Here is a 54,800-nt window from a genome sequence, read left to right as displayed (position 1 = left end):
CGTACGGCTCGTGCGGGAGCCACGCGAGGCGGTGGACCGTCGCGGGCGCGCCGTCGGGCCACGGCTCGCGCGCGACGGCCCGGAGCAGGCCGCCCGTCGGCTCCTGCGTCACGACGAGGTCGCCGTCGTACGGCGTCCGGGCCCGCACCCGGTGGCCCGGGGCACCGCCCGGCGCCGCCTCGAGCGCGGACGTCGCGACCACGGCGCGCACCACCTCGAGCAGCTCGGCCGCCGGCACGGCGCGCGCCGGCCAGACGGTCAGGTCGACGGACGCCGCCGGGTCGGGGCGCAGCACCTGGCGGCCGTCGGCGAGCAGCAGGCCCCCCGAACGGCGCGCGACGGCGACGCCCCACCGGACCACGTGCAGCTCCTCGCCGACGGGCAGGGCCGCGGCGAACGCCCGCGCGATCCCGTCCCGGTCGTCGTAGGCCGCGGGGCGCGCGCCCCGCTGGTCGAGGGCGCCGTCCTCGCGGCCCAGCGCCCAGGCCTCGGCGGGGTGCGGGCAGCCCAGCGCGGCCGCCGCGGCGGGATCGAGCGGGAACGGCCCGGTCGCGCGGTGCTCGTCGCCCAGCCGCAGCACCCCCGCCACCGGGCCCGACGCGGCGCGCACGCCGTGGAACCGGGCGCCGCCGCCGGCCCGGGGAGCGGCCGCGACGGTCGGGGCCCGCAGCCAGTCGGCGTCGTCGAACCAGGCCCCGGCGAACTCCGGCAGGGCACCCTCCGCCGCGTCGCCGGGCCGGGGCACGACGAGCACGTGGTCGGACGTGTGCTCCGCGGGGACGAGCGCCGGGACGGAGGCCATGGCGCGGACCGTAGCGGCTCCGCGGTCACCAGGGCGTCACGGGCGTGTTGCGATCGTGTGACCTGCGCGTTCGCCCTCGCGCGGGCGCCGTGCAAGCGGTCAGGCGCGTACGTCGTGCAGGTGGTGCACCACGTCGTGCAGGAAGTACTGCCCCAGCGTGCGCACCGTGAACACCGACCCGTTGGACCGCCGGCCGGTGCGGTCCTCCTGGCCGGCCGGGACGGCGTCGAACGACGCCGCGACCATGTGCCCCGCCACGTCCAGCTCGTCGGCCACGGCGGCCGGGACCTGGCTCGCGTAGTCCGCCTCGACCGCGGTGGCGTCCTGGTCCCAGTTCTCGAACGCCGGGTCGTCCTGCGCCAGCATCAGGCCGAGCCGCTCGTCGAAGACGCGGAACACGTCGCGCACGTGGGCGGCGTACTCGAGCGTCGACCAGACCTCGGCGCGCGGCCGGACGGCGGCGTCGGGCCGGGTGAGCGCGGCGCGCCAGCGGGGCAGCGACTCGCGGACGGCCGGGCCCACGTCCGCCGGGTCGACGTCGCCGGCCGCGAAGCCGCACTCGGGGCACGGGCGGGCGAGCACCCAGGTCCAGTCCTTCGTGTCGGGCACGATGCCGTCCGGCTGCGCGGCGGGGGTCCCGGTGGGGTCGGTCACACCGGCACCCTAGCGTCCCGAGGTGCTGACAACGGATGCCTATGATGTCAGCATGCCCAAGATCATCGGGAAGAGCCTGCACGAGCACCGCCAGATGACCCGGCACAAGCTGTTCACCGCGCTCTCCACGCTGATGTCGGAGCGCGGCTTCGACTCCGTCACGCTGGCCGACATCGCGACGGCGGCCGGCGTCGGGCGCACCGCCGTCTACAACCACTTCCCCGACAAGGAAGCGCTGCTGCTGGGCTTCATCACCCACGAGACCGAGCAGTACGCGCAGACCCTGGAGCGGGCGCTCGCCGAGGTGGACGACCCCGTGGAACAGCTCCGGACGTACATCCGCCAGCAGGCCCAGCTCACCCGCGTCTTCCACCTCGCGCCCGGGCCGGACCTGCGCACCGTGCTCTCCCGCACCACGCAGGCACGGCTGCGGGAGCACGCGGAGATCGTGGAGTCCATCCTCAAGCGCATCCTGCGCGCCGGGATCGCGGAGGGCGAGTTCCCCGAGCAGGACATCGAGCCGACGGTGCAGCTCGTCAACGCCTGCCTGTCGGGGCGCCTCGTCCCCGACGACCCCGAGGCGCGCGAGCGCGCCGTCCGCGCCACCGAGGCATTCGTGCTGCGGGCCGTCGGCACCCGGGTCGCCGTCGCCTGAACCGACCCGACCCGACGCCGTCGCCCGGCCTACCAGGCGTCGGCGGGCAGGTGGTGGTGCTCGGGCGGGGGCGGCTGGTACGCCTCGGGGACGGGCGCGAGGTGCGCCCGCGCGAAGTGCAGCGCGGCCTCGAGGTCGGAGTGCCGCTCGTGGGCGGTGCGCGCCTTGCGCGTGGAGATCTCGACGACGACGTCCCCGGCGAACTCCCGCCGCGACAGCTCCTCGAGCACCTTGTCGCAGGCCATGTCGCCGCGCCCCGGCACCATGTGCTCGTCGCGGCCCGACGCCGTGCCGTCCGCCAGGTGCACGTGCCGCAGCTTGTCGCCGAAGCCGTGCACGAGTGCGAGCCCGTCCTGGTGGGCGATCGCCGCGTGCGACAGGTCGAGGGTGACGGCGTCGTAGTCGTGCTCGGCCGGGTCCCAGCCGGGCAGGTAGGCCTTGAGCTCGCGCTCGCCGCGGGAGCGCGGGCGCCACGGGTACATGTTCTCCACGGCCACGGTGACGCCGCCGGCCTGGTTCGTGCTGGCCTCGTTGAGCTCGTGCACCAGGTCCTGGAACTGCTTCGCGTACTTGTACTGCCAGCGGAACGGCGGGTGCACGACGACCGTCGCGGCGCCCAGCTCGCCCGCCATGTCGACGGCGCGGCGCAGCTTGTCCGCCGGCGCCCTGCCCCACACGCGCTGGCTGACGAGCAGCGTGGGCGCGTGCACCGACCGGACGGGCATGCCGTGCTCGTCGGCGAGGTGCTGCAGGGCGGCCGGGTCCTGGGTCGCCGGGTCGGACCAGACCATGACCTCGACGCCGTCGTAACCGAGCTCCGCTGCGGTCTCGAAGGCGAACGCCGCGCGGCGGGGGTACACCGACGCGGTCGACAGTGTCACGGGTGTCCTCGTGTCGACCATGCCTCGCACGATAGCCGCCATGACTGAACGGCGACTGACAACGGGCTGTCCTCTGGACGGGGAGTCCACGAGACCCGCACATCCTCCGACGGCGGATAAGGTCGCGGGCATGGTGCGCGCGGTGGTGTTCGACGTCGGCGAGACCCTGATCGACGAGACCCGGATCTGGACCCGCTGGGCCGACCGGCTCGGCGTGCCGGCCCTGACGTTCCTCGGCGTCCTGGGGGGCTGCGCCGCCCTCGACCTCTCCCACCGGCACGCGTTCGAGATGGTGCGCCCGGACGTCGACGTGCCCGCCGAGACGGCGCGCTGGGCCCAGGACGACCCCGACGGGATGCGGGAGAACTTCGACGCCGACGACCTGTACCCCGACGTCCGCGAGGCGCTGGCCGCGCTCCGCGCCGCCGGGCTCGCCGTCGTCGTCGCCGGGAACCAGCCGCCGCAGGCCCGCGCTGCGCTCGAGGCGATGGACCTGCCGGTCGACGCGATCCGCACCTCCGACGAGTGGGGCGTGCAGAAGCCGGAGCCCGGGTTCTTCGCGCGGGTCGCGGAGCTCGCCGGGCTCCCGCCGTCGGACATCGCCTACGTCGGCGACCGCCTCGACAACGACGTGCTGCCCGCCGCCGACGCCGGGATGCGGCCGATCCTGATCCGCCGCGGGCCGTGGGGGTACCTGCACGCCGAGCGTCCCGAGGCCGCGCGCGCCACCGTCGTCGACTCGCTCCTGGAGCTGCCCGCCCTCCTCGCGGCCTGAGCCCTCGCTACGCTCGGCGCATGCTCACGAAGACGCCGGTCAGCGACGACCAGGTCGCCGCGATCGTCGCCCCGCTCGGCACCGTCCGCCGCGTCGAGCCGCTGTCCGGCGGCCTCTTCGCCAGCGTGCTGCGCGCCGACCTGACGGACGGCCGCCGGGTCGTGGTCAAGGTGACCGGGGCCGACACGTCGCGGCTGCTGCGCTACGAGCACGGCCTGCTCGGCACGGAGGTCGCGGTCGACCGGATCGGGCACGACGCGGGCCTGCCCCTGCCGCGGGTCCTGCTCACCGACGCCTCCCGGCGGCACGTCGACGGCGACGCCATGGTCGTGACGTTCCTCGACGGCGACCTGTGGAGCGACCTCGAGCTCGAGCCGTACGCCACCGCCCGGGCCCGGCGCTCGCTCGGCGCCTTCATGGCGACGCTGCACACGATCGTCCCCGGCGACCGGTTCGGGTACCCCGCCCCCGAGTCCGGGCTGGCGGCGGACACCTGGCCCGAGGCGGTCGCGGCGATGACCGCCGCCGCGCTCGACGACGCGGCGCGCTGGGGCGTGGACCTGCCCGCGACCCGGCTCACGGGCATCGTGGCGGCACACCGCGACGTGCTCGCCGCCGTGACGACCCCGAGGCTCGTGCACGCCGACCTGTGGGAGGGGAACCTCCTGCTGGACCCGTCGGAGGGCACGGTCGCCGGCGTGCTCGACGCCGAGCGCGCGCTGTGGGGCGACCCGCTGTTCGAGCTCGTCGGGGCCGACCAGTTCGGCGCGGGCGCCGTCGACCCGGACCTGCTGGCGGGGTACCGCCAGGCGGGCGGCGAGCTGGGGCTCGGCGACGGCACCCCCGGCGCGGGCGACCCTGACGCCTGGGCCCGGCTGCAGCTGTACCGCGCCTACTTCGCCTGCCTGCTGACCGTCGAGGTCGTGCCCCGCGGGTACGCCGGCGAGCGGGGCGACTGGCAGGCGAGGCACGCGCGCGCCAACCTGGAGCGGATCCTCGACGGGCTCGACCCGCGCGCCTGACGCCGCCTCAGCCCGTCCAGCCCAGGCTGCCCACGGCGTTGAGGGCGAGCAGCACGCCGAGGATGCCGAGCACCCAGCCCGTCATCTCCGCGGCGTTCCTGGACAGCCACCGCTCCAGCCGGGCCAGCAGCGGTTCGACGAACCGCGCCGCGGCCAGCCGAGCGCCCAGCAGGAGCAGCGCCGGGACCACCATGACCACGCAGTAGGCGGCGAGGACGCCGACGCTCGCGCCGGCCGCCAGGTCCGACGCCGTGATCAGGCCGATCGCGGCCAGGTACGGCAGCATCGTGCCGACCTCGAGCGCCACCGCGCCGAGCGCGAGGCCCAGGAGGGGCAGCAGCGACGGTCGCGCCGTCGCCGGGGACGTGGTGAGCAAGCCCGGCACCGGACCTGGACCCGCCGTCGTGCTGCCGGGGCCCTCCGACTCGATCCCCGACTCGATCCCCGACTCGATCCCCGACTCGATCCCCGACTCGATCCCCATCTCGATCCCCATGGCCCGCTCTCGCCAGCGGACGAGCCGGCCCGGCCGCGCGCCCTCCTTCTCGGCGCGCGCCGGCGCCCGCTTGCCGTCGAACCGGAAGCTCAGCGCGAACAGCCCGAGGCCGAGCAGGAGCTGCACGATCAGCACGGGTCGCGAGTCCAGCGCATCGCCGTAGCGGTCCAGGAACGCGCCGGCGCCGAGCAGCACCACGACCCCCACCGCGAGGTAGCACCCCGCGACGGTGCCCAGGTAGGCGAGCAGGCGCGACGGGCGCGGGCGGCCGGGCGCCATCAGCAGCCACACGGGGATGAGCAGGGTGCCGAAGCTCGTCGAGTCGACGAGGGCCAGCACCACGAGCACGCCGGCCGCCGCGCCGAGGCCGGCGCCCTCCAGCCCGCCGAGGTCCAGGATGTCCATGGCACCGATCCTCGCGACGCGCCCCGGGCGCCGTCGTCCGCCGAACGAGTGATCCTGACGCGGCGCCCACTGGCGATACCCCCGCGGATACACCGTTCGACCGATCCCCCGGGCGGCACCCTGTGCTGGGATGGCACCGTGACGACCGACCGCGCCGCGCCCACCCTCGTGGGCAGGGTCGTGCGGCTGTGGGGCGGCGACGACCGGCGCGGCGACGTCACCACCGCGGTGACGCTGTTCGTGCTGGGCTGGCTCTTCCTGCAGGTGGGGCTCGTCGACATGTTCCGCGGCGGCCCGGCCGGCACCGTGACGCCCGAGCCGTGGTGGCGGATCGCGCTCCTCGCCGTCGGGTGCGCCCTCACGCTCGCCAAGCGCTCGCACCCGATGCTGGCGCTCGCCGGCGGCGTCGTCGTGACCCTCGTCGACGTGACGTGGGGCGGCAGCCTGGCGATCCTGCTCGTGCTGTGGGACCTGCTCTACGCGGCGGCGATGTGGTCGGGCCCGTCCGCGCGCCGCTGGCTGTGGGGGTCGGCGATCGTCCTGACCGTCGCCGGCGCGGTCGCCGCGGGCGAGACGTCGCGCGACCTGCGCGCCTTCGTCTACGGGGGCCTGAACCTCGGGGCCATCCTGCTGGTGCCGATGTGGTGGGCCGACAACGTGCGGCAGAAGTCCGAGCTGGCCGCGCTGGAGCGGTCGCGCGCCGACGAGGCCGCGCGGACGGCCGAGCTGGAGCGCGTGCGCGCCGCCGACCTCGCGCGCATCGCCCAGCTCGACCGGCACGAGGCGGTGCAGGCGGAGCGCGCGGCGATGGCGCGCGACCTGCACGACGTCATCGCCTCGCACCTGTCCACGATCGCGATCCACTCGGGGGCGGTGCTCGCCGCCCCGCCGGACGCCGACCGGGACCGCGCGGCGCTGGAGCAGGTCCGCGCCAGCTCCCTCGCGTCGCTCACCGAGATGCGGTCGATGATCGACCTGCTGCGCGCCGACGCCCGGCGCGACCCCCTCGCCGCGCCCGGCCGCCTCGACCGCCTCGACGACCTGCTCGCCACCGCCCGGGCCGCCGGCACGGAGGTGACGCTCGACGACCCGGACGGCGTCGCCGGGGCGCGCCTGCCCGCCGCCGTCGGGCACGCCGTCTACCGCATCGCGCAAGAGGCCGTCACCAACGCGCGCAAGCACGCGCCCGGGGCCGCCGTGACCGTGCGTCTCGCCCTGGGGACCGACGACGACGGCGGCGGCGGCGGCGCGGTGGCGCTCGAGGTGCGCAACGCTCCGGCCGCCGCCGGGCCGGGGGCCGCGGGCGACGCGTCGCCCCTCAGCGCGGGCACCGGGATGCTCACGATGCGCGAGCGTGCGGAGGCGCTCGGTGGCACGTTCCAGGCCGCGCCGACGGACGACGGCGGCTGGGCCGTGCGCGCCCGCGTGCCGGCCGGAGGGGAGGCAGCATGACGACGGGCGCCGGACCGGCCCGCGTGCTCATCGCCGACGACCACGCCGCGATCCGGGCGGGCCTGCGCCTGCTGCTCGATGCCGCGGACGACGTGGAGGTGGTCGGCGAGGCCGCCGACGGGTCCGCCGCCGTGACGAACGCGCGGGCCCTGCGCCCCGACGTCGTGCTGATGGACCTGCGCATGCCCGGCACCGACGGGATCGCCGCCACCCGCACCATCGCCGCGGAGGGCGTGGCCGACGTGCTGGTGCTCACGACGTTCGACCTGGACGAGTACGTGGACGGCGCGCTGCGCGCGGGCGCGGCGGGGTTCCTGCTCAAGACGGCCGAGCCCGCGGCGCTGCTCGACGCCGTCCGGCGCGTGGCGGCCGGGGACGGCGTGCTCGCGCCCGAGGTGACGCGTCGCGTGCTCGCCCAGCTGTCGCGCGGCGGCACGTCGGTCCCGGACGCGGCGCCCGGCGACCCGCGCCTCGCGGACCTCACGCCCCGCGAGGTGGACGTGCTCGCGGCGCTCGGCCGCGGGCTGTCCAACCAGGGCATCGCGGACGAGCTCGTCATCACCGAGGCCACCGCGAAGACGCACGTGTCGCGGGTGCTCGCCAAGCTCGGCGTCGTGTCGCGGATGCAGGCGGCGATCGTCGCGCGCGACGCCGGCCTGGCCTGACCCCGGCTCAGACCGCCGGCGCGAGCGCCGGGCTGCGCACCACCCGCGCGGCGTGCGCCGCGCCGGCTGCGAGCGCCTCCGCGACGTCCGCCCCGCGCAGGTGCGCGTCGAGAAAGCCCGCGAAGAAGCCGTCGCCCGCGCCGTTCGTGTCGACGACGTCGTCCACGCGCTCGGCGGGGACGTCGACGAAGCCGTCCGCGGTGAGCGCTGTCGCCCCGCGCGCGCCGTGCGTGCACACGACGAGCAGGGCCCCGGCGTCGCGCCGCGCCGCCATGAACGCGCGGTGGTCGGGCAGCCGGTCCGAGCTGAGGAACACGTGCGTACCCGCCTCCGCCCAGGGCCGGTGGAAGTCGGCGACGCCGTCGTGGTCGTGCAGGTCCACCCACACGTCGTGCCCGCGCGCGGCCGCCGCGGCGAGCACCGGCCGGGAGTGCGCGGCGAGGTCGACGACGACGGCCGCGGCGTCGTCGAGCGCGGCGAGCGTCGCGTCCCAGCCGGGGCCGGAGGCCGGCACCTCGCCGGGCGCGCGCAGGTAGACGGACAGCCGCCCGCCGCCGGCGTCCATGAGGTTGAGGTGGCTCTCCGTGCGCCCGTCCGGCGACGGCTCGGCCAGGACCCGCACGCCCGCGGCGTCGAGCGCGCCGCGCACGCGAGCGCCCTCGTCGTCGGCGCCGAGCACGGTGCGCAGCGTGACGCCCCGCCCCAGGCTCGTGAGGTTGAGGGCCTTGCCCGCGGACGTGCCGCCCACCGCGTCGTACGCGCCGCGCGCGAACACGGTGTGCGGCGTCGGCTCCGGCAGCGCGTCGACGTGGACGATCCGGTTCCAGGACACGGGGCCGGCCACCAGCACCGCGCCCGTGCCGTCGTGCCCCCTCACCCGCCGGCCTGGCCGACGTGGGCGCCCGCGCCGACGGCGTACGCCTCGCGCAGCCACCCGGCGAAGTCGTCGTCGAGCTGCTCGACGTCGGTGACGCGGAAGTGGTGCACGACCAGGCGCCGGGTGTAGGGCTTGGCGTTGGTGATGCGCGGGTCCTCGACCACACGCTGCAGGTCGAGGTAGCCCCGCAGCAGACCGGGCCGCGGCACGACGCCCGCGAACCCGCGCCGGGTGCCCTTGAGCGTGATCGCCGACCTCGAGACGGAGAGCGTGAACGGGCCGATCGCCTCGGCCCGCGCCATGAACGCGTCGTAGAGCTCGAGAGTCTGGTCCGGCTGGTCCGAGAGGTGCCGGTCGACGGTCCACACCTCTGGGCCGTCGCCGTGCGAGACGCGGGTCATGCCCGGGACGGTACCGCCCGGCACGACTGCCTGCGCGGCGCGATCACGGCGCCTCGGCGAAGAGTCGGCCCAGGTACTGGTCGATGGCCGCCAGCGCGGCCCGGGGCTCGATCACCTCGAGCTCGAGCAGGGGCGTGAACCCGGTCAGCGCGAGGATGAGGTCGGTCTCGATGTCCGGGTCGCGGTCCGGCGCGATCTGCCCCTGGGCGATCGCCTCTCGGACGAGGCGCTCGACCATGGCACGCCCGTCGCGGAGCCCGAGGGCCGCCTGCTGGCGCAGCGCCGGGTCGTGCAGCGCCTCCAGGACGTACGCGGCGCTCATGCGGCTCGAGGCGCGGGCGTCGGGACGCAGGGGCAGCATCTCGGCAAGCACCAGGCGCAGCACGTCCCTGGGGTGCGGGGGCTGGTCGAGTGCGGCCAGTCCCCGCGTGACCCGGTCGCCGGTCTGCTCGGCGGCGTACTGCATCGCGAAGGTCAGCAACCCCGTGCGCGACGAGAAGTAGTGCTGCAGGTGCCCCAGGGAGACCCCGGCCTCGCGGGCGACCTCACGCATGGTGGCCTTCGTCCAGCCGTGCTCGTCGACGACCCGCCACAACGCACGCGCGATCGCCTCGCGACGTTCCTGGTGGTCCACCAGTTTCGGCACCCTGCCCCTCCTCACCAGGAAAACCCGTGACACAATACAAGCGTATGGTAACCCATCGGGAAGGAGTGACGATGGCTGACCCGCACCCACCCACCGCGTTCTTCAACCCGTACGCGGTCGCCATCGACGAGGAGGTGGCGATCGCGCTGCTGGCGGACATGCAGATCCGGAAGGCGATCGAACGAGGCGAGTTCGACGACCTGCCCGGCAGCGGCAAGCCGCTCGACCTGCCCGACCGCCACGACCCCGACTGGTGGCTGAAGAACCTGATGATTCGCGAGCGGCTCGTGCTGCTGCCGCCCTCGATCCAGCTGCGCAAGGAGGACGCCGAGCTGGACGAGCGCCTCGACGAGATGTGGAGCGAGGCGGACGTGCGACAGGAGATCGAGGAGTTCAACCGGCGGGTGCGTCGTGGCCGCTACCAGCCGCCGGCGGGGCCGCCCCTGGTCACCATGCCGCGGGAGGTCGAAGAGACGGTCGCCGCGTGGGCGGATCGCCGAGCGGCGCGAGCCGCCCAGGCACACGCGAGAGCGCGGGAGCAGGCGCGAGCAGAGGCGTCCGCTGCCGATCGCCGTCGCCCTCGGCTCTTCCGTCGGCGAAGCCGATAGGGCGTCGAACGGCATCGAACCGCCGTTCTCAGAGTTCGCGCCTCGGGCGTCGCATCCCGTTGAGAGCCGTGTCCAGGAGAGCGTCGAGGTAGGCCTCGTCCAGGGGGCCGCCGCGTTGGAGCCAACGGTTGAGCACGGGGCCCCAGATGATGTCGACGGCCACGTCGAGATCGAGGTCGTCGGCCAGCTCGCCGGCCTCCTGCGCACTGCGCAAGCGTTGCCGCTTGGCCTTGCGGAGCGGGGCGTCGAGACGTTCGTGGTACGACGCGGCCAGCCCTGCATCGTGCGCGACCTCCGTGGCCAGGGCGCGCATCGGCTCCGCGAGCCGGGGGCTGTCCAGCTCGGCCGCCGTCGCCCGCAGCACCAGGATCAGGTCGGCCCGGAGGTCACCGGTGTCGGGAAGCTCGGGCGGCCCGCCTGCGTCCGCCTCGCTGAGGAGGAGGAACGCGTCGAAGAGGACCGCCGCCTTGGAGGGCCACCACCGGTAGATGGTCTGCTTGCCCACGCCGGCACGGGTGGCGATGCCTTCGATGCTCAGCCGTGCGTAGGGCACCTCCTGAAGGAGGTCGAGCGTGGCGGTCAGGACGGCGCGACGCGAGCTCTCGTTGCGCCGGGCGGGATCAGGGTTCGACATGCAGCAAAGATACCCCAGGCGAGACGAGACGTTGCGTATTGCGCGATGGCTGAAGCTGCTCCACCGTGGGGTACACAACGAGACGGACCGTCTCGTCTTATCCTAGGAGCAGCCTTGCGCCAGCCCTCCCCGTCCCCCCGTACGTGGTTCATCACGGGTGCCAGCCGCGGTCTGGGCCGCGCGCTGGCCGTCGCCGCCCTCGAGCACGGCGATCGCGTGGTCGTCGCGGCACGGACAGCGACCGCCGACACGTTCGACGCAGAGCACCGTGACCGTGTTCTTGCACTGCGCCTGGACGTCACCGACAAGAGCGCGGTCGATGCCGCAATGGCTGCCGCGGTCGCCCACCTCGGTCGACTCGATGTCGTGGTGAACAACGCAGGCACCATGTCCATGGGCATGGTCGAGGAGTTCACCGAGGAGCAGGCGAGAGCCCAGCTCGAGGTCAACTTCTTCGGTGCGTTGTGGGTCAGCCAGGCCGCGATGCCGCACCTGCGGCGGCAGGGGTCGGGCCACATCCTGCAGATCTCGAGCATCGCCGCTCTCGGCGGGTTCCCCAGCACCGGGATGTACAGCGCGAGCAAGTTCGCGTTGGAGGGCATGAGTGAGGCACTCGCGACGGAGGCCGCGCCGTTCGGCGTGAAGGTCACCATCGTGCAGCCCGGCGGTTACTGGACCGACCTCTACACGAACATGGTCTCGACCAGCCCGGCCGAACCGTACGCACCGCTGCGGGCCGAGCTCGAGCGGCAGTGGGCCGACGGGTCGGTGGACAGCGACCCTCGCCTCGCCGCCAAGGCGATGCTCACCCTCGTCGACAGCGACACACCGCCCCTGCGGCTGGCTCTCGGGAACATGGCCTACGACCTCGCGCACGACGTCTCACGCCAGCGCATCGACACCTGGGCCGCATGGGAGCAGGTCAGCCGCGCCGCCGAGCACGCCGTGCCGCAGTCCGAAGGCGCCAGGTGACCCGCATCCCTTCGGCACCCCACCGGCCGCCCGCTTCCCTTGCCACCTCTGAAGGAGCCATGTTGTCCCCTGCGCCCGACCTCACCTCGGCCTGGACCGGCATGGTCCCCGTCGACGACACCGCCCTCGCCGTCAGCGACAGCGGCGGCGACGGCATCCCCGTGCTCTACTGCAACGGCCAGTTCGCCACCCAGCGGTACTGGCGGCGGGTCATCACCGAGCTCGGCCCCCGCTACCGGCACATCACCTTCGACGAACGAGCGCGCGGACAGTCACGGACGTCGCGTGACTACAGCTTCGAGGCTGCCGTCCACGACGTGACCGTCGTCCTCGAGGCCCGCGGAGTCGAGCGCGCGCTGCTGGTGGGCTGGTCCTACGGCGCCGTCGTCGCGGCACACTGGGCCGAACGCCACCCCGAACGCACGATCGGGGCAGTCCTGGTCGACGGAGCGTTCCCGCACGACTGGCTCGACGACGCCATGGAGGAGCGGATCCGCATGCTGTTCAAGCGGCTCGCCTTCCTGCGTCCCGCGCTACGACCGCTGGGCCTGCTCCCGAAGATGACGGCCGCCCAACAGGCCCAGAGCAACATCGAGCTCGGCAAGATCTCACGAGAACGCGAGCTCGGCCCCGTCCTGGATCGCATCACCGCGCCCACCCGATACGTGGTCGCCTCAGGAACGTCGTTCGGCAGCCGAGGCCAGGAGCAGGAGGTGATCCGCGCCAGCCTCGACCAGGTGACCGCTCGCAACCCCCACATCGCCCTCGCGGCAAAGGTGGCGAGCAACCACGGCGCCATCCTGACCAAGGACGCAGCAGCCGTCGCCGCGGCCGCGGCGACGGTCCACGCCCTCGCAGGACCTGCCTGAGCCTCGGTGGGCGCGCGTGGACCGACTGCGCCACCGCGCTGACACCCGTCAGCCGTCCCTGGGTTCTCGCATCCGGGACCGGAGCACGTCGAGCTCGCACCCCGGCGCGTCCGGGTCGAAGCCGTGCTCGATCAGCCAGCGCGACGCCACCAGGCTGCGCAGGGACCACCAGGCGCGGATCACGTCCCGGTCCGCGCCGGCGCCGTAGCCGGCCAGCACGTCGTCCAGGCGTTCCTCGTGCCCGAGCGTCAGGATGGCAAGGTCGTACATGGCGTCGCCGGGGGCGGCCTCGGACCAGTCGATGACGCCGGTGACCTCGTCGCCGTCGACGAACACGTGGGTGATCTGCAGGTCACCGTGGATGAACACCGGCGTCCACGGCCGGAGCGCGGTCTCGGCGATCGCGCGGTTCCTCCGGATCACCTCGGCGGGCACGACCGCGTGGGCGAGCAACCACGCGCACTCGCGGTCGAGCTCCGCCGCCACGTCGTCGAGCCTGGTTCCCGGCCACGGCGGCAGCGGCGCGTCGTGCAGCCTCCGGATGGCGGCGCCCGCCGCCGCCCACGCCGCCGGCGACGCGGCCGACGGTTCGCCGAGGACGCCGAGCGCCCTGCCGGGAACCGCGGCGATCGCGAGCACGGGCGGCTCGCGCCAGAGGACCGCCGGGGTCGGTATCGGCGCCATGTCCATGGCCAGCGCCTCGCGTTCGGCGTGCGCAGGGTCGCCGTCCACCTTCAGGAACACGTCGCCGACGCGCAGCGTCGCGCGCTGACTGTGGGCGACGACGACCTCCACCTCGTCCATATCGGCCATCCTGGCGAGAACTGTCGTGACGCCGCCAGGAGATAGTCACGGGTGAACGAGTGGAGGCCCAGGGTTCGGGGGTCTACGCAGCGGTGAGCCAGACCGGACGTGGAAGTGGAGATGCTTGGAATCTTGGTAGTTGCCCAGGTTGGTCAGCACGCTCGCAGCACCGTGCGCCTTCAGAGCCCCATCCGCCGTGTGTTGCACGGCCTGGAGGAGCCTGCTGGTCAGCAGCGGATCATCGAGCGTCAGCAGCGAGTCGACGTGTCGCTTCGGGATCACCACCAGGTGCACGGGCCAGAACGGACGCGTGTGGTGGAAGACCAGGACATCGTCGTCCTCGAGCACGACGTCGATGGACCTGCTGCCAAGCGATTCTGCTGCGCCTCGACACCGGTCGATTCCGAACCCGGGGACGGGCTCCGTGTGCTTCAGCAGGACCGCCTAGTTCGGTGACGCCATCACGACCGTCGCCGAGGGCTGCAGACTCAACGTGCGCATCCGCCAGCCGTAGACCGCGACGGCAAGGGTTGTGGCGAGGTAGAGCACGATCGCCTGCAGCACATAGGCCGGGTAGTGAATGACCCACAGGGGCTGGCTGGGATCGGTGAGGTGCTCGGGGTTGTCGCTGACGTACGGCACCGCGGAGCCGAGCCAATAGCCGACGGCCTGGCCCCCGGCGTAGACCGCGATCCCGGCAAGTGCGCGATCGTTGCGCTGCCCTTCCGGTGCCGCCAGACGCGCGCCGTCGCACCGAGCGCCGTTCGCGGCTCCCAGGACCCGCGAACCGGAGCGAACCACGCAGTCATGAGGGGTGCGAACACGAACGCCGCCGTGAGCAGGACCAGGAGCAGACCAGTCCCGATCATGAGCAGCTGCTCGCTGCCGGCGCGGCTGCGCATGAGCTGCGGCACGAGCAGCAGCGCGAGGAGGGGGAGGCACCCGATCAGGCAAGCGAGCCAGCTGCGCGCGAAGGTTCTGAAGTCCACAGCCTCACGCTATTGACCGCAGACATCCTGCCGGTATCGGGGATGCCCCCGATACCGCCCCGACTCCACCGTGTCGGCGGCAGCGTCATCCGGTCGCTTCCGAGCCCCCGCCGCCTGCAACTCAGGATCGGTCGTCTGAGCGAGAGGCGCTGAGGGCGGAGATCAGCCCCGCAGCGGCAGGGTGAGTGCCGCATCGCCGTCCGGGGTGACGCGCACCGGCACGCCCCAGTCCTGCTGGGCGAGGTGGCAGGCGGGGAAGACGTCGGGGTCGGGCTCGCCGTCCGGCCCGAGGGGCACCTCGTCGCACGACGCGGCCTTCGCGGTCACGTGCAGCACGCCCTCGGCGACATCCGGGTCGATCACGAGGACGCGGGCGAGGTCGACGCCGTCCCCCGCGCCGTCGAGCAGCAGCTCCGGCGGCGTGGCGCTCACCCGCAGCTCCGTGGACGGGCCCCACCGGTCGTCGAGCTTCTGGCCCGGCGCGGGCACGAACGGCACGTCCAGCCGCAGCTCGCCGGGCGCGACTTCCGTCGCCGGGCGCGCCACACGGTGCGCGCCGCCGTCGAGCACCCGGCCCGCGACGTCCGCCGGCAGCGCGACCCGCGTGAGCCGGTGCGCCGCGGACTCCACGACCAGCAGGCGGACGCTACCGTCGGAGGCGTCGACGAGCACGTCGCTCGGCTCCGCGAGCCCGGTGGCGAGCGTCGTGACGGCGTCCGACGCCGGGTCGTACCGCCGCAGCGCGCCGTTGTACGTGTCGGCGACGACGACGCTGCCGTCGGGCAGCGCGGCCACGCCCAGCGGGTGCTGCAGCAGCGACTCGGCGGCCGGGCCGTCGCGGTGGCCGAAGTCGAACAGCCCCTGCCCGACGACCGTCGTCACGGCGACCGACCCGTCGGCCGGCTCGACGCGGCGCAGCGCGGACGTCTCGGCGTCCGCCAGCCAGAGCGCGTCGTGGGCACCGGGGCCGGTCGCCGGAGCGAGGCCGGACGGCTGCGCGAACCACGCCTGCCCGCCGGGCCCGTCCTCCAGGCCCTCGTTCATCGTGCCGGCGAGCAGCGCGACCGTGCCCTGCAGCGGGTCGAAGGCCCACAGGGTGTGGTGGCCGGCCATCGCGACGACGAACACGCCGAGCCGCGGCGACCACGCGACGTCCCAGGGCGAGCTGAGCCGGACCGACGTCGCGGGGTGGGCGGCGCTCGCGTCGAACGACCCGGTCGGCCCGACGACGTTCTCCTGCCCGCCCACCATGAACTGCTCGCCCGTGCCGGCGACCGTGGTCACGGCGCCGTCGTCGAGCCGCACGCCCCGCAGCGCGTGGTTCACGGTGTCCGCGACGAGGACGTCGTACCCGAGGTGCGGGCGCAGCTCGCCGGGCACGAGGCACAGGCCGTTCGGCTCGCTGAACCGCGCGCCGGCGGGGTCCGTGTCTCCCCGGGAGTCGGCGAGGCCGCGCTCGCCGGAGCCGATGCGGCGCACCAGCGTCTCGCCGTCGGGCGCCAGCTCCGCCAGGGAGTGGTGGCCGGCGTCCGCGACGAGCAGGTTCCCGCTCGCCAGGGCGACGACCTTCGCGGGGAAGCGCAGCGTGCTCGGCTGGGGGACGGGCGGCACGTACGGGCCGTCGCCGCGGTGCAGCGTGCCCTTGGCCTCGTGCTCCGCGACCAGCTCCTCGACGATCGCCTCGATCGCCGACGCGTGACCCTCCCCCGCCATCTGCGCCACGACGTACCCCTCGGGGTCGACGACGACGAGCGTCGGCCAGGCCCGCGCGGTGTACGCGCCCCAGGTGACCAGCTCCGGGTCGTCGAGCACCGGGTGGCGCACCTCGTACCGCTCGACGGCGGCCGCAAGCGCGTCGGGGTCCGCCTCGTGCGCGAACTTGGGCGAGTGCACGCCCACGATCACCAGCTCGTCGCGGTGCCGCTCCTCCAGCTCGCGCAGCTCGTCCAGCACGTGCAGGCAGTTGACGCAGCAGAAGGTCCAGAAGTCGAGCACCACGACCTTGCCCCGCAGGTCCGCGAGGGTGACGTCCCGGCCGCCGGTGTTGAGCCAGCCGCGGCCGACCAGCTCGGAGGCGCGGACACGGGGCAGTCGGGACGAAGAGGTCACCCCGCCATTCTGCGTCACCGCGGCGACAGCCCGAGCACCCGGCCCTACCGTGGGCTCGTCGACGCACTCGGCACCACGGTCGCCCGACAGAAGCGGTCAGAGCGCGGTGACCGCCCCGACCACCTGCACCTGCACCGGTACGCCCTCGACGGCGGGCGGCACGTCCTTGCGCGCGCTGAGGGAGACGACGTTCACCTGGAGCACCCAGTCCGTCTCGTCGCCGCGTTGGGCGAGCCCGACGCCGCGCACCCCTTCGACGCTCTGGAGCGCCTCACGCAGGGCGGGCTTGGCGGCGCGTGCCTCGTCGATCGTGACCATGGAACACCTCCGGGTCCTTCCATTGTGCGCCTGTCGACGACACGGGCACAGTCCGGGCACCCTGACCTGCGTCCCCGCGGGCACCCGGCTATCGCACCGTGGGGCCCTCGACCTCCACGGGGCCGTGCGGCGACCGGCTCTGGATGCGCAGGTCGAGGGTGCTCCTCGACGTCGGGGACACCGAGAGCTGCGCCTCGCCCTCGCCGGCGTCGATGGCGCGGACGTGCAGATGACCGTCCTTGAGACGGATCGCGAACTGGTTCGACCCTGCGACGAACCGCACGTCGCGGTCGTCGTCGATCACCGTGGGGCCCAGAGGAAGACTCTTCGACATGGGTACAGCATGCCCGCCACCCGAACCACTCCGTCGCCCCTGGTCGACGGTACAGGACTCCGTGTACCGTCGGACCCGTGACGACCCTGCCGCTCCGCCCGCTGCCGCCCGTGCGCCGCGCGCTCCTCGAGCGCCGGGTGCGCTGGATCGTCGCCGCGACGATCGCCTACAACGTCGTCGAAGCCGTGATCGCGATCGCCGCCGGGCGCGCCGCGTCGTCGGCCGCGCTCGTCGGCTTCGGCCTCGACTCGGTGGTCGAGGTGCTGTCCGCGGCCGCCGTCGCGTGGCAGTTCGCCGCGCCGGACCCGCACCGCCGCGAGCGCGTCGCGCTGCGCCTCATCGCCGTGTCGTTCCTCGGGCTGGCCCTGTTCGTCACGGCCGACGCCGTCCGCACGCTGCTCGGCGCGGCCGAGCCCGACCACTCCCCCGTCGGCATCGCGCTCGCAGCCGTGAGCCTGGCCGTCATGCCGTTCCTCTCCTGGGTCGAGCGCCGCACCGGCCGCGAGCTCGGCTCCGCGTCCGCCGTCGCGGACTCGAAGCAGACCCTGCTGTGCACCTATCTGTCCGCGGTGCTGCTGGTGGGGCTCGTCCTCAACGCGACGCTCGGCTGGTCGTGGGCCGACCCGCTCGCGGCGCTCGTCATCGCGGGCTTCGCGGTGAAGGAGGGCGTCGAGGCGTGGCGCGGTGACGCCTGCTGCACGCCCGTCGGCGTGCTGCTCGGGGGCGACGACGGGTGCGCGGACGACGGCTGCTCGGACGAGTGCTGCGCGCCCCGCGACGGCCGCGCCACGGACCCGCGCTGACCGTCCGGCGACACCCGGGCCGACGACCACCTTGCTGCGACACGTCCGCTCCCGGGTCAGGATGGGGGGATGAGCAACGCGATCCCGTCCCTGCCCCTGAACAACGGCACGTCGATCCCGCAGCTCGGCTACGGCGTCTTCAAGGTCCCGCCGGAGGAGACCCGCGAGCTGGTGCTGACCGCCCTCGAGGCGGGCTACCGGCACATCGACACCGCGCAGATGTACCGCAACGAGCGCGGCGTCGGCGAGGCCATCGCGGCCTCGGGTCTGTCGCGCGACGACCTCTTCGTCACCACCAAGCTGAACAACGCCTTCCACGAGCACGACGCCGCCCTCGAGGCCTTCGACCGGTCGCTCGAGGAGCTCGGCCTCGACCATGTGGACCTGTTCCTCATCCACTGGCCGCTGCCCGCCGTCGGCCAGTTCGTCGAGGCGTGGGGGGCGCTCGAGGAGCTGTACCGCTCGGGCCGCGCCCGCGCCATCGGCACCTCGAACTTCCAGCCGCACCACCTGCGCCGCCTCCTCGACGAGGGCACCGTGGTGCCCGCCGTCAACCAGGTGGAGATCCACCCCTGGTTCGGCAACGAGGACGTCCGCGCCTTCGACGCGGAGCACGAGATCGTCACCGAGGCCTGGTCCCCGCTGGGCCGCGGTCGCGTGCTCGACGACCCGACCCTCGCCCGCATCGCCGCCGACCACGGCCGCACCCCCGCCCAGGTGGTGCTGCGCTGGCACGTGCAGCGCGGCGACGTCGTCTTCCCCAAGTCCGCCACGCCGTCGCGCATCCGCGAGAACCTCGAGGTCTTCGACTTCGAGCTCTCGGGCGAGGACATGGCCGCCATCACCGGCCTCGACCGCGACGAGCGCATCGGCTCCCACCCCGACGAGATGAACGACACCGGCCGCTGACCGCGAGATAGAGAAGGGCTTCCGCGAGATAGAGAGGTTCGGACGGGGCCGCACAGTTGCGGTCCCGTCCGAACCTCTCTATCTCGCGGATGTGGGGGTCAGACGGACCGGCGCGTGGACCGGATGCCCACGACGAGCCCGACGGCGCACGTGACGGCCGCGGCGACCACCCCCCAGAGCACGGCGGTGTCGGCGAAGGTGCCGCCGAACAGCACACGCTCGGCGTCCACCATGTAGGTGAGCGGGTTGAACTTCGCCGCCGTCTGCATCCACGACGGGCCCGACTCGAGCGGCAGCATCATCCCGGACAGGATGAGCAGCGGGAACAGCAGCGACTGCTGCACGCCCCAGAACAGCCACTCGCGGTTCTTCGACGCGAGCGCCAGCGCGTGCGACAGGGCGCCGATCCCGACGCCGAAGACGCCCAGCAGCACGAGGCCCGCGAGCGCCGGCAGCACGTGGAACGTGAAGCCGAACGGGATGCACACCACGGCGATGATGAGCCCCTGCACCAGCAGCGGCGCGAACTCCTTGAGCGCCCGGCCCACGAGGATCGCGGAGCGGTCCAGCGGGGTGGCGAGCACCCGCTCGTAGGAGCCGGTCATGATCTCGTACAGCAGGTTGGAGCCGGTCATCGACGTGCCGAACAGCGAGATCATCACGATCACGCCGGGCACGAACCACTGCAGGGTGTCCGCCGTGCTCGCGCCCGAGCCGCCGAAGCCCCCGAACGTGCCGGTGAGCAGCGGGCCGAACAGCCCGAGGAAGATCAGCGGCTGCAGCAGCGAGAAGATCAGCGTGAACGGGTCGCGCAGCGTCAGCAGGATCTCGCGGGTGAAGACGGCCGCGGTGTCGGTGACGAACTTGCCCGGGCCGGTGCGCGTGACGATGCGCGGCGCCTCGCGCCCGGCGTCGACGGGGACGGTGGTGCGGGTCTGCTCGGTCATGCTGCCGCCTCCTCGCGCAGGCTCCGGCCGGTGAGGTTGAGGAACACGTCGTCGAGGCTGGCCTGGCGGGCGCTCGCCGACGTCGTCGCGATGCCGGCCACGCGCAGCGCCTCGATGGCGCCGGGCAGCGTGTCCGCGCCCCGCGCGGTGCCCACCCGCACCTGCAGGCCGGCGTCGTGCGCCGTGACCTCGAGGTCGCCGAGGTCGTCGGGCAGTGCCGCACGCACGGCCGCGCCGTCGTCCGTCGCGACCACGAGGGTGAGGGTGTCGTCGGCGTACCGGCGCTTGAGGGCGTCGGGCGCGGCGTCGGCGATGATCTCGCCGTGGTCGATGACGACGACCCGCTCGGCCATGCTGTCGGCCTCGTCGAGGTAGTGGGTGGTGAGCACCACCGTCATCCCGTACCGCTCGCGCATCGCGGCGATGTGCCCCCAGAGGTTGGCCCGCGAGTGCGGGTCGAGGCCGGTGGTGGGCTCGTCGAGGAACAGCAGCGGCGGGTGGTTCATCAGCCCGAGCGCGACGTCGAGCCGGCGGCGCTGCCCGCCGGACAGCGACTGCACGGACCGCCTCTCCAGGCCGGTGAGCTCGAGCGCCCCCAGGAGGTCGGCCGCGCGCTCCTTGTAGACCTGCGGGGCCAGGCCGTAGAAGCGGCCCTGGTTGTGCAGCTCGTCGGCCACCTTGTAGCTGAAGCCGCCGCCGTTGCCCTGCCCGATGAAGCCGAGCCGGGCCCGGACCTGCGCCGGGTGCGCGACGACGTCGTACCCGGCGACGGTCGCCTCCCCCGCCGTCGGCTCCAGGAGCGACGTCAGCATCCGCAGCGTCGTCGACTTGCCGGCGCCGTTGGGGCCGAGGAAGGCGACGAGCTCGCCCTCCGCGACGTCGACGTCGATCCCCTTGACCGCCTCGACGGTCTCCTTGTGGCGGCTGAACGTCTTGGTCAGCCCGCGTGCTCGGATCATGCCCGCACCCCTCTCGTCCACGGTGTTCCCCGAATCAACCGTACGCTGTACTGGAACTGGTTTCGAGCCTAGCCCAGGGGTCCGACAACCCGGGGGTACGCGAGGTGGGAGGATGACGAGCCATGTCGAGCACACCGCCTGATCCGCCCGCCGACGGCCAGGAACCGTCGGACGGGATCCCGCGTCCGCCCGACGTCGTGCGCCGGCTCGCCCTCCTGTGGGACCCCCCGCAGCCGTCGGGGCGCGGGCGCAAGGCCCGCCTGACCCTGGACGACGTCGTGAGCGCCGGGACCGCGATCGCCGACACCGACGGGCTCGACGCGCTGTCGATGCGCAAGGTCGCGGCGCGGCTCGAGGTCGGCGCGATGTCCCTGTACACCTACGTGCCGGGCCGCACCGAGCTGCTGGACCTCATGGTCGACCGCGCGTTCGCCGAGCTCGACCTGCCGGCCGACGACGCGGCCTGGCGCGACGGCCTGGCCACGTACGCCCGCGCGCACTGGGAGCTGTTCCAGCGCCACCCCTGGATCCTGCAGACCAACCTGTGGCGGCTGCCGATCACCCCCGCGGTGCTCGACGCGCAGGAGTCCGGGCTGCGCACCCTCGTCGACACCGGGCTGCCGGAGCGGCAGGTGGTCGAGATCGTCGGCCTCGTGGACGCGTTCGTGCGCGGGCTGGCGCGCTCCACCGTCGCGGAGTCGGCCGAGAAGGACGCGTCGGGCCAGAGCAACGACGAGTACTGGACGTCGATGAGCAGCTTCTGGGTGGACCACTTCGACCCCGAGCGGTACCCCACGATGCTGCGGATCTGGGAGGCGGGCGGCTTCGACACGGAGGCCACCCCGTTCGACTCCTCGCTGGAGCGGCTGCTCGACTCCGTCGGCATGGCGATCGACCGCGCGCGCGGGACTTCCCATCCCGCCCCGCCCTCCCTACGATGAACTGGTCCAGACCACTGTCCACGGAGGACTTCCCATGGAACGCACCGTCGTCGTCGCCATCACCGAGGGCCTGCACGCCCGGCCCGCCGCGCTCTTCGCCCAGAAGGCGGGCCAGCAGCCGGTGCCCGTGAAGATCGCCAAGGCCGGCGGCGACGCCGTGGACGCCGCGAGCATCCTCGGCATCATGACGCTCGGTGCCGGCGCGGGCGACGAGGTGGTGCTGCGCACCGACGACGACGGCGACGACGCCACCGCCGCCCTCGACGCCCTCGTCGAGTTCCTCTCCCAGGAGGCCGTGGCCTGACGGACGGGGCCCCACCCGTACGGCAGGGCAGCGCTCACCTCGCTGGTTGAGCCTGTCGAAACTCGTGCACGGGTTTCGACAGGCTCAACCAGCGACCGGGGTCTCGACAGGCTCGACCAGCGACCGGGGTCTCGACAGACTCGACCAGCGGGTGGTCAGAGGCCGAGGGGCTCCAGGACGTCGGCCAGCTCGCGCCGGACGGCGGCGCGGGCGGCGTCGGCGCCGGGCTGCTCCAGCGCCACGCGCGCCAGGTCGCGGCACCGCGAGAACGTGACCTCCGCGAGCACCGCCGCGACGTCCGCGAGCGCCCGCGGCGTCATGGACAGCGACCGCACGCCCAGCCCGACGAGCACGGGGGCCAGCACGGCGTCCGCGGCCGCCTCCCCGCACACGCCGACCGGGCGGCCACGGGAGTGCGCACCCTCGCAGGTGGCGCGCACCAGCTCGAGCACGGCCGGCTGCCACGACGTGGACAGCGCGGCGAGGTCGCCGAGCATCCGGTCGGCCGCCATCGCGTACTGCGTGAGGTCGTTGGTGCCGATGCTGCCGAACGTGGCGTGCTCGAAGACCCACCGCGAGCGCAGCGCGGCCGCGGGCACCTCGACCATCGCGCCGGCGCGCGACAGCCCGTGCCGCTCGCACGCCGCGACGAACGACCGCGCCTCGTCGGCGGTGGCGACCATCGGCGCCATGACCCAGACCTCGGCCTCCTCGGCCGCGGCGGCCTCGGCGATCGCCCGGAGCTGCCGGTCGAGCACCTCGGGGTGCTTGGCGGCGGTGCGGAGCCCGCGGACGCCGAGCGCCGGGTTGGGCTCGTCGGCGGCGGTGACGAAGGGCAGCGGCTTGTCCGCCCCCGCGTCGAGGGTGCGCACCACGACCTTGCGGCCGGCGAACGCCCCGAGCACGCCGCGATAGGCCGCGACCTGCTCGTCGACGGTCGGCTCGACGTCGCGGCCGAGGAAGCAGAACTCGGTGCGGAACAGGCCCACGCCCTCGGCGTGCGCCGCGACCGCGGCCTTCGCGGCCTCCGGGTCGGCGACGTTGGCGAGCAGCTCCACCCGGTGTCCGTCGGCCGTCCGGCCGTGGCCGTCGAAGGTGCGCTCCACGCGGACGGCGTCCCGCGCGGCCTCGACCTCGGCGTCGGACGGGTCGCGCAGCACGGTGCCCGCGCCGCCGTCGACGACGACGGTCTCGCCCTCGGCCAGCTCCTCGGCCCCGTGCACCGCGACGACGGCGGGGATGCCGAGCGCGCGGGCGAGGATCGCGGTGTGCGACGTCGGGCCGCCGCCGCTGGTGACGACGCCGACGACGACCGCGGGGTCGAGCGTCGCCGTGTCGGCGGGCGCGAGGTCCTCCGCGACCAGCACGAAGGGGTGCCCCGGGGAGGGCACGCCCGGCGGGCGCACCCCGGTGAGCTCGGCGACGATCCGGTCGCGCACGTCGCGCACGTCGCGGGCCCGCTCGGACAGCGGCGGGCCGAGCGGCTCGAGCTGCGCGGCGAGCGCGTTCGCGGCGTCCCACACGGCGCGCTCGGGGGTGGAGGACCCCTCGCGCACGCGCCGCTCGGCGTCGGAGGCCAGCGTCGGGTCGGCCGCCATCGCGGCGGTCACGGCGAGCACGTCCGCCGCCGTCCCGGTGGCCTCGGCCGCCTGCGCGGTGAGGCGGTCCTGGACGGCCCGGGTCGCGGCGCCCAGGCGGGACACCGCGTCGTCGGCACCGGCGGCGTCGGCGACGCCGGACGTGTCGGTCGTCGCCGGGGGCTCCGGGACAGGGGCCGGCATCGTCACGACGACGCCGGCCACCCGCCCGGGGCTCACCGGGGCACCGGTGAGGGTGGTGCTCATCAGGCCGAGCCCTTCTCCCTCGCGCCGACCGAGGCGCGGTCGGGCGTCCCCGCGGAGGCGTCCGCCGGGGCCGCGGCGGCCTCCTCGCGCTCGGCGGCGACCTGGTCGCCCGCCACGGCGGCCGCCGCCTCCGGGTCGTCCTCGCGGCCCGGCGTCCGCAGGTTCCACTTGGTGATGACGAACCGGAAGAGGAAGTAGTAGATGGCCGCGTACCCGAGGCCGATCGGGATGAGCAGCAGCGGCATCTCGGCGATGCGGAAGTTGAGCAGGTAGTCGATGACGCCGGCGGAGAAGCCGAACCCGTCGCGGATGCCGAGCGCGTTGACGAGCGCCATCGACGTGCCGGTGAGCACGGCGTGGATCGCGTACAGCGGGTAGGCCACGTAGACGAACGCGAACTCGAGCGGCTCGGTGACGCCGGTGACGAAGGCGACCAGCGCGGCCGAGCCCATGACGCCGGCGATGACCTTGCGGTTCTGCGGCTTGGCCGTGTGGATGATGGCGAGCGCGGCGGCCGGGAGGGCGAACATCATGATCGGGAAGAAGCCGGTCATGAACGTGCCCGCGGTCGGGTCGCCGTGCAGGAAGCGGGCGATGTCGCCGTTCCACACGCCGCCGTTGGCGTCGGTGTAGGAGCCGAACTGGAACCAGGGCAGCGAGTTGAGCAGGTGGTGCAGGCCGATCGGCACGAGCAGCCGGTTGAGGGTGCCGTAGACGAACGCGCCCAGCACGGTGGAGCCGGTGACGAACCCGCCGATCTGGTCGTTGATGAGCCAGTTGAACGCCGGGTAGATCAGGGCGCCGACGACGGCGATGAGCACCGACATCCCCGCGGTGACGATGGGGACGAAGCGCCGGCCGCCGAAGAACGCGAGGTACTGGGGGAGCTTGATCCGGTAGTACTTCTGGTAGAGCACCGCCGCCGTGAGGCCGATGACGATGCCGCCGAGCACGCCGTAGTCGATCATCAGCTGCTCACCGTTGTCGTCCAGCCCGAGGACGTACGGGGACAGCACGTCGGTGACGCCCGTGAAGACGAGGTAGCCGATGAGCGCGGCGAGAGCCGTGGACCCGTCCGACTTGCGGGCGTAACCGACCGCGACGCCGAGCGCGAAGATCATCGCCAGGTTCGCGAACAGGGCGTTGCCCGCCGCCCCGAGGACGTCGGCCACCGGCTGCATCCACGAGAACGTGCCGGCGACGCCGGCGGGCCCGCCGAGCATGTCGGGCTGGCCCAGGCGCAGCAGCAGCGCGGCGGCGGGCAGCGAGGCGATGGGAAGCATCAGCGAGCGGCCGACCCGCTGTAGCTGCGCGAAGCCGGGGATGCCCCTCTTCTGCTTGGTCTCTGCGACCGTGGTCATGGTTCTCCTCCGATGGATGGCCCGGGGGCGGGCATGTCCTGCAGGGCGGGGCCTGCGTCGTCCGGCGGCAGTGTCGCGACGTCGGTGCGGGCGTCATTGCCGGTGCTCCACACGCTGCCACCGGCAGGTTGTCTGGACCACTTGCAGGAAGAGTGGTCTAGACCTCATGATGTGTCAACCCCGCGCTTCGGCCGGGGAGGAACGGTTCGGACGGAACCCCGGGCGCGAGGCCCGATACTGGTCCCGATGTCGGACACCACGCTGATCGATGCCGATCACCAGGCAGGACAGGACACGACGATGGTCAGGGACGGCGCTCGCGGTGGCGAGCACAAGTACCTCGCGGTGCGCGCGCACCTCGCCGGCCTCGTCACGTCCGAGCTCTCCGTCGGGGACGCGATCCCCTCCGAGCGCAGCCTCACCGAGCAGTTCGGGGTCTCGCGCATGACCGTGCGCCAGGCGATCGACGCGCTCGTCACCGAGGGCGTGCTCGAGCGCGCGCAGGGCCGCGGCACGTTCGTCGCCCCGCCCCGCGCCGACTTCGAGATGCGGCTCACCACCTTCGGCGAGGAGGCCCGCCGCCGTGGCCTCCGACCCGGCGCCACCGTGCTGCGGTGCGAGGAGCTGCCCGCGCCGGCCCCCGTCGCCGAGGCCCTCGACCGCGAGGCCGGCACCCCCGTGCACCACGTCGTCCGGCTACGCACCGCCGACGGCAACCCCATGAGCATCGAGGACTCGTGGATCCCCGTCGACCTCGCCCCCGGCCTGCTCGACGACGGCGTCCCCGAGAGCCTCTACGCCGCCCTGCGCGAGCGCGGCCTCGACCCGACCTGGGGCGAGGAGGTCATCACGGCCGCCGACGCCACCCCGGAGGAGGTCGAGTCCCTGCAGATGCAGACCTCGCGCGCCGTCATGCGGACCGCGCGCCGCACCTTCGGCGGCGACGCCGCGATCATGTACTCCCGCGCCTGCTACCGCGGCGACCGGTACAGCGTCTTCGTGCCCCTGCGCGAGGCGCGACCGACGCTGGTCCCGCGCACCCGCCCCGCCGACGGCGACGCCGGCGGCCCCGTCCAGCCCGGACGCATCCCCGAAGGGAGCCCCCGATGAGCACGCCCTCCAGCGATCCCGACGCGCAGCTCGCGGCCTCGATCCTCGCCGGCCTCGGCGGGGTGGCGAACATCGAGGAGATCGACCCGTGCACCACCCGGCTGCGGTCCCTCGTCAAGGACCCCGACCTCGTCGACGCCGCGCTGCTGAAGCGCGCCGGCGCGTTCGGCGTGATGATCAACGGGCGGGTCGTGCAGGTGGTCGTCGGCCCGCGCGTCGACACGATCGCCTCGGACCTCGCCGAGCTCATGTGAGCCTCGGGTGAGCGCGACCGCCCCGTCTCCGACCTTCTCCAGCAGGAACGACCAAGGAGCACCATGAGCAAGGCACAGCAGATCCTCGACGCGCTCGGCGGCGACGACAACATCGTCGACCTCGAGCCCTGCATCACCCGCCTGCGGGTCGAGGTCGAGGACCCCGCCAAGGTGAACGACGCCGCCCTCACCGCGGCCGGCGCCATCGCCGTCGTGCACTCGGGCATCGCCGTCCAGGTGATCGTGGGCCCGGAGGCCGACACCCTCGCCTCCGACATCGAGGACCTGCGCTGATGACGGCGCTGACCGTGCTCGCGCCCGTGACCGGCACCGTCGTCGACGTGTCCGAGGTGGAGGACCCGGTGTTCTCCGCCGGCCTCGTCGGCCCCGGCCTCGCGATCGAGCCCGACGGCGTCCGCGGGAACGAGGCGGTCTCGCCCATCACGGGCAGGATCGTGAAGCTGCACCCGCACGCGTTCGTCGTGCAGCACGACGACGGCCGCGCCGTGCTGGTGCACCTCGGCATCGACACGGTCAAGCTCGGCGGCGACGGCTTCACGACGCACGCCTCCGAGGGCGACGTCGTGCAGCGCGGCACCGTCCTGGTCTCCTGGGACCCGACGGCGGTGCGCGAGGGCGGCCGGTCCGCCGTCTGCCCCGTCGTCGCGCTCGAGGCCACGCCCGACGCCGTCGACAGCCTCGCGCAGGTCGGCACCCTCGTCGAGCACGGCGAGGACCTGCTCACCTGGGGCTGAGCCCCGCCGAGATAGAGAGGCCGGGACAGGGCCGCAACCGAATGCGGTCCTGTCCCGGCCTCTCTATCTCGCGGGTCGACCTCTCTATCTCGGCGCCAGGGAGACGCCCAGCGCCTCGAGCACCGCGTCGATCGGGTTGCAGTACGTGAGGCCCGAGCCGTCCGAGCCGCCCGTCTCCGAGCCGGCGAAGAGCAGGCCCAGGGCGACGCCGTCCTCGCGGTAGACCAGCGACCCGGAGTCGCCGCCGCGGGAGAACGCGCCGGCGACGCCCTCCACCTCGATCTGGTGGTCGAACGACAAGGCGCCGAGCTCCTCGCCGTACCCGACGACGACGTCGTCCATCTCGATGGCCGTCACCCGACCCTGCGTGAGCGCCGTGGTGCGGCCGATCTTCGCCACGGACTCGCCGCCCGCCGCGACGGCGGTCGTCGTGACCCGCCCCACCGGGTAGGTCGGGTCGGTCCCGATGCCGTCGTCCAGGAGCGCGAGGGCGGCGTCCACGGTGGCGGGCTCCCCCGCGGCGAGAGGCACCACCTGCGCGAGGGTGCCGACGCGGTCCGCCGGGGCGCGGCCGCCGTCGGCCGGCCCCGGCTGCACGACGACGTCGCCCACCTGCGCGGACGGCGACCCCGCCAGCACGTGGAAGTTGGACAGCACGTAGCGCGCGGCGTCGGCCTTGGCGACGAACGCGCCGAGCGTGCCCGCGGTGACGTCCACGTGCGCGACCGACACCCCCGGCCGCAGCGGCCGCACCCGGTCGGTCTCCCCCGCGGCCTGCGCCGTCACGACCGGCGGCCGGGGGCGCACGCCGTCGGCGAGGGTGCGGATGCGGCCGGTGCGGCGCACGTCCACGGAGTCGCCCGCCTCGGCGGCGAGCTTGCGCGCGAAGGACCGCGCCGTCGGGACGCCGAGCCGGTACCGCACCGCGATGGCGTAGCCGCCCTCCCCCTGCGGCGCGAGGCCGAGCGAGAGGGTCGGTGCGCGCACGACGTCCGCAGGGGTCGCGGCGTCGCCCACCGCGTACGGGCCGACCGGGACGCCGTGACGTTCGGCCAGGTCACGGGCAAAGTCGGACAGCTGTGCCTTGGTCTCGCGCGCCTGGGTGAGGTCCATGCGGCGAGTCTGCTGCAGACCGGTGACACACCCCGTGTCACAAACCGGCGAGTCGGACATCTCTCCCTGGCGTGAGACCCGCACCATCGATCGCGCCCGAGACCCACGACGTCGGCCGCGCCCTCTGCTGGGCGCTCGACCACGACCTGTACGCCCTCATCGAGCACCGCCAGGTGGCCCACCTCGGCGTCGCCGCCCGGCGGCGCGCCGACGCCCTCATCGTGCTGAGGTGGCAGCGCGCCGCCGCGCGGTCAGGCGCGCAGTAGGCGCCCGACGCCGAGCCGGCGCCCGCGCGCGGTGACGAGCGCCGCCAGGGCGAGGCCGCCCAGGCCCCACAGCACCACGAGCGTGACGCCTATCGCGAGGCCGCCCGCCTCGGGCACCACCACGGCCGTCAGGGCGTCGCGGGCGGCGCCGATCGGCAGCGCGTCGACCAGCCCCTGCAGCACGGTGGGCACGGTCGCCACGATGCCCGTGGCGATGAGGAGGACGGCGATCAGCAGGCTGATCCCGCGCCCGAGGTTGCCCAGCCAGCCCAGGAAGCCCTGGTGGACGGCGACGAAGGCGACCGACGCGACCGCGCCCACGATGATCGACCCGAACCAGCCGCCGATGTCGAGGTTCTCCACCGCGGCGAGGATCACGCCCACGGCGGCGCCCGTCGCCGCCCCGACCGTCGCCGGCAGGGCGAACGCGGACAGCGCCAGCCGCAGCGAGTCGCGCGTCGAACCGAGGGCTCGCGCGACCACCGGCGGGAACACGGTCATGAGGGCCAGCGCCCCGAGCCACAGCGCCACGACGGCGAACAGCGGGCCCGACGCGCCCGTGCTGATGCCGGACTGCGAGGGCGTCGCGACGGGCTCCGCGACCACCGACGACAGCGTCTGCCGCTGGTCGTCCGTGTACGTCGGGATCGAGGCCTTGGTCTTCCCGAGCCCGGAGGCCAGGTCGTCCGTGCCCGACGCGAGCTGCCCGACGCCGGAGGACAGGTCGTCCGCGCCGGACGCGAGGTCCGCGTTGCCCGACGCGAGCTCCCCGACCCCGGAGGACAGGTCGGAGGCGCCCGAGGCGACGCCGTCCGCGCCGGTCGCGAGCTGACCCACCCCGGCGGACAGGTCCGAGGCGCCCGAGGCGACGCCGTCCGCGCCGCCCGCCACCTGCGTCGCGCCGCCCTGCAGGGTGCGCAGGCCGTCGGCCAGGTCCCGGTTGCCGTCGGCGATGCCCTCGATCCCCGTCACGACGCCCTCGGCGCCCGTGGCGAGCTTGTCCGTGGACGTGGCGAGGGTGTCGAGCTGCGTGCGCGCGTCGACGATGCCGTCGACGGTGTCCTGGACGGCGTCGGAGTTGGTCTGCATCTCCTGCATCAGGTCGGCCAGCGCCGTGCACGCGTCCGACGTCGGGCGGACGTCGCACCGGAGCGCGGCGTTCGCGGCCTCGGCGAACTCGTCCGCACGGCCCTGCGCGTCGGCGAGGGACTCCTCGATGGCGTCCACGTCGGGGACGAGGTCGTCGACCGCCGCGGCCTGGTCGGCCAGCGCGCGGTTGCCGTCGGCCACCTGCTGCGCCCCCGCGGCGAGGTCGTCGCCGCCCGAGGCGAGGTCGTCGGCGCCGTCCGCGCTCTCGCCGATGCCGCCGGCGATCCCGCGCGCGCCGTCCGCGACCTGTCCCGCGCCGTCGGCCAGGTCGGACGCGCCGGACGCCGCGGTGCCGGCACCGGAGGCCAGCTGTCCTGCGCCGTCCGCGAGCTGGTCCGCGCCGTCCGCGGCCTGGTCCGCGCCGTCCGCGAGCTGGTCCGCGCCGTCCGCGAGCTGGTCGGCGCCGTCGGCGGACTGTCCGGCGCCGTCCGCGAGCTGGTTGGCGCCGTCCTCCGCCTGGCCGATGCCGTCGGCGAGCTGGTTGAAACCGACGAGCACGTTGTCCACGTAGGTCTCGGTGAGCGAGCTCGACATCACGTTCGTCGCGGTCGCGGCGACCACGCGCGCGAGCGCGTCGTCGGCCACGCGGCCGCCGGGCGGGGTGCTGACGTCGATGGTGGCCTGCACCGCCTTCGACGGGTCGTCGCCGCCCATCGACGTCGCCGCCGCGGAGAAGTCCTTGGGGATCGTCACGACGGCGGAGTAGGTGCCGTCCGCCAGCCCGGACTTCGCACTGTCCTCGTCGGTGATGGTCCAGTCGAAGTTGGTGGCGTCCGCGGCGGGCTGCGCGGCCTTCGCGCCGTCGGCGGTCTCGCCGCCGCTCACCAGCCCGGACGCGAGCTGGCGCCCGAGCGGCACGGTCTGGCCGTCCACCGTCACCGGCTCGTCGAGGTTGACGATGGCGGCCGGCACCTGGTCGAGCCGGTCCTGCGGGTTCCACAGCGCGGCGAGCAGCAGCCCGAGCACCATGATCGGCAGCAGCGCGACGGCGGCGATGCGCCACGGGTTGCGGCGCGCCGCGGAGTCGATGGTCGGGGCGGTCATGCCCGCACCTCCTGCACGTGGGTGTCGTCGTCGTTCGAACCGCTGGTCGAGCCTGTCGGGACCCCGTCCCGGGGCTCGACAGGCTCGGCCGGCGCTGGGCTCTCGACAGGCTCGACCAGCGGGGCGGGCGGGGGCACGTCGGCCCCCGTGAGCACGCTCGGCGCGCCGAAGCCCGCCCCGACGTCGAGCACGGCGACGTCACGGCCCGTGCCGTCGTCGAGCAGGTCGGTCGCGGCGACGCCGCTGGCGCCGAGCAGCACCGCCGCCCCGCCGCGCTGCGCCCGCGCGAGCGCGGCGGAGAGCGCCTCGCGCGCCGGGAGGTCGGCGACGGCGTCGGTGCGGTCCACGACGACGACCTGCGCGCCGTCGCGCACGGCGGCGTCCACGGCGGGGGCGGGGCGTCCGCGCTCCGCGAGGGCGTCGACGAGGGCGACGCGGCCACGCACCGTCATCGAGCGCTCGGGCAGCACCAGCCCGGTCACCTTGACCGCGCCGTCGTCGAGCGCCATCCGCCCCGAGAGCGCCAGCAGCAGCGCGGACACCGGGGCGGACGCGTCGCCGTGCACGCACAGCGCGCCGCCCTGCGGCACCCGCACGCTGACCGGCCCCACGACGGGGGCGCCCCGGTCCGCGCCGTCCGGGCCGGCGACCACGAGGTCGCGCGCGGCGACCGCGTCCGTGGTGTCCGGCTCGGGCCACGAGGAGAGCCGCAGCTCCTTGGTGAGGCCCTCGCCCTCGACGTCGAACGTGGGCAGCGCGCGGTCGAGCCAGCGCGGCATGTGCCACGCCCGGTCGCCCAACAGGGCGAGCACGGCGGGCACCAGCGTCATCCGCACGACGAACGCGTCCACCAGCACGCCGACCGCGAGGCCGAGCGCGATCGGTTTGAGCGTCATGTCTCCCTCGGGCACGAACGCGACGAAGACGGCGAACATGATGACGGCGGCGGCGGTGACCACCTTGGCCGACCCGAGGAACCCGGAGCGCACGGCCTTGCGGGCGTCGCCGCCGTGCACGTAGTCCTCCCGGATACGGGAGACGAGGAAGACCTCGTAGTCCATCGCCAGGCCGAACAGCACGCCCATGAGGATGATCGGCATGAAGCTGATGACGGGGCCCAGCTTGGTGACGTTGAGCGCGTCGGCGAGCACGCCGTTCTCGAACACCAGGGTCACCACGCCGAACGCCGCCCCGACGGACAGCAGGTAGCCGAGCGACGCCTTGATCGGCACCCAGATCGAGCGGAACACCATCGTCAGCAGCACCAGCGAGAGCCCGACCACAACGAGGGCGAACGGCAGCAGCGCGGCGCCGAGCTTGTCGGAGACGTCGATGCCCACCGCGGCGAAGCCCGTGACGGACAGGTCGACGCCGTACTTGTCGAGGAAGTGGTCGTGCTGGTCGCGGATCTCGTTGACGAGGTCCTTGGTCTCCTCGGACGTGGGCCCGCCCTCGGGGATCACCTGGACGATGCCGGTGTCGGCGGAGGGGTTGGGCGTGGACAGCGGCACGTCCGCGACGCCGGGGAGCGTGCCGATCTCGTCGCCGAGCTCGTTCATGAGCTTCACCGGGTCGTTGCTGGTGACGATCGAGCCCGTGACGATCAGGGGGCCGTTGAAGCCCTCGCCGAACTCCTCGCCCACGAGGTCGTAGGTGACCCGGGCGCTGTTGTCCTCGGGCAGCGTGCCGGCGTCCGGCAGGGCGAGGCGGAGGTTGGTGGCGGGCCAGGTGAGGGCCGCGATGGCGCCTACGACCAGGACGATCGTGAGCACGGGGAAGCGGGTGGCGCCGCGCACCCAGCCGTCGAAGAACCGGTTGCGGCGCACGCCGTCGTCCGGCGCCGCGGCAGCGCGCTTGGCCTTGCTCGTGCGCGTGGCCTTGCTCGTGCGCGTGGCCTTGCTCGTGCGCGTGGCCTTGCTCGTGTCCTTGGCCTTGCGCTCCCGGGGCGCGTGCGGCCGCAGCCGCTCACCGGCGAACGACAGCAGCGCGGGCAGGAGCGTGAGCGACACGAGGACGGCGACCCCGACGGCCACGGCGGCGGCGATGCCCATGACGGTGAGGAACGGGATGCCCGCGACGCCGAGGCCGACCAGGGCGATCATCACGGTGAGGCCGGCGAAGATCACGGCCGAGCCCGCGGTGGCGACCGCGCGCGCGATCGACTCGTCGACGCCGAGCCCGGCCGCGAGCTGCTCGCGGTGCCGGGACACGATGAACAGCGCGTAGTCGATGCCCACGGCGAGGCCGAGCATGAGGCCGAGCATCGGCGTCGTCGAGTTGATCGGGCCGAACACGGTGGCGGCGAGCAGCAGGAGCATCGACACCCCGACGCCCATGAGCGCGTTGATCAGCGGCAGGCCGGCCGCCACGAACGACCCGAGGGTGATGATGAGGACGACGAGGGCCACGACGACGCCGATCGCCTCGATGATGCTCAGGGCCGGGAACTCGACGCTGAACAGCTCCCCGCCCAGGCTCGCCTGGGAGCCGGCCGGCAGGGCGGCGGCGAGGTCGTCGGTCGCGGTGTGCAGCGCGTCCTTCGTGTCCTCGGTGATGACGGACTGGTCGCCGTCGAGCTGGATGGTCAGCAGCGTGGCCTGCTTGTCGTCGCTGACCGACGCGGGCGTCTGGTCGTCGTAGGGCGACGTGACGGCGGCGACCTGGTCGAGGTCCCCGATGTCGTCGACGGCGTCCTCGACCGGCCCGCGCACGGCGGACTCCTCGATGGTGGAGCCGTCCGGCGCCACCACGATGATCTGCGCGGACGACCCGCTGACCTGCGGGAACGTGGCGGCGAGGCTGTCGAGCGCGTCCTGCGACTCGGTGCCGGGGATCGTCACGGAGTTGTCGAAGCCCTGGTAGAGCAGACCGCCGGCGGCCCCGACCAGGGCCAGCACCACGACCCAGCCGAGGACGACGAGCCGTCGGGTCCGGGCGGCCCAGCGGCCGAGGGAGTAGAGGACGGAGGACACAGGCTCTCCCGGGACGACGGAGCAGGGGTTCGATACGGCACTGTATCCGATGCACGAACGTATCCGATACGTCGCTGTATTGGCTACAGTGAACCCGGCCGGGCACGCTGCCCGCACCCGGCCGACACCCCTGGCGGACCCGAGGAGGACCCCCTGCCCACCGAGAGCGTGGCCCCCGACGAGGCTACGGCCACCCCCGGCCTCTCGCCCCGCCGCGAGCGCACCCGCGCGCGGCTGCTGGACGCCGCGTTCGAGGTGTTCGCGCAGGTCGGCGTCCAGGCCGCGGCGATCGAGGCCGTCTGCGAGGCCGCCGGATTCACCCGCGGCGCCTTCTACTCGAACTTCGCGAGCAAGGAGGAGCTCTTCCTCGCCCTCACGGAGCGGGAGGCCCGCAGCCACCTCGGCGCCCTCGAGCGCGCGGTGTCGACGGTGGACCCGGCCGCCCTGAACACCCCCGACGGGTTCCGCGCCACCGTGCGCAAGGTCATCGCGTCGGTGCTGCCCGACCCGGCCGCCAAGTCGTCGTGGTGCGTCATGGAGCTCGAGTTCGAGCTGCTCGCGTTGCGCGACCCGCAGGTCGCGCAGCGCTACGTGGACCAGCAGCACCAGCTCCGCGAGGAGATGATCGCGGCGCTGAACCGCGTCATGGCCACCCTCGGCCTGCGCTTCGCGATCGACGAGCACGTCGCCATCGACCTGCTCCTCGGCGCGCACGAGGCCGGCCAGCGCGCCGCGATGCTGCCGGCCGCCGCCGCCCGCCGGGACGCCAGCACCATGCTCGAGGTCCTCGTCGACCTCATCGTCGCCCCCGCTGGTTGAGCCTGTCGAAACCCCGCTGGTCGAGCCTGTCGAAACCGGGTTTCGACAGCCTCGACCAGCAATTCGTCAGAGGTAGGCGGGCAGCTCCGACTCGGCGCCGAGGACGTGCTCGCCGAGGTACGCCAGCACCACCTGGTACCAGACCTTCGCGTGCTGGGGCGCGAGCACCCAGTGGTTCTCGTCGGGGAAGTAGAGGAAGCGGTGCACGGTGCTGCCGTCGTCGTCGGCGGGCAGGCCCGACGTCGTGAGCAGCTCCTGCCACAGCCGCAGGCCCTCGCCGACGGGCACGCGGTAGTCCTTGTCGCCGTGGATCACCAGCATCGGGGTGCGGATCTCGGCGACGGACCGGTGCGGGCTGTTGGCCTCCGCCATCTCGGGCGTCATCTCGCGCTGCCAGTAGTAGCCGTGGTCCGTGGTGGGGCCGAACTGGTCGAGCGCCCACAGGCTGGCGTGCGTGACGATCGCACGGAAGCGGTCCGTGTGCCCGGCCACCCAGTTGGCCATGTAGCCGCCGAACGACCCGCCCATGGCGGCGGTGCGCGACGCGTCGATCTCGGGCAGGGTCTCGACGGCGTCGGTGATCGCCATGAGGTCGGTGAACGGCGCGCCGCCCCAGGCGCCCCAGCCGCGCTGCACGAACTCCTGGCCGTAGCCGGTGGACAGCGCCGGGTCGGGCAGCAGGACGGCGTAGCCGCGGGCGACCATCAGCCACGGGTTCCAGCGCCAGCTCCACCCGTTCCAGGAACCGAGCGGGCCGCCGTGGATCCACAGCAGCAGGGGCGCCCCGCTGGTCTCGACAGGCTCGACCGACGGGGCGGGGAGCGCGAGCCAGGCGCGGACGCGCGCGCCGTCCGCCGTCGTCGTCTCCACCTCGGTGAGGGTGCCGGGCAGCGCGGGGGCCGGCACGGGGCCGCGCAGCGCGACGGCGGCGACGGGCGTGCGCCCGCCCGCGTCGCCGGACGCCGCGAAGCCGGCGAGGTCGATCCGCACCGGCTCGGGCGGCGCGGCGTAGCTGGTGCGCAGGGCGTACAGGGCGGACCCGTCGGGCGCGACCCGCACGTCGGAGAACGTCGCGTCGTCGGACGTCACGCGCTCCACGGTGACGGGCTCGCCCGCTCCGGGGCCGCCGGCGCCGAAGGTCAGCAGGAACACCGGCCCGCGGCCGTCCTCGTCCGCGGTCACGACGAGCCCCGACCCGTCGGGCAGCCACGCGACGGACGTCGGCCAGCGGTCCCAGTCGTCGGCGAGGATCTCCGGGTCGGCGTCGGCGTCGTCCAGCCGGACGAGGCCGAGCCGCACGACCGGTGCCTCCTCGGGCGTCGTGATCGTCTCCGACCCGAAGGCGATCCACCGGCCGTCCGGGGAGACGGCCGGGCCGAAGACCTCGGCGTCCGGGTCGTCGACCAGGACGCGGCGCTCCCCCGTCGCGGTGTCGACCGCCACGAGGACCGTGCGGCGGGCGGCGCCGGGGTCGGCCACGCCCCACGTCGCGACCAGCGTGCCGCCGTCCGGGGCGAGGGCCGCGTCGTGCTCGTCCAGCTGCCGGCCCGGCCCGGTGAGCTGCCGCAGCACCCCCTTGTCGGTCGAGCTCGTCGAGACCACGCCGCTGGTCTCGACGGGCTCGACCGACGAAAGGACGAACCGGCGCTCCTCGTCCGGCCCGAGGTCGTGGTCCCAGTGCCGCACCGGGTAGCCGGCGTGCAGGATCGCCGAGAGCTTGCGGTCGGTGCGCCCGGCGCGCAGCTCCTTGTCCTCGGTCAGGTCGGCCGCGCGCGGCAGCACCGGGACGGAGACGGACACGACGTCGGCCTCGCGGGCGGCGAGCACCCCGCCCACCCCGCCGGGCGCCGTCGCCACGACATGCGCCTCGCCGCCGCCGGCCGGCAGCATCCACAGCGCGGACCTCGGCTCCTCGTCGTCCTTCTCCGCCGCCGGGTCGGGGCGGGCGGACGTGAACAGCACGTCGCCCGACGCCGCGAACACGGCCGACGACTCGCCCTTGCGGCTGCGCGTGAGCCGGCGCGCCGGGGCCGAGCCCGTCGGGTCGACCTCCCAGACGGCCGTCGTCCAGCCGGTGCGCTTCGCGTCGAGGGTCTGGACGGTCGTGACGAGGCGCGTGCCGTCCGGGCTCAGCGCGAGCCCGCCGACTCGCGGGAGCTCCAGGTAGCGGTCGAGGTCGTGGAAGGGCGTGGGCGCCGGGGTGTCCTGAGTCACGCGCCCGGTCTACCACAGCGGTCGGCGAACGGGCGGTCGACACCGTCATCGCGCGTCCTGGGCCCGATCGCGGTGCCAACCGCCTGTTCGGCGCCGCCGTAGAAGCGGGCGAACGCGTCGACAAGACGCCGCGACGACTCCGCCATCGCGCTCCACGTCATCCCCGCGACGTGCGGGGTGAGGATCGCGTGCGGGTTGCCCGCCAGCGGGGTCGCGAACCGCTCGCCCTCGGCCTCGAAGACGTCGATCGCGGCCGCGGCCGGCCCCCGGTCGGGCGCCCGCAGAGCGGCGTCCAGGGCCGCCTCGTCCACGACCCCGCCCCGCGCCGTGCTGACGAGCAGCGAGCCCGGCCGCATGGCGTCGATCTCCGGGGCGCCGAGCAGGCCACGGGTTCCGGGGGTGAGCGGCACGTGCAGGGAGACGACGTCGCACGACGCGAGCAGGGCGCCGAGCGAGTCCCCCCGGTCGACGCCCCACTTCCGCGCCGCCGCGGCCGTGAACCGCGGCGACCCGAGCACGGCCACCGACGCACCCAACGCCCGGGCGAGCCGTGCCACCTGCCGCGCCGTCGCGCCGGCGCCGACCAGGCCCACGCGGCAGTCCGCGAGCCCGCGCGCGGGCCCGGGAGCGACGGCGTCGGCCCACCGGCCGGCATGCAGCCTCGCGCTCCGGCGCGACACGCCTCGCAGCCCGTCGAGCATCAGCGCGAGCGTGTGCTCGGCGACGGCGGCGGCGTTCGCGCCCGGCGTCGCGAGCACCTCGACGCCCAGCCGTCGGCACGCGGCGAGGTCGACCGTGTCGATCCCCGACGCGGCGCGCCCGACCACGCGCAGCGGCTGCTCGAGCGACGGCGCCGCGAGGCGGCCCAGCACCGACGCGTCGAAGGGGAGACCGGCCCGGAACTTCACGGCGCTGTACCCCGACGCGCGCTCGGCGGCGTCCACCAGCGCGGCGCCGTCGAACCCGTCGAGGTCGACCAGGTCGGCGTGCTCGGCGAGCGCCGCGCGCTCGCGGGCGTCCGGCACCCGCCGCACGTTGACGGTGGGTTCGAGGCCGAGGGCCCGCAGGGCGCGCAGCTCCGCCGGGCCCAGCGCCCCCGGCGCGGGGTCCACCACGAGCACGCGGGGCAGGGTCGGTCGTCCGGACATCACGGGCACGGTACCGGCGGGCCCGCCGACCATGCAGTAGCGCTCGGAATCCCGGCCACTGTCCGAGCACAGGTGCATGGTCGGCGGGCCGGACCAGGGCCCACGGGGAACGCGGGATGAACGTTCGCTGAACTTGTTCGCCAGGGCGCTCCCTGCGGTTGAGCAGGCCCGCCGTCATCGGGCACGGTCTCGTCGTGAGACCGCCGTCGCCCCGCACCTCCCACCTCCCGCCGCTGCCCGCCACCGCCGACCTCGTCGTCGTGGGAGCCGGGATCGTGGGCCTCGCGCACGCACTGGAGGCGCACGCCCGCGGGCACTCCGTGCTGGTCGTCGAGCGCGACCCGCGGCCCGACGGCGCGTCCGCCCGGCGCAGCGGCCACGTGGCCGTCACGACGCAGGACGCCGCGACCCTGTCGTGCGCGCTCGCGTCGCGCGAGCGCTGGCTCAAGCTCGGCCGGGAGGCCGGGTTCTGGGTCAAGGACACGGGCGCCGTGGTGGTCGCGCGGTCGGCGGACGAGCTGGCCGTGCTGGACGACCTGGTGGCGGCGCGCGACGGCGACGCGCGGCTGCTCGACGCCGCGCAGGCCGCCGAGCGCGCCGGCCTGGCCGAGGGCGTCGCCGTCGGCGGCGCGTTCCTGCCCCTCGACCTGCGGGTCGACCCGCGCGACGCGCTCCGCGCCCTCGCGGCCGCGCTCGACTCGCGCCCCCGGGCCGACGTCGCGTGGTCCACGACGGCGCTCACCTTCGAGGCCGGCACCGGCCGCACGCTGGTGCGCACGTCGCGCGGCGAGGTCGTCGCCCGGCGGGTGCTGGTGGCGGTGGGCGCGGACGTCGACCGCTTCTTCCCCGACGACGCGGCGCGCGCCGGGCTGCGGCACGACGTCCGCCAGGTGCTGCGCGTCGCGACACCGGGGCGGGCGCACGACCCGGCGGGGCCCGCCGTCCTGGGCGGCACGACCCTGCTCCGTGACGCCGCCTACGCCCACAGCCCCGCGCTGGCCGACGTGCGCGAGCGGCTGCGCACCAGCGCCCCGGAGCTGCTGGACGCCGACGTCCATCTGGCGTTCACCCCGCACTCCGGCCCGGACGGCGACTCGCTGCTCCTCGGCGAGACGCGCCGCCCCGACGCCGAACGGCGCGCGGACGCGGGTCTCGACCGCCACCCCGAGCGGTCCGAGGCCGCCGACGCCCTGCTGCTGCGGGAGGCCGAGGCCCTGCTCGGGCGGCCGGTCGAGGTGCGCCAGCGCTGGTCCGTGCCCGGCGTGGCGGTGCCGCGCCCCCGCCGCGGGCCGTTCGCCGGCACCCCGTTCGTCGTCGTCGACCCGGCGCCGGGGGTCACCACGGTGACCGTCGCGGACGGGCTGGGCACGACGACGGCACTGGGCCTCGCGGCGAAGGTCGTCGACGGGCTGCTGTGAGGCCGAGGTAGTGCGAATCTCCTCGAGGTAGTGGACTGGACCACTACCTCGCGGAGATTCGCACTACCTCACGGGCTTCCGGACTACCTCGCGGAGTTGTGAACTACCTCGCGGAGTTGTGAACTACCTCGGCGGCTGCTTCTCGTCGCGGTCGGCCATCTTCGCGAGCATCTCGTTGTACGCGGTGAGCTCGGCGTCGCCGTCGCGGTCGGCCTTGCGGTCGCGGCGGCGCGCCTCGCGCTCGTCGGACGTCGTCCACTGCACGGCGACGGCGATGGCGAGCGCGAGCGTCGGCAGTTCGCCGATGCCCCACGCGACGCCGCCGCCGCGCTGCTGGTCGTCGATCGCGGGCAGCCCCCACGGGCGGCCCATGTTGCCGAACCAGTCCGCGACGAGCAGCGAGGTCCCGGAAGTGAGCACGACGCCGAAGAAGGCGTGGAACGCCATCGTCGCGAAGAGCAGCAGCAGCCGCTGCGGGAACGGCGGCCGCTTGGGCCCCGGGTCGATGCCCACCAGGGCGTTGGCGAACAGGTACCCCACCAGCGTGAAGTGCACGATCATCCACACGTGCCCGGCGTGGTTGCGCAGGGCGAACTCGAACGCCGGCGTGTAGTAGAACGCGATCATGCCGCCGGCGAAGAGGACCGCGGCCACCACGGGGCGGGCCAGGAACTGGCCGACGCGGGAGTGCACCAGGCCCAGCACCCACTCGCGCGGCCCGCGGCTGCCGTCCTTGCGGGCCGGGATCGCGCGCAGCAGCAGCGTGACGGGGGCGGCCAGCACGAGGAACAGCGGCACCAGCATCGCCAGGACCATGTGCTGCACCATGTGGCCGCTGAAGATCACGTGCCCGTACACGGCCGGGCCACCGCTGGTCACCCAGAACATCACGACCATGCCCAGGCACCACGACACCGTGCGGCCCACCGGCCACGTGTCCCCGCGCCGCGCGAGCCGCGCCGCCCAGCGGAGATAGACCACGAGGCCGGCCACGCACGCGAACGCCAGCAGCGGGTCGAGGCTCCACTCGGTGAACCAGCGGGCCATGGTCGGCTCGGGGGGCAGCGCCTCGCCGGTGAGCTGGAACGCGGGCGAGACGTCGACCGGCACCTCGTCGGGCACGGGCGGGGCGGTGGAACCCAGCGCCACGGCCACCCCGGAGACGGCCCCGATGACGAGCAGCTCGACGGAGAGCAGCCGCCAGAAGAGCCGGCGGACGGCGACCGCCCCGGCGGCCTTGCCCAGCCGGTCCACGACCCACATCCGGTGCGCGAACCCGAACGCGCCGAGCGCCACCATGAGCACGGCCTTGGTGAGCAGCAGCACCCCGTACGGGGTGAGCAGGTCGCCGAACGACCCCATGCGGATCCACGCGTTGAGCACGCCGGAGATGCCCACGGCGGCGAAGCACCACCCCGCGACCGGGGAGAACCGCGCGACGGCGGCCGCGGCGGTGCGCCCGTCGTCGCGCCCGTCCCCGCGCTCGTCCCCACGGGTCAGGACGACGACCAGCAGCGCCCCGAGGCCGCCCACCCACACGGCCGCGCCAACCAGGTGCAGCAGCATCGCGCCGACGGCGAGCTCGTGGTCGGCCGCGCCGGAGGCGTGCCCGGTGGTGGACTGCATGGCCAGCGCCGCGACCGGCAGGGCCGCCGTCCACAGGGCGCCCACCGGCCCGCGCACGGCCATCGCCAGGGCCGAGGTGACCGCGGCGACCACGATGATCGCGAGGTAGAGCCTGCCGAGGTCGAGGTCCGTGACGAACTGCGCCAGGCCCTGCCCGAACGCCGGCGAGGCGAGCGAGGTGCCCGAGATGTTGGCGTAGCGCAGCACGAGCTGCGCGACGGCGGCCACCGCCCACACGGCGCTCGCCGCGCCCGCACCGGTGAGCACGCGCGTCTGGGCGCGGCCGGGCGGCACCAGGCACGCGGCCGTGAGCAGCGCCCCGAGCGTCACGGAGACGCTCAGCTCGGTGAGCACGGTGGTCACGGGCAGCCCGTAGCGGACGACCGCGCCCGGGTCGGTGAACCCGCTCAGCGCCTGGAAGGCGCCCGAGTAGGCTCCGCCGCACAGCACGGCGAGGACGGCGACGAGGACGGCTGCGGGCCCGGCGGCGACGAGCCACCAGGGCCGCGGCGGCACGCTCGGGGTACCGCCCGGCCGCTGCACGGCGGGGGCTGCGGAGGTCACCCGTCCAGCCTATGGGCGGCGGCGGGCGGCCCGGGACGCCTCCGGTGTGAGACTCACCTGCCCGATCGACTTCTTCCCAATCCAACGATTATCGATTACTCTCCAAGACGTCACTCCAGACCGGACGTCACTCCACAGTCGTAGGCCACGTCGCAGGCACGCACGGGAGCGTGCCGCGGGCGTCGGGCAACCCGAGAGGATCAACGATGATCAAGCACCGCACCCTGGCGAGCGTGGGCACCCTCACGGTGGCCGCCCTCGCGCTCACCGGCTGCGCCGGCTCCGACGACGACGGCGGCTCCGGCGGCACCACCGAGGTGAGCATGCTCGTCAACGTCACCCCGAACCTCACCGAGGACTACTGGAACGAGCTCGTCAAGCCGTTCGAGGACGCCCACCCGGACATCGACGTCGTCGTCCAGAACCCGGGTGCCGAGGGCGTGGCCGCCGCGCTCCCCCGCCTGCTCACCGCGGGCGACGCGCCGGACGTCGTGCAGTCGATGCCCCCGACGGTCGACCTCGCGCCCGAGCTGGTCGACCTGTCCCAGTACGACTGGGCCACCGGCGGGCCGCTGGCCGACCAGTACTCGATCGACGGCAAGTACTACATGGCCGGGATCGGCTTCCAGCTGCAGAGCCTCTTCTTCTACAACAAGACCGCGTTCGAGGAGGCCGGCATCTCCGAGGTGCCGACCACGGTCGAGGAGCTCACCGCCGACCTCGGCAAGCTCAAGGACGCGGGCTGGACGCCGCTGCAGACCGGCGGCGACTGGATGTCCAGCCACTCGATCCAGGCCCTCGGCCTGCCGACGATCATCGCCGAGAACCCGGACTGGTTCGCGCAGATGAGCTCGGGCGACGTCACGTTCTCCGACACGTACGGCGACACGGTCGCCACCTACGCGGACTGGGTCGCCCAGGGCTACATCCCCAAGGACTCCCTCGGCATCAAGTACCCCGACGCCGAGCAGGCGTTCCTCTCGGGCAAGAGCGCGATCTACCCGATGGGCAGCTGGTTCGCCGGCACCGAGGCCAAGGCGGAGGACAAGGCCGAGATCGGCGTCTTCGCGGCCCCCGCCGTCGACGGCGTCGCCGGCCCCGCCATGGGCGCGAACATCGCCAGCCCGTACTCGATCCTCCAGGCGAGCGAGAGCCAGGACGCGGCGGCCCAGCTCGTCGAGTTCCTCGTGACCGACCAGGACGCGGTCGCCAGCCAGCTCGAGGTCGACGGCAACTTCCGCGACGGCTACGAGTACGAGATGGACGACCTGGGCAAGGAGCTGCAGCAGATCGTGGCGGACACCCCCGCCGAGTCGTACACCCCGACCGGCCAGGGCTACGGCGAGCGCACGCTCCCGACGGGCTACTCGGACGAGATCAACGCGCAGACGCAGGCGCTCATCGGCGGCACCTCGGCCGACAAGGTCGACGGCGCGATGGACGACTGGTTCGCCTCCACCGCGGGCTGACGATGGCTGCCACCCTCTCCCCCGCCCGCGCGGGCCGCCGTCCGGCGGCACGCGTGTGGCGCGACCGCCTGCCCGGCATCGTCATGGGCGGCCCCGCCGTCCTCGTCTTCCTGGCGATGTTCATCGTGCCGATGATCCTGGCGTTCGTGCTGAGCCTGACCGACTGGAACGGTTACAGCCTGCGCTTCACGTTCATCGGCCTCGACAACTACGCGGAGGCCTTCCGCAACCCGCGCACGGTGGACGCCGCGGTCTTCACGGGCGTCGTCGCGTTCTGCGGCACGGTCCTGTGCAACGGCGTCGGCCTGCTCATCGCCGCCCTCATCGCGGGCAACAGCAGCGCGAACACGGTGCTGCGCACGATCTTCTTCTACCCGTACATCATCAGCGCACTGATCATCGGGTTCCTGTGGTCGGCGATGCTCGCGCCGGAGGGCGCCGTCAACGGCCTGCTCGGGCACCTCGGCGTCGCGCCCGTGCCGTTCCTCACCGAGGTCGCCTTCGCCAAGGCGAGCGTGATCCTCACGATCGTGTGGTCGCACTTCGGCTTCAACATGATCCTGTTCCTCGCGGGCATCAAGTCGGTGCCCACCGAGTACTACGAGGCCGCCACCGTGGACGGCGCCTCGAGGTGGCAGCAGTTCCGCCACGTGACGCTGCCGCTCATCGCCCCCGTGTTCACCGTGAACCTGGTGCTCACGCTGGTGGGGCTGCTCAAGGTCTACGACATCGTGCTGGCCCTGACCGACGGCGGACCGGCCGGGTCGACCCAGACGATCGTGTACCAGGTGCTGCGGGACTCGTTCGCCCAGTCCGAGCTCGGGTTCGGCGCGGCGCAGTCCGTGATCCTGCTGGTCGTGACGGCGGTGCTCGGGCTCGCGGTGACGTTCGCGCGGCGCGGCGCGGAGAAGAAGGTGGCCGACTGATGGCGACGACGACACCGATGACGACGCAGGCGGCGCCCGCGAGCGCCACCCCGCCCCGGGCGGCCCCGGCACGACGGCCGACGGCACCGACCGCCCCGCGACCTCCCGCCGCCGGCGTCCCCGGCCCCGCCCGGCCACCGTCGTGAAATGGGTGGTGCTCGGCCTCGCGGCGCTGGTCATGCTCGTGCCGCTCTACATCATGGTGATCAACGCCTTCAAGCCGCAGGACGCGATCATCTCGTCGCCGCTGGCGATCACCCCGGACACGTTCAGCCTGGAGTACCTGCAGGCCGCCCTCACCAGCGAGAAGTTCAACGTGGTGCGGGCGTACGGCATCACGCTGCTGTTCGTCGCGCTGGTCAACGTGTGCGGGATCGCGCTGGCCGCGCCGGTCGCCTACGTCATCGCGCGCGGCCGCTCCAAGTGGCACCTGGGGCTGCTGCTGCTCTTCGTGTCCGGGCTGTTCATCCCCGGCCAGGTGACGCTGATCCCCGTGGTCTTCGTGCTGCGGGTGCTGGGGCTCATCAACACGATCCCCGGCTTCATCCTCTTCGAGACGGCGGCGACCCTGCCGGTGACGATCTTCCTGTTCGCCGCCTACCTGCGCACCGTGCCGCGGGAGATCGACGAGGCCGCGGCGCTGGACGGCGCGGGCAAGATCCGGGCGTTCTGGTCCTGCGTCTTCCCGATCATGAAGCCGGTGGTCGCGACGATCGTCGTGCTGAACTCGATCAGCGTCTGGAACGACTTCGTCAGCCCGCAGATCATCCTGGGTCCGGGCTCCGGCATCTACACCGTGACGACGGGCGTGTACGCCGCCGTCGGCGAGTTCTCCACCGACTACACCACCGTGTTCCCGACGCTGCTGCTCGCGGTCACCCCGGCGATCCTGTTCTTCGTCCTCATGCAGCGGCACATCATCGGCGGCCTGGTCGCCGGGGCGACGAAGGGCTGACGATGGCCGACACCTCGGACACCACCGGCCCGCGCGTCCCCACGACGCCCCTGCACGACGTCCCCGCCTGGGCCGTGCTCGAGCGACGCCTGTTCGACGCCACGGAGGAGGCCTGGCGGCTCTTCGCCGCGCGCTACACCGGGCCCGACGGGCGCATCCTGCACGCGGGCGGCTTCGAGCACCGCGACGGCGTGGACGACCTGTACGAGCCGTTCTTCAACTGGCCGGCGTTCTATGCGCTCGGGGGCAGCGACGCGGTCCTCGACGCGGCGAAGCACCACTTCGAGGGCGTGACGGCGCAGCTCACCGAGGCCGGCATGCTCACCGGCGAGTACGAGAACGGGTACGACTGGTTCCACCAGGGCGAGTCGCTGCTGTTCTTCTACGGCCTGTGCGCGGCCGACCCGGACGACGAGCGGTTCGCCGAGCGGGCCCGCCGGTTCGCCGCGCTGTACACGGACCCGGCGCACGGCAACTACGACCCGCGCCGCAACATCGTCACCGCGCCGCACAACGGGGCGCAGGGGCCGCTCCCGGGACTCGGCACCGAGTGGCTCACCTACCCGGCGTCGCTCGACTACATGCGCGCGTACGGCCTCCCGCTGCACGGGCTGCCCGGCATCACGCGCTGGGACGACCTCGCGGACCCCGCCAGGGCGCAGCTCATGGGCGACGAGCTGCAGCGCCGCGCCGCGGGCGACACGGCGGTCAACCTCGCCGCGACGTCGCTGGTCACCAACCGCTGGCTGTACGACGGCGACGCGGCGTCGGGGGCGTGGGTGGCGCGGTACGTCGACGGCTGGCGCGAGCGCGCGGCCGCGGCGGGCGGGCTGATGCCGGACAACGTGGCGCCCGACGGCACCGTCGGCGGCCTGCACGACGGCGCCTGGTACGGCGGCCACTACGGCTGGACCTGGCCGCACGGGCTGCACTCGGTGGGCATGAGCACGCTGATCGGCGCGATCAACGCGTCGTTCGTGTCGGGAACCAGGGACGACGCGCCGCTCGACCTCGTGCGCACCATGCTCGACACGGCGCTGGACCACGCGATCACCGCGCCCGTCGCCGAGACGCCGTTCAGCCTGCGCGGCAGCTGGCTCGAGCGTCTCGGGCCGCACGCCGCCGAGCCGGCCACGCTGGTCCCCTACCGGTACGGGGCCGACGGCTGGTTCGACCACGGCCCGCTCCAGCTCGACCTGCCCACCTGGCTCTGGTGGTGGACGCGCGACGACGCCGACCGCAAGCGGCTGGACCGCGTGCTCGACGGCGTCCCCGGCTCGCGCGAGGTGCGGCCGTTCCGCGACAAGGTCGAGGCGGGGCACGAGGGGCCGTGGCTCGCGTTCCTCGACGGCACGCTGCCGGACTACCCGGAGCGCGCGCTGTCGATGGCGCTCGGGCAGCTCGCCCGCCGCGTCGCGGTCATGGACGCCGAGCCCGTGGACCCCGAGACCGTGCACCTGCACTTCTGGCAGCGGGCCAACCCCGTCGTCACGGAGGTGCTGGGGCAGCTGATCACGGGCACGCCCCAGACGCTCTACAACGGCGGCCTCCCGTTCGCCGCCGTCGCGTACACCGACGCCGACCGCGGGCGCCCCGGCCTGCCCCCGGACGTCGCCGCGCTCGTCACCGGCCTCGACCGCGACGCCGACGGCGCCGGCCGCGTCGGGCTCAGCCTCGTCAACCTGTCCCCCACGCACGCCCGGCGCGTGCGCGTGCGGCCGTCGCGGTTCGGCCAGGAGCGGCTGACGGGCGTCGTGACGCGGGCCGAGGACGGCGGCGACTGGCCCGGCCCGTCCACGGCGTCGGCGGGGCGCGCGGGCTCCCCGACCACGGCCACCGTGCCCCTGGACGCCCCCGACCTGCTTGTCGAGCTGCCGCCGAGCCACCGCGCCGACGTCGTGCTGCTCACCGCCCCCGCCGCGGCCGCGCCGCGCCACCAGCGCCACCTGCCCCACGAAGGAGCCCGACCATGACCGACGCCCTCACCACCGAGGGGCTCGCCCTCGATCCCGCCGCCGCGCTCGTGCGTCCCGACGTCTCGCTGCCCGTGCGGGGCCCGGCGTTCGAGCGGGCCGACGCCGAGACCCTGGAGCGCGTGGGCCACGTGTCCTCCGCGACGGCGTGCGCGAAGCTGCACGGGCTCGGCATCCGGCGCTCGTTCGTCGAGGGGCCGCGTCCCCTGGCGCCCGGGTACCGGGTGGTCGGCTCCGCGCTCACCCTGCAGTTCATGCCCCAGCGCGAGGACCTGGCGGCCGGCGACGAGCAGGAGTACGTGGAGCGGCACACCGCCCTGTGGCACGTGCTCGAGGCGGCGCAGCCCGGCGACGTGCTCGTCGTCCAGGCGTACGGCAGCCGGTTCTCCGGCTGCGTGGGCGACATCCTCGCCCGGTACTTCCAGCGCCGCGGCGGCGCCGGCATGGTCGTCGACGGCCGCATCCGCGACTCGGGCAAGATCCGCGACCTGGGCCTGCCCGTGTGGTCCACCGGGGTCACGCCGCACTACGCCTCGCAGTCCGAGCTGTTCCCCTGGGCCTACGACGTGCCCGTCGCCGTGGGCGGCGTGCTGTGCATGCCGGGCGACCTCGTCGTCGCGGACGACGACGGCCCCGTCATCGTGCCCCGCGCGATGGCCGACCAGGTGGTCGCGTCCGCCCAGGACCACGAGGAGTGGGAGGGCTTCAGCCGGCAGCGGCTGGACGAGGGCGCCCGCCTGAGCGACTACTACCCGCTGACCCCCGACACCCGAGGGGAGTTCGAGGCATGGCGTTCCGCGCAGGGCTCCGCCCTCTGACGCCGGCCGGCCCGGGGCGCGGCGAGAGCGTCGCCGCGTCGTCGTTCGGCCTCGGCTGCGCGCCCATCGGCAACCTCTTCACGCCCGTGGCGGAGGGCGACGCCGAGGCGACGGTCCGCCGCGCGCTCGAGCGCGGCGTCCGGTTCTTCGACACCGCCCCGCACTACGGCGAGGGGGTCAGCGAGCTCCGGCTCGGGGCCGCCCTCGCCGGCGTCGACCGGGGCTCCGTGGTGATCGCCACCAAGGTGGGGCGCACCATCGTCGACGCCGCCGGCGCGCCCGTGCCCACCGGCGGCACGGGCGGGCCCGGCGGCACCACCGTCGGCGACCTCAGCCGCGACGGCGTGCTGCGGTCGCTCGAGGGCAGCCTGGCGCGCCTTAGCACCGACCGCGTCGACCTGCTCTACCTGCACGACCCGGCCGACGTCGACGAGGCGCTGCGCGGCGCGCTGCCCGCGCTGCTCGACCTGCGCGACCAGGGCGTCGTGCGGGCCGTGGGCGTCGGGATGGGGCGGAACGCGCCCGTGGCGCGGCTCGTGCGGGAGGCCGCCGGCGCGCTGGACGTCGTCATGCCCGCCGGCCGGGTCACGCTCCTGGACCGCACCGCCCTCGACGACCTGCTCCCGGCCGCCCGCGAGCGCGGCGTCGGCGTGATCGGCGCGGGCGTCTACAACTCGGGCGTGCTCGCCGACCCGGTGCGCGCGCCGTTCTTCGACTACCGCCCCGCGTCGGCGGAGCAGGTCGACCGGGCGCGACGCATGGCGGCGGCGTGCGACGCGGCCGGTGTCGACCTCCCGACGGCGGCCGCCCGCTACCCGCTGCGCGTGCCGGGCGTGGAGGCCGTCGTCGTGGGTGCCCGCACCCCCGCCGAGGTGGACGTCTTCGTCGACGCCGCCGACGCCCCGGTCCCCGACCACCTGTGGACGGAGCTCGACGCGATCGCGGCCCGCGTCCCCACCCACCGCCGATGAACCCCCGTGCCGACCATGCAGTTGCGCGCGTTCTCGACCCGGAGAACGCGACCAACTGCATGGTCGGCGCCGTCGGGCACCTCGTGGACGCGCACGTGCACCTGTGGGACACGGGCGCGACGCGGATCTCGTGGTTCCGCGACGACCTCGGCCTGCCCCCGCGGGTGGGCCCCGAGGACCTGGCCGCCGCCGTCGCGACGGCGCCCGTGCCGGTGCGGGCCGCCGTCGCCGTGCAGGCCGCGGACACCGAGCAGGAGGCCCGCTGGCTCGCCGGGCAGGCCGCCGAGCACGGTCCGCTGCCCGGCCCGCTCGTGCTGCAGTACGACGCGCGCCCCGATGTGCCCGGCGCCTGGGCCGGCACGGCGCAGGCCGTGATCGACGATTCCGCCGCGGTCGGAACCAGGGTCGCCGGCATCCGCCTCGCGGTGCCGGGCGGCGCGGCCGACCTGTCCGACGTCGCCGGCCTCGACGCCCTCTGCGATGGCCTGGCCGCCACCGGCCGCGTCCTCGAGACCCTCGTGCGCCCTGAGCAGCTCCCCGCGGTCGCGGCCCTCGCCGCCCGGCACCCCGACCTCGACGTCGTGGTCTGCCACCTCGGGCTCGGCAGGGGCGCGCCCGACCGGTCGTGGCGCGCCGCCCTCGCGGAGCTCGCCGCCCGGGCCCGCGCGCACGCGAAGCTCTCCGGCCTGCACGCCGCCGCGCCGGACGACGCCGCCAGGGTCGCGACCGCCGTCCGCGCCGCCGTCGACCTGCTCGGCCCGGACCGGCTGCTGTTCGGCAGCGACTGGCCGATGTCCGCGCGCGTCGCGCCCTATGCCGAGACCGTCGCGCGGACCGCCCGCGCCCTACCCCGGCTCGACGACGCCGCCGCGGTCGCCGTCTGGCACGGGACCGGCGCCCGCCTGTACGGAGTCGCGCCCGCGCCCGGCTGACACGTCGTGCCGGCGAGTCCACGTGTGCCGGGACCCGTCGGGGACGGCGACCACCTCGGCGACGCCCGCGGGGCGCGCGCGGACCGCCACGATGGCGACGTCGTCGTCGACCGTCCCCACGAGCATGCTGCTCAGCGCGGACTCGACGACGTCCTCCAGACGGTCGTCCTGGGTGCCCTCGAGCAGCCGGGCGAACTCGTCCAGACGACGACGCAGACCGCCGCTGCGCCGCTCGACCAGGCCGTCGGTATAGAGCACGAGCGTGTCCCCCGGGCGGATCTCCACCGTGTGGTCGGTCCGCGCGGTCTCGGGTTTCATGCCCAGCAGGAGGTCGTTGCGCACGCTCAGGATCTCGACGGCCCCGTCGCCGCGGACCAGGAGCGGCGGGAGGTGGCCCGCGCTGGACCACTGCACCGTCCGGGCCGTCCGGGCGTGCTCGCCGACCTCCGTGATGTGCGCGACGAGCGCGGTGGCCGTGGCCGACCCAGGAAGCGCCAGCCCGTCGATCGCCGCGTCGACCCGTTCCAGCACCCGGGCGGGGGACTCCTGGCTGTCGTAGCCGATCGCGCGCACCAGGGCGCGCAGCTGTCCCATGGCCACCGCCGCGTCCAGGTCGTGGCCGACCACGTCCCCGATGACGAGCGTCGCACCGCCGTCCCTCGTCACGAACGCGTCGTACCAGTCCCCGCCGATGTCGCGCACGACCGAGGCCGGCTGGTAGTGCACCACCACGTCGAGCCCGTCCAGGGCCGGGGGGTCCGTGAGCACGGCCCGCTGCAGCGCGATCGAGACCTCCCGCGCCTGTGCGCTCTCCTGCTCCGAGCGCGCCGCCCGGCGGCGCAGGGCCTCGTCGCTCCGGTGCCGGTGGACGACGTCGCGCAGCGACGCGGCCACCGCCGACGCGACCACGGACAGGAAGCGCGCGTAGTCCGCGTCCCAGGGGCGGGTCGGGGTGGCGCGCAGCACGACGACGGCGAGGTGCCCGGACCGGCCCGTGTCGCGCACCGGCTTCACGACGACCCCGTCACCGACCTGTCGCCGCCCGCTGGCCAGGGCGCGGGCCACGAGGGAGACCTCGTCCTCGTCCCGGTCGACGCCCGCCTGGAGGACGATCTCGGCAGGGCTCCCGACGTCGTACACCGCGGCCCGCACGACGTCCTTGCTGCGGGACAGCACGTGGATCACCGGGCCCGCGAACGTGGGCAGGTCCACGAACGCGGAGGGCAGCGCGGCGTGCAGCTCGCCCAGCATCACGAGGCGACGCTGGTTGACGACCTCCTGCGTCGTCTCGGTCGCGATGTCCAGGACCCCCGCCACCGCGCCGTCGTCGTCGAGCAGCGCGCTGTAGGAGAAGGTGAAGTACGTCTCCTCGTCGAAGCTCGACCGGTTCATCAGGAGCGTCAGGTCCCGGTCCCACGTCGGTTCCCCGGTCTCCAGGACGTGCTCGAACAGCGGGCCGACGTCGTCCCAGATCTCGGCCCACACGACCCGCGCCGGTGCGCCGAGCGCCGCCGGGTGCTTGTCGGTGCCGAGCATGTCGCGGTAGCCGTCGTTGTAGATCAGCGTCAGGTCCGGGCCCCACACCATCATCACGGGGAAGCGGGTCGAGAAGCACAGCCGCACCGCGTGCCGCAACGAGACCGGCCACGTGTCCGGCGGCCCCAAGGGTGTGGCGTCCCACGCGACGGATCGCGCCTCCCGACCGACCACGCTGCGCGCGGTCGCCTCCTCGAACCACCCCGAACTCACAGGGCAAGGGTATCCAGACAGATGTCTTGTCGTGTGCATTGTCGGCTGCAGGGCGGACGGCCACACTCGGGGGATGCCCGGTCACCTCCTCGCCCTCGTCGGAACGTCCAGCGTCGGGAAGTCGGCGGCGGCCGGCGAGCTGCAGGGACGACTCGCGGAGCCGCACCTGGTGGTCGGCCTCGACCACTTCTTCTCGATGTTCCCGCACCACTGGGCGGGGCACCCTCGGGGCCCCGGGCCCGGGTTCTGGTACGAGGACACGGTGGATCCGGACGGCTCCCCCCGCGCACGCATCCGGTACGGCGACGCGGGCCGGCGGCTGCTGGACGGGCAGCGTGCCGCCGTCCGGGCGCTGCTCGACACCGGGAACGACGTCGTCCTCGACGAGATGCCGGTCGACGGGTCGATCCTGCCCGCGTGGCGGCGCGAGCTCGCCGGCCACCGGGCGTGGTGGGTCCGGCTCACCGCGCCGCTCGACGTCGTCGAGGCGCGGGAGGCGGCGCGGCCCCACGGGCGGCACCCGGGCAACGCGCGCGGCCACCTGGACGTCCTCGACGGCGAGACCTTCGACCTCACGGTCGACACGTCGGCCCGGACCCCGGCCGAGGTCGCGGACGCCGTCCTCGGGGCGCTGCCCCTCGAGGGGGTGCGCGGGCATTGACGCCGGCGGCGCGCGTGGGAGGATCCCGACGTGCCGGCATACCCGGGCCGGTCGTGACCAGGGGAGGAACGATGTTCGCGAGGCCCCTCGGGGACGACGGCGCCGAGCTGCGCCCGCTGGAACCGTGGCACGCGGAGGAGCTGCTGGCCACGATCGACCGCGGCCGGGAGTTCGTCGGGCGGTTCGTGCCCCTCCCCGACCGGATCACGGACCTGGAGTCCAGCCGGTCGTTCCTCGAGGCATACGCCCAGAAGGCGGCGACCGACACCGGCCGCCTCTACGGCATCTGGCTGGACGGCACGCTGGTGGGCGGCGTCCTGTTCCGCACGATGGACGTCGCGCGGGGCACGGCGGAGGCCGGCTGCTGGCTCGAACCCGCCGCGGCGGGCCGCGGCCTGGTGACGCGCGCCGCGCGGCTCATCATCGACTGGGCGATCCGCGAGCGCGGTATCCACCGCGTCGAGTGGTGGGCGGCGTCGGGCAACGCGGCGAGCATCGCCGTCGCCCGGCGGCTGGGGATGAGGCGCGACGGCGTGCTGCGCGAGCACCACGAGCACCGTGGGGTGCGGCAGGACATCGAGGTCTGGTCGGTGCTCGCGCCCGAGTGGGAGGCGCACGCATGACCGGGGGCGACCGGCCCGAGGTGGAGCTGATCGGCGGGGTCGAGAAGCGCGAGATCGTCATCGTCGAGCCCGACCCGCGGTGGCCGGCGCGGTTCGAGCGGGAGAGCGCGCGCATCCTCGCGGCGCTGGGCACCGCCGCTGTGCGCGTCGACCACGTCGGGTCGACGGCGGTGCCCGGGCTCCCCGCGAAGCCGATCGTCGACATCGACCTCAGCGTCCCCGACGTCGAGGACGAGGGGGCCTACCTCCCTGCGCTGCTCGCGGCCGGGTACGTGCTGCGCGTGCGCGAACCCGGCCACCGCCTGGTCCGGACGCCCGAGCTGGACGTTCAGGTGCACATCTGCCCGGCGGGCAGCGACTGGGAGCGGCGCCACCTGCTGTTCCGCGACCGGCTCCGGCACGACGCCGACGACCGCGCCGCGTACGCCGCGCTCAAGCGCGAGCTCGCCGCCCGGGACTGGCCGAGCATGAACCACTACGCCGACGCCAAGGGCGGGCTGATCGCGGAGATCCTCGCCCGGGCGGAGGCATGGGCCGTCGCGACGGGCTGGCGGGTCGAGAGCGCCGGCATCGCGCCGAGCCGGGACCTTTAACGTTGTAACCTCCGAGGCATGGCGCCACGTCGGGACGACCGGTCCGCACCCACGCTGCACGACGTCGCCCGGGCGGCGGGCGTGTCGTTCAAGACCGTCTCGAACGTGCTCAACGACCACCCGCAGGTGCGCGACACGACACGCGCGAAGGTGCTCGCCGCCGTCGAGGAGCTCGGCTACCGTCCCAACCTGACCGCCCGCAACCTGCGGCTCGGGCGCAGCGGGGTCATCGCGCTGGCGGTGCCGGAGCTCAGCCAGGTCTTCTTCGCCCAGCTCGCCGACGAGGTGATCCGGGTTGCCGCCGACCAGGGGCTGGTCGTGCTCGTCGAGCAGACGGGCGGCGACCGCGACCGCGAGCTCGAGGTGCTGCGCAATCCCCGGCTGGCACTCACCGACGGGCTGCTCCTCGCCCCGCTGGGCCTCACCCACGAGGACGTCCCCCCGAGCTGGACTCCCGCGTCGCCCCTCGTGGTGCTGGGCGAGCGCCTGTTCCCGGGGCCCGTCGACCACGTGACCATGCAGCACGAGGCCGCCGCCCGCGCCGCCACCGAGCACCTCCTCGGGCTCGGCCGCAGGCGCGTCGTGCTGCTCGGCGCGCACGCCGCCGAGACGTCGAGCGTCGCCGGCCTGCGGCACGCCGGGTACGCAGCGGCGCTCGGCGCGGCAGGCATCGCGCTCGACCCCGCGCTGGTGATCCCGGTGGAGACCTGGGACCGCCCGAGCGGCGCCGAGGCGATGGCGCGGGCGCTCGACACAGGACTGCCGGCGGACGCCGTCTTCGCGATGAACGACGACCTGGCGCTGGGCGCCCTGCGCTCGCTGCAGGAGCGCGGCCTGTCGGTGCCCGGCGACGTCGCCCTGGTCGGGTTCGACGACGTCCCCGACGGACGCTTCAGCTACCCGAGCCTGACCACGGTGGAGCCCGGCCGCCACGAGGTGGCCCGCCTCGCCGTGCAGTTCCTCAGCGACCGGATCGCGGAGGGCGCGGCGCCCGCGGCCGCGCCCCAGGTCGTCGCGCCGGCGTTCCGCCTGGTCACGCGGGAGTCCACCCGGGCCTGAGCCCAGGCGGCGGCCGGCGGGTCCGGCCAGCTGCCCCGGAGAGGCGCTGGATCGCGGGTTGACATGCCCGACGTCCGGCCCGCATGATCCACTTACAACGTTGTCTTGCAACGTTGTATTGACCACGGAGGGATCTGCACGATGAAGCGCACCGCTGCGTTCCTGGCCGCCCCGCTCTGCCTG

General features: G+C 74.3%; 56 protein-coding genes (2 of these 56 only partly in view). 31 read left to right on the top strand and 25 right to left on the bottom strand.

Annotation, left to right across the window (positions count from 1 at the left end; genetic code table 11):
- Both ACQFYA_RS02865 and ACQFYA_RS02860 read right to left on the bottom strand, forming a co-directional pair.
- Window positions 1-802 carry the 5' portion of a hypothetical protein gene (locus ACQFYA_RS02865; protein ID WP_499121450.1) on the bottom strand. It extends 197 nt beyond the left edge of the window, so 802 of the gene's 999 nt are visible here — the first part of the coding sequence; it begins with the start codon at window positions 800-802; its stop codon lies off the left edge, out of view.
- A gap of 99 nt (window positions 803-901) precedes the next feature.
- The gene (locus ACQFYA_RS02860; protein WP_499121448.1) at window positions 902-1,456 is read right to left on the bottom strand and encodes a DinB family protein; all 555 of its coding nucleotides are present in this window, start codon (window positions 1,454-1,456) and stop codon (window positions 902-904) included.
- Between the two features lie 52 nt (window positions 1,457-1,508).
- Here ACQFYA_RS02860 and ACQFYA_RS02855 point away from each other — a divergent pair, with 52 nt between their 5' ends.
- Window positions 1,509-2,111, top strand: coding sequence for a TetR/AcrR family transcriptional regulator (locus tag ACQFYA_RS02855; protein ID WP_499121447.1), 603 nt, complete (start codon window positions 1,509-1,511; stop codon window positions 2,109-2,111).
- Between the two features lie 29 nt (window positions 2,112-2,140).
- On the opposite strand, the gene ACQFYA_RS02850 is transcribed toward ACQFYA_RS02855, so the two are convergent.
- Entirely contained in the window at window positions 2,141-3,013 is an 873-nt protein-coding gene (locus ACQFYA_RS02850) for a sugar phosphate isomerase/epimerase family protein (RefSeq protein ID WP_499121446.1), read from the bottom strand.
- Window positions 3,014-3,122: 109 nt separating this feature from the next.
- Between ACQFYA_RS02850 and ACQFYA_RS02845 the strand changes: the two genes are divergently transcribed.
- Window positions 3,123-3,767, top strand: a complete 645-nt coding sequence (locus ACQFYA_RS02845; RefSeq protein ID WP_499121444.1) for an HAD family hydrolase — start codon at window positions 3,123-3,125, stop codon at window positions 3,765-3,767.
- A gap of 20 nt (window positions 3,768-3,787) precedes the next feature.
- Complete coding sequence (locus tag ACQFYA_RS02840; protein ID WP_499121443.1) at window positions 3,788-4,789, top strand: phosphotransferase family protein; 1,002 nt, start codon at window positions 3,788-3,790, stop codon at window positions 4,787-4,789.
- 7 nt (window positions 4,790-4,796) lie between these two features.
- Here ACQFYA_RS02840 and ACQFYA_RS02835 read toward each other — a convergent pair whose 3' ends face one another.
- Complete coding sequence (locus tag ACQFYA_RS02835; RefSeq protein WP_499121441.1) at window positions 4,797-5,690, bottom strand: GAP family protein; 894 nt, start codon at window positions 5,688-5,690, stop codon at window positions 4,797-4,799.
- 138 nt (window positions 5,691-5,828) lie between these two features.
- Between ACQFYA_RS02835 and ACQFYA_RS02830 the strand changes: the two genes are divergently transcribed.
- Window positions 5,829-7,142 (top strand): sensor histidine kinase, encoded by a 1,314-nt coding sequence (locus tag ACQFYA_RS02830; RefSeq protein ID WP_499121439.1) that lies wholly within the window; start codon window positions 5,829-5,831, stop codon window positions 7,140-7,142.
- Window positions 7,139-7,807, top strand: coding sequence for a response regulator (locus ACQFYA_RS02825; RefSeq protein WP_499121437.1), 669 nt, complete (start codon window positions 7,139-7,141; stop codon window positions 7,805-7,807). Before ACQFYA_RS02830 ends, ACQFYA_RS02825 begins: the two co-directional genes overlap by 4 nt.
- Window positions 7,808-7,814: 7 nt before the next feature.
- Here the strand turns inward: ACQFYA_RS02825 and ACQFYA_RS02820 are convergent, their stop codons facing one another.
- From ACQFYA_RS02820 to ACQFYA_RS02810, 3 genes are read right to left on the bottom strand one after another with little or no spacing between them, the layout of a single operon-like run.
- Window positions 7,815-8,684 (bottom strand): carbohydrate kinase family protein, encoded by an 870-nt coding sequence (locus ACQFYA_RS02820; RefSeq protein ID WP_499121436.1) that lies wholly within the window; start codon window positions 8,682-8,684, stop codon window positions 7,815-7,817.
- On the bottom strand, window positions 8,681-9,085 hold the full coding sequence (locus ACQFYA_RS02815; RefSeq protein ID WP_499121434.1) for a DUF5655 domain-containing protein: 405 nt from the start codon (window positions 9,083-9,085) through the stop codon (window positions 8,681-8,683). The genes ACQFYA_RS02820 and ACQFYA_RS02815 overlap by 4 nt, the downstream gene beginning before the upstream one ends.
- Before the next feature lie 43 nt (window positions 9,086-9,128).
- Window positions 9,129-9,731: a TetR/AcrR family transcriptional regulator gene (locus tag ACQFYA_RS02810; protein WP_499121433.1), complete on the bottom strand. Its 603-nt coding sequence runs from the start codon at window positions 9,729-9,731 to the stop codon at window positions 9,129-9,131.
- 26 nt (window positions 9,732-9,757) lie between these two features.
- On the opposite strand from ACQFYA_RS02810, the gene ACQFYA_RS02805 reads away from it, so the two are divergent.
- Window positions 9,758-10,339, top strand: a complete 582-nt coding sequence (locus ACQFYA_RS02805; RefSeq protein ID WP_499121431.1) for a DnaJ family domain-containing protein — start codon at window positions 9,758-9,760, stop codon at window positions 10,337-10,339.
- Between the two features lie 28 nt (window positions 10,340-10,367).
- Here ACQFYA_RS02805 and ACQFYA_RS02800 read toward each other — a convergent pair whose 3' ends face one another.
- Complete coding sequence (locus ACQFYA_RS02800; protein WP_499121429.1) at window positions 10,368-10,973, bottom strand: TetR/AcrR family transcriptional regulator; 606 nt, start codon at window positions 10,971-10,973, stop codon at window positions 10,368-10,370.
- 114 nt (window positions 10,974-11,087) lie between these two features.
- Here ACQFYA_RS02800 and ACQFYA_RS02795 point away from each other — a divergent pair, with 114 nt between their 5' ends.
- Window positions 11,088-11,945 (top strand): SDR family NAD(P)-dependent oxidoreductase, encoded by an 858-nt coding sequence (locus ACQFYA_RS02795; RefSeq protein ID WP_499127407.1) that lies wholly within the window; start codon window positions 11,088-11,090, stop codon window positions 11,943-11,945.
- 59 nt (window positions 11,946-12,004) lie between these two features.
- Window positions 12,005-12,814, top strand: coding sequence for an alpha/beta fold hydrolase (locus ACQFYA_RS02790; protein ID WP_499121428.1), 810 nt, complete (start codon window positions 12,005-12,007; stop codon window positions 12,812-12,814).
- A gap of 48 nt (window positions 12,815-12,862) precedes the next feature.
- On the opposite strand, the gene ACQFYA_RS02785 is transcribed toward ACQFYA_RS02790, so the two are convergent.
- From ACQFYA_RS02785 to ACQFYA_RS02760, 6 genes are all read right to left on the bottom strand, one after another.
- On the bottom strand, window positions 12,863-13,618 hold the full coding sequence (locus tag ACQFYA_RS02785; protein ID WP_499121427.1) for a phosphotransferase family protein: 756 nt from the start codon (window positions 13,616-13,618) through the stop codon (window positions 12,863-12,865).
- 45 nt (window positions 13,619-13,663) lie between these two features.
- The gene (locus ACQFYA_RS02780; RefSeq protein ID WP_499121426.1) at window positions 13,664-13,966 is read right to left on the bottom strand and encodes an HIT family protein; all 303 of its coding nucleotides are present in this window, start codon (window positions 13,964-13,966) and stop codon (window positions 13,664-13,666) included.
- A 96-nt stretch (window positions 13,967-14,062) separates the two neighbouring features.
- Window positions 14,063-14,419: a hypothetical protein gene (locus ACQFYA_RS02775; protein WP_499121424.1), complete on the bottom strand. Its 357-nt coding sequence runs from the start codon at window positions 14,417-14,419 to the stop codon at window positions 14,063-14,065.
- A 350-nt stretch (window positions 14,420-14,769) separates the two neighbouring features.
- Window positions 14,770-16,716, bottom strand: coding sequence for an NHL domain-containing thioredoxin family protein (locus tag ACQFYA_RS02770; RefSeq protein ID WP_499121422.1), 1,947 nt, complete (start codon window positions 16,714-16,716; stop codon window positions 14,770-14,772).
- A 96-nt stretch (window positions 16,717-16,812) separates the two neighbouring features.
- Window positions 16,813-17,034 carry a hypothetical protein gene (locus ACQFYA_RS02765; RefSeq protein WP_499121420.1) on the bottom strand — a complete coding sequence of 74 codons (222 nt, stop codon included), beginning with the start codon at window positions 17,032-17,034 and terminating at the stop codon, window positions 16,813-16,815.
- Window positions 17,035-17,122: 88 nt separating this feature from the next.
- Complete coding sequence (locus ACQFYA_RS02760; RefSeq protein WP_499121419.1) at window positions 17,123-17,368, bottom strand: hypothetical protein; 246 nt, start codon at window positions 17,366-17,368, stop codon at window positions 17,123-17,125.
- A gap of 77 nt (window positions 17,369-17,445) precedes the next feature.
- Between ACQFYA_RS02760 and ACQFYA_RS02755 the strand changes: the two genes are divergently transcribed.
- Both ACQFYA_RS02755 and ACQFYA_RS02750 read left to right on the top strand, forming a co-directional pair.
- On the top strand, window positions 17,446-18,171 hold the full coding sequence (locus ACQFYA_RS02755) for a cation diffusion facilitator family transporter (RefSeq protein ID WP_499121418.1): 726 nt from the start codon (window positions 17,446-17,448) through the stop codon (window positions 18,169-18,171).
- Between the two features lie 69 nt (window positions 18,172-18,240).
- Window positions 18,241-19,080, top strand: coding sequence for an aldo/keto reductase (locus ACQFYA_RS02750; protein WP_499121417.1), 840 nt, complete (start codon window positions 18,241-18,243; stop codon window positions 19,078-19,080).
- Between the two features lie 98 nt (window positions 19,081-19,178).
- Here the strand turns inward: ACQFYA_RS02750 and ACQFYA_RS02745 are convergent, their stop codons facing one another.
- Together ACQFYA_RS02745 and ACQFYA_RS02740 are read right to left on the bottom strand one after the other, a co-directional pair.
- Window positions 19,179-20,027, bottom strand: a complete 849-nt coding sequence (locus ACQFYA_RS02745; RefSeq protein WP_499121416.1) for an ABC transporter permease — start codon at window positions 20,025-20,027, stop codon at window positions 19,179-19,181.
- Window positions 20,024-20,986, bottom strand: a complete 963-nt coding sequence (locus ACQFYA_RS02740) for an ABC transporter ATP-binding protein (RefSeq protein ID WP_499121414.1) — start codon at window positions 20,984-20,986, stop codon at window positions 20,024-20,026. The genes ACQFYA_RS02745 and ACQFYA_RS02740 overlap by 4 nt, the downstream gene beginning before the upstream one ends.
- Window positions 20,987-21,108: 122 nt before the next feature.
- Between ACQFYA_RS02740 and ACQFYA_RS02735 the strand changes: the two genes are divergently transcribed.
- Both ACQFYA_RS02735 and ACQFYA_RS02730 read left to right on the top strand, forming a co-directional pair.
- A complete protein-coding gene (locus tag ACQFYA_RS02735; RefSeq protein ID WP_499121412.1) occupies window positions 21,109-21,927 on the top strand; it encodes a TetR/AcrR family transcriptional regulator in 819 nt (272 codons plus the stop codon).
- Window positions 21,928-21,961: 34 nt separating this feature from the next.
- Window positions 21,962-22,231, top strand: a complete 270-nt coding sequence (locus tag ACQFYA_RS02730) for an HPr family phosphocarrier protein (RefSeq protein WP_499121410.1) — start codon at window positions 21,962-21,964, stop codon at window positions 22,229-22,231.
- Window positions 22,232-22,386: 155 nt separating this feature from the next.
- Here the strand turns inward: ACQFYA_RS02730 and ptsP are convergent, their stop codons facing one another.
- Window positions 22,387-24,075 (bottom strand): phosphoenolpyruvate--protein phosphotransferase, encoded by a 1,689-nt coding sequence (ptsP, locus tag ACQFYA_RS02725; RefSeq protein ID WP_499121408.1) that lies wholly within the window; start codon window positions 24,073-24,075, stop codon window positions 22,387-22,389.
- Window positions 24,075-25,436 carry a PTS transporter subunit EIIC gene (locus ACQFYA_RS02720; RefSeq protein WP_499121407.1) on the bottom strand — a complete coding sequence of 454 codons (1,362 nt, stop codon included), beginning with the start codon at window positions 25,434-25,436 and terminating at the stop codon, window positions 24,075-24,077. The genes ptsP and ACQFYA_RS02720 overlap by 1 nt, the downstream gene beginning before the upstream one ends.
- A 246-nt stretch (window positions 25,437-25,682) precedes the next feature.
- Here ACQFYA_RS02720 and ACQFYA_RS02715 point away from each other — a divergent pair, with 246 nt between their 5' ends.
- From ACQFYA_RS02715 to ACQFYA_RS02700, 4 genes are all read left to right on the top strand, one after another.
- Window positions 25,683-26,546 (top strand): GntR family transcriptional regulator, encoded by an 864-nt coding sequence (locus ACQFYA_RS02715; RefSeq protein WP_499121406.1) that lies wholly within the window; start codon window positions 25,683-25,685, stop codon window positions 26,544-26,546.
- Entirely contained in the window at window positions 26,543-26,800 is a 258-nt protein-coding gene (locus ACQFYA_RS02710; RefSeq protein ID WP_499121405.1) for a PTS sugar transporter subunit IIB, read from the top strand. Before ACQFYA_RS02715 ends, ACQFYA_RS02710 begins: the two co-directional genes overlap by 4 nt.
- Window positions 26,801-26,863: 63 nt before the next feature.
- Complete coding sequence (locus ACQFYA_RS02705; protein ID WP_499121404.1) at window positions 26,864-27,094, top strand: PTS sugar transporter subunit IIB; 231 nt, start codon at window positions 26,864-26,866, stop codon at window positions 27,092-27,094.
- Window positions 27,094-27,555 carry a PTS sugar transporter subunit IIA gene (locus ACQFYA_RS02700; RefSeq protein ID WP_499121402.1) on the top strand — a complete coding sequence of 154 codons (462 nt, stop codon included), beginning with the start codon at window positions 27,094-27,096 and terminating at the stop codon, window positions 27,553-27,555. Before ACQFYA_RS02705 ends, ACQFYA_RS02700 begins: the two co-directional genes overlap by 1 nt.
- A gap of 84 nt (window positions 27,556-27,639) precedes the next feature.
- Here the strand turns inward: ACQFYA_RS02700 and ACQFYA_RS02695 are convergent, their stop codons facing one another.
- Window positions 27,640-28,668, bottom strand: a complete 1,029-nt coding sequence (locus ACQFYA_RS02695; RefSeq protein ID WP_499121400.1) for a chymotrypsin family serine protease — start codon at window positions 28,666-28,668, stop codon at window positions 27,640-27,642.
- A gap of 71 nt (window positions 28,669-28,739) precedes the next feature.
- Here ACQFYA_RS02695 and ACQFYA_RS02690 point away from each other — a divergent pair, with 71 nt between their 5' ends.
- Window positions 28,740-28,934, top strand: coding sequence for a hypothetical protein (locus ACQFYA_RS02690; RefSeq protein WP_499121399.1), 195 nt, complete (start codon window positions 28,740-28,742; stop codon window positions 28,932-28,934).
- Here the strand turns inward: ACQFYA_RS02690 and ACQFYA_RS02685 are convergent.
- Complete coding sequence (locus tag ACQFYA_RS02685; protein WP_499121397.1) at window positions 28,920-31,127, bottom strand: YhgE/Pip family protein; 2,208 nt, start codon at window positions 31,125-31,127, stop codon at window positions 28,920-28,922. The genes ACQFYA_RS02690 and ACQFYA_RS02685 overlap by 15 nt on opposite strands.
- Window positions 31,124-34,099 carry an MMPL family transporter gene (locus tag ACQFYA_RS02680; RefSeq protein WP_499121395.1) on the bottom strand — a complete coding sequence of 992 codons (2,976 nt, stop codon included), beginning with the start codon at window positions 34,097-34,099 and terminating at the stop codon, window positions 31,124-31,126. The genes ACQFYA_RS02685 and ACQFYA_RS02680 overlap by 4 nt, the downstream gene beginning before the upstream one ends.
- 168 nt (window positions 34,100-34,267) lie before the next feature.
- Between ACQFYA_RS02680 and ACQFYA_RS02675 the strand changes: the two genes are divergently transcribed.
- On the top strand, window positions 34,268-34,918 hold the full coding sequence (locus ACQFYA_RS02675; protein ID WP_499121393.1) for a TetR/AcrR family transcriptional regulator: 651 nt from the start codon (window positions 34,268-34,270) through the stop codon (window positions 34,916-34,918).
- Between the two features lie 66 nt (window positions 34,919-34,984).
- Here the strand turns inward: ACQFYA_RS02675 and ACQFYA_RS02670 are convergent, their stop codons facing one another.
- Together ACQFYA_RS02670 and ACQFYA_RS02665 are read right to left on the bottom strand one after the other, a co-directional pair.
- A complete protein-coding gene (locus ACQFYA_RS02670; RefSeq protein WP_499121392.1) occupies window positions 34,985-37,132 on the bottom strand; it encodes a S9 family peptidase in 2,148 nt (715 codons plus the stop codon).
- The gene (locus ACQFYA_RS02665) at window positions 37,129-38,280 is read right to left on the bottom strand and encodes an NAD(P)-dependent oxidoreductase (RefSeq protein WP_499121390.1); all 1,152 of its coding nucleotides are present in this window, start codon (window positions 38,278-38,280) and stop codon (window positions 37,129-37,131) included. The genes ACQFYA_RS02670 and ACQFYA_RS02665 overlap by 4 nt, the downstream gene beginning before the upstream one ends.
- A 194-nt stretch (window positions 38,281-38,474) precedes the next feature.
- On the opposite strand from ACQFYA_RS02665, the gene ACQFYA_RS02660 reads away from it, so the two are divergent.
- Window positions 38,475-39,698, top strand: a complete 1,224-nt coding sequence (locus tag ACQFYA_RS02660) for an FAD-dependent oxidoreductase (RefSeq protein WP_499121389.1) — start codon at window positions 38,475-38,477, stop codon at window positions 39,696-39,698.
- 123 nt (window positions 39,699-39,821) lie between these two features.
- Here the strand turns inward: ACQFYA_RS02660 and ACQFYA_RS02655 are convergent, their stop codons facing one another.
- Entirely contained in the window at window positions 39,822-41,888 is a 2,067-nt protein-coding gene (locus ACQFYA_RS02655) for a bifunctional copper resistance protein CopD/cytochrome c oxidase assembly protein (protein WP_499121388.1), read from the bottom strand.
- Between the two features lie 206 nt (window positions 41,889-42,094).
- Between ACQFYA_RS02655 and ACQFYA_RS02650 the strand changes: the two genes are divergently transcribed.
- The 7 genes from ACQFYA_RS02650 (at window position 42,095) to ACQFYA_RS02620 (ending at window position 49,932) form a co-directional block, all read left to right on the top strand.
- Entirely contained in the window at window positions 42,095-43,357 is a 1,263-nt protein-coding gene (locus tag ACQFYA_RS02650) for an ABC transporter substrate-binding protein (protein WP_499121387.1), read from the top strand.
- Window positions 43,358-43,359: 2 nt separating this feature from the next.
- Complete coding sequence (locus ACQFYA_RS02645; RefSeq protein ID WP_499121386.1) at window positions 43,360-44,283, top strand: carbohydrate ABC transporter permease; 924 nt, start codon at window positions 43,360-43,362, stop codon at window positions 44,281-44,283.
- 151 nt (window positions 44,284-44,434) lie between these two features.
- On the top strand, window positions 44,435-45,238 hold the full coding sequence (locus tag ACQFYA_RS02640; protein ID WP_499121384.1) for a carbohydrate ABC transporter permease: 804 nt from the start codon (window positions 44,435-44,437) through the stop codon (window positions 45,236-45,238).
- Between the two features lie 2 nt (window positions 45,239-45,240).
- Window positions 45,241-47,211 (top strand): DUF8034 domain-containing protein, encoded by a 1,971-nt coding sequence (locus ACQFYA_RS02635; RefSeq protein ID WP_499121382.1) that lies wholly within the window; start codon window positions 45,241-45,243, stop codon window positions 47,209-47,211.
- Complete coding sequence (locus tag ACQFYA_RS02630; protein ID WP_499121379.1) at window positions 47,208-48,029, top strand: RraA family protein; 822 nt, start codon at window positions 47,208-47,210, stop codon at window positions 48,027-48,029. The genes ACQFYA_RS02635 and ACQFYA_RS02630 overlap by 4 nt, the downstream gene beginning before the upstream one ends.
- Window positions 47,999-49,000 (top strand): aldo/keto reductase, encoded by a 1,002-nt coding sequence (locus ACQFYA_RS02625; RefSeq protein ID WP_499121377.1) that lies wholly within the window; start codon window positions 47,999-48,001, stop codon window positions 48,998-49,000. Before ACQFYA_RS02630 ends, ACQFYA_RS02625 begins: the two co-directional genes overlap by 31 nt.
- Entirely contained in the window at window positions 48,997-49,932 is a 936-nt protein-coding gene (locus ACQFYA_RS02620) for an amidohydrolase family protein (protein ID WP_499121375.1), read from the top strand. The genes ACQFYA_RS02625 and ACQFYA_RS02620 overlap by 4 nt, the downstream gene beginning before the upstream one ends.
- Here the strand turns inward: ACQFYA_RS02620 and ACQFYA_RS02615 are convergent.
- Window positions 49,846-51,681, bottom strand: a complete 1,836-nt coding sequence (locus tag ACQFYA_RS02615; RefSeq protein WP_499121372.1) for a SpoIIE family protein phosphatase — start codon at window positions 51,679-51,681, stop codon at window positions 49,846-49,848. The genes ACQFYA_RS02620 and ACQFYA_RS02615 overlap by 87 nt on opposite strands.
- Before the next feature lie 73 nt (window positions 51,682-51,754).
- Here ACQFYA_RS02615 and ACQFYA_RS02610 point away from each other — a divergent pair, with 73 nt between their 5' ends.
- From ACQFYA_RS02610 to ACQFYA_RS02590, 5 genes are all read left to right on the top strand, one after another.
- Entirely contained in the window at window positions 51,755-52,342 is a 588-nt protein-coding gene (locus ACQFYA_RS02610; RefSeq protein ID WP_499121370.1) for a phosphotransferase-like protein, read from the top strand.
- Window positions 52,343-52,413: 71 nt separating this feature from the next.
- On the top strand, window positions 52,414-52,965 hold the full coding sequence (locus ACQFYA_RS02605) for a GNAT family N-acetyltransferase (RefSeq protein WP_499121367.1): 552 nt from the start codon (window positions 52,414-52,416) through the stop codon (window positions 52,963-52,965).
- Window positions 52,962-53,558 carry a GrpB family protein gene (locus ACQFYA_RS02600; RefSeq protein ID WP_499121365.1) on the top strand — a complete coding sequence of 199 codons (597 nt, stop codon included), beginning with the start codon at window positions 52,962-52,964 and terminating at the stop codon, window positions 53,556-53,558. Before ACQFYA_RS02605 ends, ACQFYA_RS02600 begins: the two co-directional genes overlap by 4 nt.
- 18 nt (window positions 53,559-53,576) lie before the next feature.
- Window positions 53,577-54,617 carry a LacI family DNA-binding transcriptional regulator gene (locus tag ACQFYA_RS02595; protein ID WP_499121362.1) on the top strand — a complete coding sequence of 347 codons (1,041 nt, stop codon included), beginning with the start codon at window positions 53,577-53,579 and terminating at the stop codon, window positions 54,615-54,617.
- Between the two features lie 141 nt (window positions 54,618-54,758).
- Window positions 54,759-54,800, top strand: partial view of an ABC transporter substrate-binding protein gene (locus ACQFYA_RS02590; protein WP_499121360.1) — the beginning only. It continues 1,212 nt past the right edge of the window; only the first 42 of its 1,254 coding nucleotides appear in the window; it begins with the start codon at window positions 54,759-54,761; its stop codon lies off the right edge, out of view.

This window comes from Promicromonospora sp. Marseille-Q5078 (assembly GCF_050315395.1).
GTDB lineage: Bacteria > Actinomycetota > Actinomycetes > Actinomycetales > Cellulomonadaceae > Isoptericola.
The sequence above is the reverse complement of the archived record's forward strand: the minus strand, read 5'-3'. Positions and strand labels throughout refer to the sequence as shown.

What these genes read in the sequence shown, in the direction of transcription:
- ACQFYA_RS02695 (WP_499121400.1), bottom strand. Translation starts at nt 28,668, where the DNA reads ATGGACCTCACCCAGGCGCGCGAGACCAAGGCACAGCTGTCCGACTTT.
- ACQFYA_RS02595 (WP_499121362.1), top strand. Translation starts at nt 53,577, where the DNA reads ATGGCGCCACGTCGGGACGACCGGTCCGCACCCACGCTGCACGACGTC.
- ACQFYA_RS02850 (WP_499121446.1), bottom strand. Translation starts at nt 3,013, where the DNA reads ATGGTCGACACGAGGACACCCGTGACACTGTCGACCGCGTCGGTGTAC.
- ACQFYA_RS02735 (WP_499121412.1), top strand. Translation starts at nt 21,109, where the DNA reads ATGTCGAGCACACCGCCTGATCCGCCCGCCGACGGCCAGGAACCGTCG.
- ACQFYA_RS02785 (WP_499121427.1), bottom strand. Translation starts at nt 13,618, where the DNA reads ATGGACGAGGTGGAGGTCGTCGTCGCCCACAGTCAGCGCGCGACGCTG.
- ACQFYA_RS02665 (WP_499121390.1), bottom strand. Translation starts at nt 38,280, where the DNA reads ATGTCCGGACGACCGACCCTGCCCCGCGTGCTCGTGGTGGACCCCGCG.
- ACQFYA_RS02815 (WP_499121434.1), bottom strand. Translation starts at nt 9,085, where the DNA reads ATGACCCGCGTCTCGCACGGCGACGGCCCAGAGGTGTGGACCGTCGAC.
- ACQFYA_RS02610 (WP_499121370.1), top strand. Translation starts at nt 51,755, where the DNA reads ATGCCCGGTCACCTCCTCGCCCTCGTCGGAACGTCCAGCGTCGGGAAG.
- ACQFYA_RS02825 (WP_499121437.1), top strand. Translation starts at nt 7,139, where the DNA reads ATGACGACGGGCGCCGGACCGGCCCGCGTGCTCATCGCCGACGACCAC.
- ACQFYA_RS02740 (WP_499121414.1), bottom strand. Translation starts at nt 20,986, where the DNA reads ATGATCCGAGCACGCGGGCTGACCAAGACGTTCAGCCGCCACAAGGAG.
- ACQFYA_RS02845 (WP_499121444.1), top strand. Translation starts at nt 3,123, where the DNA reads ATGGTGCGCGCGGTGGTGTTCGACGTCGGCGAGACCCTGATCGACGAG.
- ACQFYA_RS02855 (WP_499121447.1), top strand. Translation starts at nt 1,509, where the DNA reads ATGCCCAAGATCATCGGGAAGAGCCTGCACGAGCACCGCCAGATGACC.
- ACQFYA_RS02835 (WP_499121441.1), bottom strand. Translation starts at nt 5,690, where the DNA reads ATGGACATCCTGGACCTCGGCGGGCTGGAGGGCGCCGGCCTCGGCGCG.
- ACQFYA_RS02650 (WP_499121387.1), top strand. Translation starts at nt 42,095, where the DNA reads ATGATCAAGCACCGCACCCTGGCGAGCGTGGGCACCCTCACGGTGGCC.
- ACQFYA_RS02625 (WP_499121377.1), top strand. Translation starts at nt 47,999, where the DNA reads ATGGCGTTCCGCGCAGGGCTCCGCCCTCTGACGCCGGCCGGCCCGGGG.
- ACQFYA_RS02700 (WP_499121402.1), top strand. Translation starts at nt 27,094, where the DNA reads ATGACGGCGCTGACCGTGCTCGCGCCCGTGACCGGCACCGTCGTCGAC.
- ACQFYA_RS02710 (WP_499121405.1), top strand. Translation starts at nt 26,543, where the DNA reads ATGAGCACGCCCTCCAGCGATCCCGACGCGCAGCTCGCGGCCTCGATC.
- ACQFYA_RS02645 (WP_499121386.1), top strand. Translation starts at nt 43,360, where the DNA reads ATGGCTGCCACCCTCTCCCCCGCCCGCGCGGGCCGCCGTCCGGCGGCA.
- ptsP (WP_499121408.1), bottom strand. Translation starts at nt 24,075, where the DNA reads ATGAGCACCACCCTCACCGGTGCCCCGGTGAGCCCCGGGCGGGTGGCC.
- ACQFYA_RS02630 (WP_499121379.1), top strand. Translation starts at nt 47,208, where the DNA reads ATGACCGACGCCCTCACCACCGAGGGGCTCGCCCTCGATCCCGCCGCC.
- ACQFYA_RS02790 (WP_499121428.1), top strand. Translation starts at nt 12,005, where the DNA reads ATGTTGTCCCCTGCGCCCGACCTCACCTCGGCCTGGACCGGCATGGTC.
- ACQFYA_RS02750 (WP_499121417.1), top strand. Translation starts at nt 18,241, where the DNA reads ATGAGCAACGCGATCCCGTCCCTGCCCCTGAACAACGGCACGTCGATC.
- ACQFYA_RS02840 (WP_499121443.1), top strand. Translation starts at nt 3,788, where the DNA reads ATGCTCACGAAGACGCCGGTCAGCGACGACCAGGTCGCCGCGATCGTC.
- ACQFYA_RS02705 (WP_499121404.1), top strand. Translation starts at nt 26,864, where the DNA reads ATGAGCAAGGCACAGCAGATCCTCGACGCGCTCGGCGGCGACGACAAC.
- ACQFYA_RS02745 (WP_499121416.1), bottom strand. Translation starts at nt 20,027, where the DNA reads ATGACCGAGCAGACCCGCACCACCGTCCCCGTCGACGCCGGGCGCGAG.
- ACQFYA_RS02635 (WP_499121382.1), top strand. Translation starts at nt 45,241, where the DNA reads ATGGCCGACACCTCGGACACCACCGGCCCGCGCGTCCCCACGACGCCC.
- ACQFYA_RS02720 (WP_499121407.1), bottom strand. Translation starts at nt 25,436, where the DNA reads ATGACCACGGTCGCAGAGACCAAGCAGAAGAGGGGCATCCCCGGCTTC.
- ACQFYA_RS02685 (WP_499121397.1), bottom strand. Translation starts at nt 31,127, where the DNA reads ATGACCGCCCCGACCATCGACTCCGCGGCGCGCCGCAACCCGTGGCGC.
- ACQFYA_RS02715 (WP_499121406.1), top strand. Translation starts at nt 25,683, where the DNA reads ATGTCGGACACCACGCTGATCGATGCCGATCACCAGGCAGGACAGGAC.
- ACQFYA_RS02765 (WP_499121420.1), bottom strand. Translation starts at nt 17,034, where the DNA reads ATGGTCACGATCGACGAGGCACGCGCCGCCAAGCCCGCCCTGCGTGAG.
- ACQFYA_RS02605 (WP_499121367.1), top strand. Translation starts at nt 52,414, where the DNA reads ATGTTCGCGAGGCCCCTCGGGGACGACGGCGCCGAGCTGCGCCCGCTG.
- ACQFYA_RS02760 (WP_499121419.1), bottom strand. Translation starts at nt 17,368, where the DNA reads ATGTCGAAGAGTCTTCCTCTGGGCCCCACGGTGATCGACGACGACCGC.
- ACQFYA_RS02730 (WP_499121410.1), top strand. Translation starts at nt 21,962, where the DNA reads ATGGAACGCACCGTCGTCGTCGCCATCACCGAGGGCCTGCACGCCCGG.
- ACQFYA_RS02600 (WP_499121365.1), top strand. Translation starts at nt 52,962, where the DNA reads ATGACCGGGGGCGACCGGCCCGAGGTGGAGCTGATCGGCGGGGTCGAG.
- ACQFYA_RS02800 (WP_499121429.1), bottom strand. Translation starts at nt 10,973, where the DNA reads ATGTCGAACCCTGATCCCGCCCGGCGCAACGAGAGCTCGCGTCGCGCC.
- ACQFYA_RS02620 (WP_499121375.1), top strand. Translation starts at nt 48,997, where the DNA reads ATGAACCCCCGTGCCGACCATGCAGTTGCGCGCGTTCTCGACCCGGAG.